Here is a 57,671-nt window from a genome sequence, read left to right as displayed (position 1 = left end):
GCATCCGGTCTCGGCCATGCGGGCGAGTTCGGCGTCCTGACAGTGCACGGCATGCGCGAGAATGCTGCGTCTGCCCAACAGGCTGCTGCCGCCGACCGCCGAACCGGGCAGGAAGCGCCCGTCGTAGGTGTCGAGATAGGACCGCACCTCGTACACCCGCTTGGTGGTGTCGACCTCGCCTGAGCCGGGCCGGGCGTTCTCGTTGAGGTGCGAGTGGAAGTACACCCCGCGATCGCGCACCGAGTCGTAGAGTTCGCCGAGGTTGTAGAGCGTCTCGCGGGTCACCGACAGCGCGAAGCGCGGCACGATCGCCACGTGCAGCAGCGCGGTGTCCACATCGCCGGTGTCGGCGGCATGCCAGGCGTCGATCTCGGCGCGGGTGGCCGCGACCACCTCCGATTCGCCGATCAGCAGCGGGGCCGTCGCCGCGTCGCCGGTGGTCTGGATGCCGCGCCCGCTGACCATGCGCAATCCGCGCCGGTGCGTCTCGCCGAACAGCGCGTCCTGCGCGTGCCGGAAGGCCGAACCGAAGACCATCGCCGCGGTGGTGCCCGCCGCGACGCGCCGGGCGCAGAATTCGGCGGCGGCCAGGCGGGCGAATCCCGGATCGGCGAAGCGGGCCTCGGCCGGATAGATGCACCGGGTCAGCCATTCCAGCAGTTGACCGCCGCCGTAAGCGTCACCGGCGTAGGTCTGCGGGAAATGAATATGGGTGTCGACGAATCCGGGCAGCAGATATCCGGGCCGGTGATCGACCACCGGCGCGACCCGCGCCTCGGCGGGCAGCCCGGCCCGGTCGCCGCAGTAGCGGATGCGACCGTCGTCGCCGATCAGCAAGGCGCCGTCGGGCACCGAGATCAGGGCCCGCGCCGCGTCCTGGACGGTCGGACGTCCGGCGACGTGGAATATGTGCCCCAAGTGGACTCGGCTCACCCGACGAGCACAACACAGAAAGTCCGGGCAATCTCGACATAGCCGGAAAAGGCATGTCTAGCTGGGGTTATTTCGGTGTGTCGCAGGGCAGGCGGCATCCGGCGGCACGGACGCGAGAACTCCGGTCGACACCGCGGCGCCGACCGGATGCCCGCCCGCCGTGGTCAGACGCCCGCGGGAATTCCCTTGGCGTCCTTGCGGATACCGAAGGCCGTGATCATCTCCATGACGCCGAGCACGATCAGCCAGATACCGGCGACCAGAACCAGCGTCGCCGTGGACGTGATCGGCCAGACGATCAGCACGACGCCCGCGATCGCGGTGAGCACGCCGAAGAAGATCTGCCATCCGCGCCCCGGCACCGGTTCCGAGACCGCGCCCATGAGGATCGCGATACCGCGGAACAGCCATCCGATACCGATCCACAGCCCGAGCAACATGATCGAGGCCAGCTCGTCACGGAAACAGAAGATGCCGATGATGATGCACAGCACACCGGTCACGAACAGCAGCACGCGCATCCCGGCACTGACACTGGTGCCGAACGCGGCGGCCAATTGCAGGACGCCGGTGACCACCAGGTATATGCCGAACAGGATGCCCGCCACGACCAGGGTCGGCCTTGTCCACACCAACATCATGATGCCGAGGACCACCGAAAGCAGGCCGATGACCATAACCGATTGCCAGGCAGTTTTCGCGAGCGTCTGCAAGGGACCCTCTAGCACACTGTTTGCGGTCATTACCTGATGTTATGCTGCACGCCACTGGTTTTCTGGAGATTTGCTACAGACGCGCCGCCGACTACCCCCGCGCGGCGATGTTCACCATCCAGGCGACGCCGAACTTGTCCTGGCACATGCCGAACTCGTCGCCCCACATCTGCTTCTCCAGCGGGACGCTGATCACCCCGCCCGTCGACAGCCGCTCCCACCACCCGCGCAGTTCCTCGGCGTCGTCACCGCTGAGGCTGACCGAGATACTGCTGCCGGGTGAGTAATCCATTCCGGGCGGGGTGTCGGCGGCCATGAGCGTGAAACCGCCGGGCGTCTCCAACATGCCGTGCATGATCAGATCGGCGCCCGGCGCGTCCTTGTCGCCGAATTCGCCGAAGGTGCTGAGGGTGAGCGTGCCACCGAAGATGTCGCGATAGAACTCGAGCGCCGCACGAGCGTTCTCGCCGAAGCCGAGATACGGATTGAGCCTGGAGACCATCGGTTACTCCTTGCTGTAGGGGCCGCTACCTGCGACATTACTGCGATCCACCCGGTCGTGCGATCGATATCACCGCACCGGGACGGGGTTTACCGCCGCGGGCGCGGGGGAAGTAATCGAGAGTGACCCTTTCCCCCTTTGCGACGGGTCGCGTCGGTTCGCGGGTCTCGGGTGGCTAGGAGTTGAGGGTGGCGGTAGTACTCGTGCTGCGGGCACGCGGACTCGGTGACTTGCTCACCGCGATCCCGGCACTTCGTGCGCTGCGCCGGGCCGAGCCGCGCGACCAGATCGTGCTGGCCGCCCCGCAGCGGCTCAAGCCGGTCATCGACCTGATCGCCTCGGTCGACACGATGCTGCCCACCGCCGAGCCCGCGGCGTTGCGCTGGGACGGCCCGCGTCCGCGGCTGGCGGTGAATCTGCACGGACCGGATACCGAGAGCATCGCCGTACTCACCGGGACCGATCCCGAACGGGTTCTCAGCTACCGCAATCCGGCCTTCCCCGATCTCGACGGTCCGGTGTGGCACACCGACGTGCACGAGGTCGAGCGGTGGTGTCATCTGCTCGAATCGGCCGGTATCGACGCCGACCGGCGCAATCTGGGTCTGGTGCCGCCGGTGTCGACCATCAGCCATCGCGATTGCGTCGTGGTGCACATCGGGGCGGGCGCGCCCGCGCGGCGCTGGCCGCCGGATCGGTTCGCGGCCGTGATCCGGCATCTGCTGGTGGTCGGGCGGGACGTGGTGATCACCGGTGACGAATTCGAGCGCGATATCGCCCTGAGCATCGCCGCGCGCGCCGGACTTCCGGTGGGCCGGGTGCTGGCGGGGGAACAGAACCTCATCGAGTTGGCGGCCACGGTCGCCGAGGCCGCGCTGGTGGTGTGCGGCGATACCGGCGTCGCGCAGTTGGCCACGGCCTTCGGCACCCGCACGGTCTTGATGTACGGGCCGAGGCCGCCGCACCACAGTGGACCGCCGCCGCACCTGCTCGGCAGGCACGCCGTGCTGTGGGCCGGTCGGATCGGCGATCCCGAGGCCGACACCCCCGATCCGGGACTGTTGCGCATCGGCGTCGCCGAGGTGGCCGACGCGGTCGACAGGCAACTGGCCAGGCGCACCTGGCCGGGTACCGAGCGCCGCCGCGCCCCCTACCGCCGGGTCGGCTGAGCGGACTCCGGCGAGCCTTCAGCACCGAGGGCACACCGTCCGTCCCCGAGCCGGCCGGCGGACTCGCGACCGGTGGCCGTGCCGGCTCTGCGATCCGGCACCTGGTTCACGCGGTCGATCCGAGGCTCACGCCAACCCCCTACCCGGGTTCGCCCGTCCGCCCGCGTGCGCTACCCCGGTACTACTCGCGAATGGCCCCGACGCGGGACGTGCCGCGGGGCCGCCGATTCCTACCGTCGGATCATGTCGACCATCGATTTCGATTCAGCGATAACGGATTACATCCCGGGACGGCGGCGCGCGAGACCGGTCTCCGACGCGACGCGACGCGGACGTCCGCACCGCCCCCTGCTCGGCACGGCTGCCGCGATGGCCGCGCTGGCGGCGGTCTCGACCGTCGGCATGATCGCCGACGACCGCATGGTGCTCGGGGAATCGGTCTGGTTGAAACCGTGGAAGTTCGGTGTCGCCTTCGCTCTCTACGGACTGACCCTTGCCTGGCTGCTCTCGCTGCCGCATCGCGGGCGCCGCGCGACCTGGTGGCTCGGCACCGTCTTCGCCGTCACCGGACTGATCGACGTCGGATTCATCGCTGTGCAGGCGACACGGGGCAGCTTCAGTCACTTCAACGACTCCGATACCGACACCGTCAACCGGATCGGGCAGCAGATCTTCCTGTCAGGAGTGCCCGGACTGTTCCTGGCGAATCTCGCGATCGTGCTCGTCCTGTCCTGGCAGCGACTGGTCGACCGGCCCACCACGGTCGCCATCCGCGCCGGGCTCGTACTCGCGGTGCTCGGCATGGCGCAGGCATACCTCATGGGATTCACCGGTCAGCAGCGCGTCCTCGACGCGCGCGGCCGTCCGGTGACCCTGCTCGCGGGCCACACGGTCATCCACCCCGCCGAACGCACCGACGCACCGCGCGATGCGGTCGGCATGCCGATCACGCACTGGAGCACGATCGGCGGCGACCTGCGCATCCCGCATTTCGTGGGGTTGCACGGCATTCAGATCCTGCTGCTCGCCGTCTTCGTTGCGGCCCGGCTGGCGCCCCGGTACGAGTGGTTGCGCGGTGCGCGCACCCGCGCCGAACTGATCGGCGTACTGGCCTTCGGCTACACCGGGCTGTTCGGTCTGGTGTTCTGGCAGGCGATGCGCGCCCAGTCGCTGGTCCACCCGGACGCCACCACCCTCGCGGTGGCCGCCGGACTGCTCAGCACCGTCACGGGGCTGATCGTGCTGGTCTATCTGCGCGGCAGGCGAGCGGTCCGCGGCGCGCCGGTCAGCGCAGCCGTTCGGCCTCTCGGGTGAGTTCGACCAGGGTCCGGCTCAGCACGGCCAGTTCGGCCACGTTCGCGCCCTCCTCGATGGCGGTCGCGATGTCCTCGGCGGCACACCGCGCCGCGAACCACCGATCTGCCAGATCCGCCGCCTCCTGCGCGCTGAGCACCACCGAATCGTCCGGGATGCCGGTGCCCTTGAGGCTGTTGCGGTGTTCGTAGGCGCGCTGGCGACAGGATTGGCGGCAGTAACGACGACGCCTGCCGGACTCCGATTCCACGATATGGCGCCCACACCAGAGACAGGACAGATGACGTTCCGCGGCGGCACTGCCCGACCCGGCTGTATGAGGCACGCCGCACACGATAGCCCCGCCCGCGGAGACCGCGCCAATTGATGTTGCGGTACTTGGCAATCCGTGACGCGCGCCGGGGCGAGCGCCGCGCGCGGGCGTCCGGGGACTACGATGACACGGTTCTCCGTCGCCGGGGCGGGAACTATTCGGGCAGGTCCGAGCGTTGAACCGATAATCCGCAGGGAATCAATGGTCCAAGCGCAATACAGACTCGAGCACACAGGGAGAGGCACACCATGGCAGATCGCGTACTCCGGGGCAGTCGGCTCGGAGCGGTGAGCTACGAGACCGATCGCGACCACGACCTGGCGCCGCGTCGGATTGCCCGGTACCGCACCGACAACGGCGAGGAGTTCGACGTTCCCTTCGCCGACGACGCCGAGATCCCTCCCACCTGGCTGTGCCGCAACGGCCAGGAGGGCGTCCTCATCGAGGGCACCACGCAGGAGGCCAAGAAGGTCAAGCCGCCGCGCACGCACTGGGACATGCTGCTGGAGCGTCGTAGCAAGGACGAGCTCGAGGAGCTGCTCAAGGAGCGTCTGGAACTGCTCAAGACCCGTCGCCGCGCCTGACGGCACCGCGAAACCGAAGGCCGCTTCCCCGAGGGGAGGCGGCCTTCGGCATGGTCCGGGCGGGTGTCAGTGACTGGCGACCTTGCGGTAGCGCAGCAGTGCCAGCGGCATGGCCACCGCCAGGATCACGACCGAGCAGATGACGGCGTAGAGCACACAATGCTCGGCGGCCCAGCCGGTGGCGGGGGCGAAGGTGGGCGGCGAGCCGTTGTCGAAGAGTTCGCGCCCCGCGCCCGCCACCGCGGTGATCGGATTCCATTCGGCGATGGTGCGCAGCGGGCCGGGCAGGGTCTGGGCCGAGATGAACGCCGAGGAGATGAACGACAGCGGGAACAACCAGATCAGGCCCGCGCTCTGGGCCACCTCCACGGTCGGCGACAGCAGACCGGTCAGCGCTCCCACCCACGACATGGCGAAGGCGAACAGCAGGATGATGCCGAAGGCCAGCGTCGCGTCGGCGAGGCCGCCGTTCACGCGCCAGCCGACGATGTAGCCGCAGCCGACCATGACGATCAGGCTGAGCACGTTCACCACCAGGTCCGACAGGGTGCGGCCCATCAGCACGGCCAGCCGCGACATGGGCAGCGTGCGCATCCGGTCGATGATGCCGGTGTGCAGGTCGCCTGCCAGGCCGACGGTGGTGAACGCGGCGTTGAAGGCCACCGTCTGCGCGAAGATGCCCGCGAGCAGGAATTCTCGGTACTGACTACCGCCCAGTGACGCGCCGAAGATATAGGCGAACAGGAATACGAACATCAGCGGCTGGATGGTCGCGGTGACCAGCAGCGTCGGCACCCGCAGGATGGTGAGCAGATTGCGGTAGGCCACGATCGCGCTGTCGCGGAAGATCCGCAACCGCGTCGCCGTGACCTCCACGCAGGCCGTCGGCTCCGCCGGAGCCGAATCCGACGTCGGGACCTGGTCTTTCGCAACGGTTCCCGCGACGCTCACGACATGATCTCCTCTTGTACGTCATCGGTGGCCGGTTCCCGCTCGTCGGTACGGGAGGCGGGTTCGCCGGTGAGGGAAAGGAACACCTCGTCCAGGCTCGGCCGGTGGACATCGGCGTCGATGACGCAGACGCCCGCGTCGTCGAGTCGCCGCAGGGCCTCGACCATCGTGCGCGACCCGTCGCCCACGACCACCGAGACCTCGTCGGTGCCCGGTTCGTGGCGGGGTTCGCCGATGCCGACCTGCGCGAGCACGCGTTCGGCGGGCGCGGGTCGCTGTCCGGCGGCGAGGGTCACGGTGAGCCGGTCGCCACCGATGGAGGTCTTCAACTCGTCCGACGAGCCGCGGGCGATGACCCGGCCGCGGTCGATCACGGTGATGCGATCCGCGAGCAGATCGGCCTCCTCCAGATATTGGGTGGTCAACAGCACGGTCGTGCCGTCGTCCACGAGATCGCCGATGACCCGCCACATGTCGAGCCGCCCGCGCGGGTCCAGACCGGTGGTCGGCTCGTCCAGCACGACCACCGCGGGCCGCGCGACGAGTGCGCCCGCCAGGTCGAGCCGGCGTGCCATACCGCCGGAGTAGGTGCCCGCGCGCCGATGCGCGGCGTATTCCAGGCCGAGCGCCGCGAGCAGTTCCTCCGCCCGCGCCCCCGCCCGGCGGTGCGACATCCCGTACAGCCGGGCGACCATGCGCAGATTCTCGAATCCCGTCAGGTTCCCGTCCACCGCGGCGTACTGACCCGACAGACCGATCCGTGTCCGCGCGGCCGCCGGGTCGCGCAGTACGTCGACGCCCGCGACCCGCACCGACCCCGCGCACGGGCGCAGCAGCGTGGTGACGATGCGCACGGTCGTGGTCTTGCCCGCGCCGTTGGGACCGAGCAGACCCATGACGGTGCCCGCCGGGATACGGAGATCGATATCGTCGAGAACTCTGACCTTGCCGTAGTTCTTGACCAATCCGAGGACTTCCACGGCGAAACTCATCGGCTCACCTCGCTGTCGGCGACTGCGGTGCGCGGCGCCGGCGGACGCGCACCGCCACGCAGCCGGGTATTGCGCGCCAGGGCGGCGAAGTCGTAGAGCGCGGGACCGTGCGGGAGCGGGCGCTCGACGGTCGGCGTCACGGCATCGGCGTGGTGCGGGGACGGGGCCATCTCGGTGAGATCGCACCCGGGGTCGGCGGTCGATCGCTCGCGGCGAGTCACTCGGCATCCTCCTCGGCGTTTCCGCTCACTGCGTCGAGATGCCGGTGGAGCACCGGTCCGATCACGGCCAGCGATTCGGGGGTGGTCATGGCCGCGTGGCGGCACGGGAGCGGATGGTCGTACACGACACCGGTGACATACGGCTCCCACGCCGTCGCCCGGCGGGCCGGATCGGCCCGGTTGATCTCGTCTTCGGCCGCGCTGAAGAACACCACGTCGCCCACGAAGGTGCGCGGGCGGAAACCGTGCGCCAGCACGGTGCCGTTGGCATAGCCCTCGTACAGGCGTTCCAGGTGGTCGACGGTGAGGGCGGCGAACGGCCCCGGACGCGAGCCGATCAGGTCGGCGGCCTCGCGCAGGGTCAGGTCCGCGGGCAGGTCGACCTCGACGCCGTCACCCCCGCCGATCAGGTCGCCGCCGAACTCGGCGACGATCTCCGCGACGCTCGGCATGGCGTGGGCCAGCCATTCGTCGGACAGGCGGTAGCTGTCCAGCATCGACAGCAGCGCCACCTGTTCGCCCGCCTCCTGCAACCGCACCGCGATCTCGTAGGCGAGCAGCCCGCCCAGCGACCAGCCCAGCAGGTGGTACGGCCCGCTCGGCTGCACCGACTTGATGTGCGCGATGTAATCGCGCGCCGCCTCGGCGATCGAGGCGTGCCCGTCGCGTCCGGCGACGTGCGGGGCCTGCAGGCCGTACACCGGGCGTTGCGGTGACAGATGGGCGAGCAACCCGGAGTAGCACCAGGCCAACCCGATCGCGGGGTGCACGCAGAACAGCGGGGGCCGACCCGGATCGGCCATCGGCCGGATCGGCAGCACCGGCGCCAGCGCCGCGGCCATCGCGGCCTCCGGTCCCGCCGCGTCGTCCAGGCGGGCGGCGATGGCCGCGGGGGTGGCCGCGCCGAACATCATCTGCACGGGCACGTCGAGTCCCTCGGCGCGCAACCGCGCGACCACCTTCGTCGCCAGCAGCGAGTTGCCGCCGAGTTCGAAGAAGCCGTCGTCGGCGCCGACCGACTCCACGCCGAGCACCGCGGCGAATGCCGCGCACACCGCGGCCTCGGTGGGTGTGTTCGGCGCTCGGTAACCGAGGGCCGCGGTGAAGACCGGTTCCGGCAGCGCCGCGCGGTCGAGTTTGCCGACCGGGTTCAGCGGCACCCGGTCCAGCACCGTGATCGACTGCGGCACCATGTAATTCGGCACTATCCCGGACAGGTGTTCGAGCAGTCGCTCGGTCGAGGCCGCGGCGCCCGGCCGCAGCTTCACATAGGCCACCAGCGCCGTCGAACCCGACGGTGTCCGATGCCCGACGGTGACGCAGAACTCCACCGCCGGATGCCGTGACAGCGCGGCGTCGATCTCGCCGAGTTCGATGCGGAAGCCGCGAATCTTCACCTGATGGTCGCTGCGGCCGACATATTCGATCTCGCGGGCCACCGGCACCGGAACCCGCGGCGCCGGGTCGGCACTCGCCTCGACGCGGTCGACGAACCAGCGGACGAGGTCGCCGGTGCGGTACATGCGCTGTCCGGGTTTGCCGTACGGGTCGGCGACGAAGCGTTGCGCGGTCAAGCCCGGCCGGTTCAGGTAGCCGCGGGCGAGCACGTCACCGGTCAGGTGCAGTTCACCGGTGACTCCGACCGGGCTGGGATGCAGCCGCGCGTCGAGGATGGCCGCGCCGACCCCGCGGATGGGCGCACCGATGGTGATCGGATCGCCGGGCGACAGCGGCTGGCTGATCACCGTGACGATCGTGGTCTCGGTCGGACCGTAGACGTTGTAGAGATCGCGTCCCGGGCCCCAGCGGGTCACCAGATCCGGTGGCAGCGCCTCGCCGCCGACGAGAACCTTTGCCAGTTCGGTGACCCCCGTGGGGTCCACGGTGCCAAGTGCCGATGTGGTGATGAATGCGTGGGTGATGCGCTCCTCGATGAGGACCCGCGCCAGTTCCTCGCCGCCGACCACGCCCGCCGGGGTGATCACCAGCGATGCCGCACCGCCGAGGGCGAGCAACAGATCGAGCATGGCCGCGTCGAAGCTCGGCGTCGCGAAATGCAGCACCCGGCTGCCCGGGCCGACGTCGAAACGCCGCGCGGTCTCAGCGGCGAAATTGGACAGGCCGCCGTGGGTGACCACGACGCCCTTGGGTGTGCCGGTCGAGCCCGAGGTGTAGATGACGTAGGCCGGGTTGTCCACGCGCAGTTCGGCTCTGCGCTCCGCGTGCGCGATCGGGGCATCCGAGGAGGCCAGGACCCTGGCGCGGAAATCGTCGTCGTCGAGCACGATCCACTCGACACCGCCCGGTAGGTCGCCGCGATAGTCGGCCAGGGTGATCCCGAGTGCCGCGGCCGAATCGGTGAGCATGTGCTCGATGCGGTTCGCCGGGTACAGCGGGTCGACCGGGAGGAAGGCCGCGCCCGCCTTTGCCACCGCCAGCACCGAGGCCACCGACTCCACCGATCGCGGAATTCCCAGCGCCACCAGGGTTTCCGGGCCGACGCCGAGTCCGATGAGTACCCGGGCCAGGCGGTTGGTCCACCGGTCGAGCGCGTCGTAGGTGATTTGGGTGTCGTCGGCGCGCAAGGCCACCGCGTGCCGGTCGATCCGCGCCGCGGCCTCGAACACCTCGGGCAGGGTGACCGGAGGATCGGCCTCGGGACCGCACACCGCGGCCAGACCGGACCATTCGTCCGGGTCCAGCAGTTCCAGATCGCCGATGGCCGCGGTCGGGTTGGCGGCCACCGCCGTGAGCAGCCGGACCAGTCGGTGTCCGAGCCGGGCTGCGCTCGCCTCGTCGAACAGGTCGCGGGCGTAGTTCACCGACACTGTGATGCCGTTCGGCTCGCGCCGCGGCCCCTCGGTCCGCGTCTCGGTGAGGGTGAACTGGAGATCGAATTTAGCGATACCGGTGTCGATATCGATGGCCTCGATCCGCAGTCCGGGCAGTTCCAGCGCACGCACCGGCTCGTTCCGCACCGACAGCATCACCTGGAACAGCGGGTGGTGCGACCGCGACCGCACCGGATCGAGCACCTCGACGAGTCGTTCGAACGGCAGGTCGGCGTGGGCGAGGGCATCGAGATCGCGATCGCGCACGGTGCGCAGCAATTCGGTGAACGGCACGCCGGGGCGCACCGGTGTGCGCAGTACCAGCGTGTTGACGAACATGCCGATCATGCGGTCCAGCGCGGCGTCGCCGCGACCGGCGACCGGTGTGCCGACCGCGATGTCCTCGCCACCGGTCATGCGGTGCAGCAGTACGGCGAGCGCGGTGTGCAGCACCATGAACACGGTGACGCCGTTGGCCGCCGCGAGGGCGTGCAGTTCCCGGTGGGTTTGCGCGTCGATCGCGCAGTGCGCCAGACCGCCCGCGTAGGACGGGACGGGCGGACGCGGCCGATCCGCGGGCAGGCTGAGCAGTTCCGGCATTCCCGACAGGGTTTCGCGCCAGTAGTCCAGTTGAGCGCGGATCACCGAATCGGGGTCGTCCTCGGAGCCGAGCACCTCGCGCTGCCACAGTGTGTAGTCCGCATACTGGATCTGCGGGATCGGGGTATGCGCCGACCCGCCCGCACGGTACGCCTCGGCGAAATCGAGTGCGAGCGGTTCGAGCGACCAACCGTCCATCGCGATGTGGTGCACGACGAGCACCAGCACGTGCTCCCCCGCCGCCGCGTCCGCCAGGTCACCCACGGTGACGAGGGCGGCTCGAATCGGCACGGATCGGGCGAGATCGAAACCGGGAGAGGCGAACTCGCGCACCACGCCCGCGACCCGGTCGGTTGGTACGGTCACGCGGTACGGTGTGATCGCCGCCGCATCGGGGTCGAGCACCCGCTGCACGGGCGCGCCGTCGACCTCGGGGAAGACCGTGCGCAGCGTCTCGTGGCGGCGCTGCACCGCGTGCAACGCCTCGACCAGCGCGCGCTCGTCGAGCTGCCCGCGCAGCCGCAGGACGACCGGGATGTTGTAGGCGCCCGCCGCGAGATCGGACCCCGCCGCCGCACCCGAGACATCGTTGAACCGATGCAGGAACCACAGCCGCCGCTGTGCCGCCGACAGCGGAATCCGCTCCGGTCGTTCGCGGCGCACCAGGGCGGGCCGGTCGGTCGTCACGGGGGCGGTGGAATCCAGCAGGGCGGCCAGCTCGGCGGCGGTGGGCGCGGTGAACACGCTGCGCACCTGGAGTTCGACACCGGTCGCCGCCGTAAGCCGCGCCACGAGCCGGGTGGCGAGCAGTGAGTTGCCGCCGATGTCGAAGAAGTCGTCCTCGGCGCTCACCGCGACCGCGTCGACCACCTCGGCCATGACCCCGGCGACCAGTCGTTCGGTCTCGGTCTCGGGCATTCGCGCCTCGACCGCCCGCGGCAGTTCGGGTTCGGGCAGCGCGGCGACATCGAGTTTGCCGACGGGGGTGAGCGGAATGCGGTCGAGAACGGTGATCGCCGCCGGAACCATGTGCACCGGAAGCTGTCGGGCGACGTGGGAGCGCACGGCCGCGACATCGACCCCGGCCCGCTCGTCGGCGGGCTGGACGAAGGAGACGATGCGGTCCACGCCCGCGACCCGACGCACCTCGGTGTGGGCGAAGCGCACGGCCGGGTGGCCGTCCAGCGCCGCGGTGATCTCGCCGAGTTCGATACGGAAGCCGCGCATCTTGACCTGATGGTCGCCGCGGCCGAGATACACCAGGTGACCGCGGGAGTCCCAGCGCACGACATCGCCCGTGCGGTACATGCGAGCGCCCGCGGGGCCGTAGGGGTCGGCGGGGAAGCGACCCGCGCTCAGCGACGGCCGGTCGAGATAGCCGCGCGCCAGTCCCCCGCCGCCGAGGTACAGCTCACCGGGCACGCCGACGGGTACCGGACGCAGCCGTTCGTCCAGGACCAGCGCGCGCGCTCCGCGCACCACCGTGCCGATGCCGACGGGGCCGCCGACCGTGACGGGGGCGCCGCTGACGACGACGGTGGTCTCGGTGGGTCCGTAGACGTTGAACATGGCGCGTCCCGGCGCCCAGCGCCCGATCAACTCGGCGCCGAACGCCTCGCCGCCAACCAAGAGGGTGCGCAGCCGTGGCAGCGGCCAGCGATCCCGGTCGATGGTGGCCAGCGCGGCCGGGGTCAGGAAGGTGTGGGTGACCTGTTCGCGGTCGATGAGCGCGGCCAGTTCGTCGCCGCCGAAGACATCCGGCGGGCAGATCACCACGGTCGCGCCGGCGCCGAAGGCCAGCAGCAGATCGAGCAGCGCCCCGTCGAAACTCGGCGTCGAGAAGTGCAGCGTGCGCGACTGGGCCTCGACCGACATCCGCTCGCGGAATTCGTCGGCCAGATTCGACAGACCGGCATGGGTGACGGCGACGCCCTTGGGCTTACCGGTCGAGCCGGAGGTGTAGACGATGTAGGCCAGATTCGCGACGCGCAGGGGACGGCCGCGTTCGGCCTCGGCGACGGCGCGATCGTCGTAACGGGCGAGTTCGGCCGCGAAGCCCGGATCATCGAGCAGCAGCCACGATGTGCCCTGCCCGATCTCCTCGACGGCGGACCGCAGTTCTTCGGCGTGCGCGGCGACGGTGATACCGAGGCGGCAGCCCGCGTCGGTGAGCATGTGCCGGATACGGTCGGCCGGATACTTCGGGTCGACCGGGACGAAGGCCGCACCGGACTTGGCGACCGCGAACATGGTCACCACCGAGTCCACCGACCGCGTCAGCCCGAGCGCCACCCGCGCCTCGGCGCCGAGTCCGTGCGCCATCAGCGCACGTGCCAACCGGTTCGAGCGCCGTTCGAGCTCCGCGTAGGTCAGCGACTCGCCGCCCGGGCCCGCGTAGACCAGTGCGGTGTGGTCGGCGTGCCGTCGCGCGATATCGGTGACCATCGCGCCGAGCGTGCGCGGCGGTGCCGCCGGTCCGCCGCGGGCCGGGGTCAGCGTGCGGCGTTCGCGGTCGGTCCTTGCATCGATGTCGCGGATCGCCACCCGCGGGTTGGCGGTGATCGCGGACAGCACCCGCAGCAGGCGATAACCGAACGTCTCGACCGTCGCGGCGTCGAAGAGTTCTGCGGCGTAGACGAATTCGAAGGCGAGACCGGGATCGTCGGGGTCGGCGGAATCGGTGACACGCAGTTCGAGATCGAATTTCGCCAGGGCGATATCCAATTCCTCGGCGCGCAGGGCGAGCCCGGGCAGCCGCAGGGCGGGCGAGCGTCCCTCCTCGACGGTCAGCGCCACCTGCAACAGCGGCGGCCGGTCGGCGCCGCGCGTGTGACGGCCGAGTTCCTCCACGACCCGCTCGAACGGCAGGTCGGCGTGCGCGAGCGCGGCGAGTTCGGTGTCGCGGTCGGCGCGCAGCAGCGCGACGAACGAGCTGTCGGGATCGACGTCGGAGCGCAGCACCAGCGTATTGACGAACATGCCGACGAGTTCGTCGAGCCGGGTGTCGGAGCGCCCCGCGACCGGTGTGCCGATCACGATGTCGCGTCCGCCGGTGACCACGCGCAGCAGCACCGCCAGCGCCGAATGCAGCACCATGAACAGGCTCGCCCCGTGTTCGGAGGCGAGTTCGAGCAGACCGCCGCGGATGTCGTCGGGCACGGCGACCCGGGTCGAGTGCGCCGCGTGGGTGGGCTGCGCGGTGCGCGGGCGGTCGTAGGGCAGCGGCAATTCCTCGGGCACATCGGCCAATGCCGTTCGCCAGAAGGCCAATTGGACGGCGGCCAGGCTCTCGGGATCGGACTCCTCGCCCAGGCAGGCGCGCTGCCACAGGGCGAAGTCCACGTACTGCACCGGCAGCGGCGCCCACACCGGGGCCTTGTCTTCCCGACGCGCGGCGTAGGCCACCGCGAGGTCACGGGTCAGCGGGCCGAGTGACCAGCCGTCGGCGGCGATGTGGTGAACCACGACACCGAGCACATGCCGTTCGGTATCGGTGCGCAGCAACGATATTCGCAGCGGAGCGGTGCGGCCGAGGTCGAAGCCGCGGCGCGCGAGGGCGCGCAGCGCGCGCAGTCCGCCCGCCTCGTCGGTCTCGATCACGGTGAGACCGGGCATGGCCTGCGCGGTGGGCAGCACGACCTGCCGCGGACCCTCGACATCCTCGGGGTAGACGGTGCGCAGCGCCTCGTGGCGTTCGACCACATCGGTCAGCGCGGCGGCGAGTGCGTCGAAATCCAGGTCGCCGTCGATGCGAATCGCGAAAGCGATGTTGTAGGCACTCGATTCGGGTGAAAATCGATTCAGGAACCACAATCGTTGCTGCGGCAGCGACAGGGGGAGCCGCCCCGGGCGCGGGGTGTGTACCGCCAGCGCCACCCGGTGCGCCCGGGGCGCTTCCACGATCCGCTCGGCGACCCCGGCCACGGTGGGCGCCTCGAATATCTCCCGCACCGGCAGATCGGCGCCGAATTCGGCGTGCAGCGCGGCCACCAGGCGAGTGGCAAGCAGCGAATTGCCACCGAGGTCGAAGAAGCTGTCCTCGACGCCGGCCACCGGACGCCCGAGCACCTGTCCGAAGACCGTGGCAACCCGCGCCTCGGTCTCCGAACTCGGTGCGCGCGAGGGGGTATTGGCGGCGAACACCGGTTCCGGCAGCGCCTTGCGATCGAGTTTGCCCGAGGGGGTGACCGGCATCCGCTCCAGCACGGTGATGGCGGCGGGCACCATGTAGCTGGGCAGGCGTCTTCGTGCGGCGTCGGTGATCGCGGCCGGATCCAGATCGTGGTCGCCGGTGAGATAGGCGGCCAGGCGCGGCTGTCCGTGTTCGTCGGTATGCACCACCGTCAAGGCGAAACTCACCCCGGGATGGGCCCGCAGGACGTGATCGATCTCGTTGAGTTCGATGCGGAAGCCGCGGATCTTGACCTGGTCGTCGGCGCGGCCGAGGAAGCGCAACCCGTGCGTGCGGTCGAGCACCACCAGGTCGCCGGTGCGGTACATGCGTTCGCCGCGTCTGCCGTGCGGATTCGCCGGGAAGCGCTGCGCTGTCATGGCGTGTCTGCCCAGATAGCCGCGGGCGATACCGGGTCCGGACAGGTACAGCTCGCCCGGGGTGCCGGGCGGAACCGGATTCAGCCGCGCGTCCAGGATGAACAGCCGCATACCGCGCACCGGAACTCCGAGCGGCACCGGATGTCCCGCCCGCATGGGATGGGAGGCGGTCGCGGCGACCGTGGCCTCGGACGGGCCGTACATATTGTGGATACGGTGGCGCACCGACCAGGTCCGCACCAGTTCGGGCGAGCACGCCTCGCCGCCGACGATGACCGTCCTGAGGTGATCCAGCCCCACGTCGGGCACCGTGGCCAGCGCGGCGGGGGTGATGAAGGCGTGGGTGATGCGCTCCTCACGCAGGATCCGCGCGAGTTCCGCACCGCCGTAGACGCCCGCGGGCACCACGACCATGGTCGCGCCCGCGGCGAAGCCGAGCAGCATCTCCAGCACCGAGGCGTCGAAGCTCGGGGACGAGAAGTGCAGTGTGCGTGCGGAATCGGTGACGCCGAACAGGTAGGTCTGCTCGTGCGCGAGCGAGATCAATCCCCCGTTGGTCACCACGACGGCCTTGGGTTTGCCCGTCGACCCTGAGGTGTAGATCAGATAGGCCGGGTGGGCGATGCGCAGCGGATGGTGGCGTTCGGCGTCGGTCACCGGTTCGGTACCGCATTCGGCGAGTTCGTCGGCCAGTTCCCGCGAGCCGAGGACCAGCCAATCCACATAGGACTTGCGATGTCGGCCCTGGGTGACGGGCCAGGCGGGCATGGCGGGCAGGCAGTCGGGCACGGTGAGTCCGAGCAGGGCGCCGGAGTCGGCGATCATATGGCCGATGCGTTCGGCCGGATAGCCCGGATCGACCGGCACGTAGGCCGCGCCGGACTTGGCCACGGCCCACAGGGCGAGGATCGAGTCGAAGCTGCGCGGCAGTGCCACCGCCACCACGACCTCCGGTCCGGCGCCGTGCTCGATCAGCACCCGGGCCAGCCGGTTGGACTGCTCGTCGAGTTCTCGATAGGTGGTGGCGCGTCCGAGGTAGCGCACCGCGACCGCCTCGGGTGCGCGCTGCGCGGTCTCGGACAGCATGCGGGCCAGGGTGATCGGCGGTTCGGCGGGCGATCCCGCGATCGGGACCAGTTTGCCGGTCTCGCGGGCGTCGAGTATCGCGATATCGCCCACCGGACGCTGCGGCGCGGCGACCGCCGCGTCGAGCACCGCGACGAACCGGCGCGCGAGTCCCTCGATCGTCGGTTCGTCGAAAACGTCTCGGGCGTAGCGGAATTCGGCGTGAAGGGGGCCGCCCTCGACATCGTCGCGCAGTTCGAGCTGTAGATCGAATTTGGCCGGGCCCGCGTCGAGTTCGAGTACCTCGGCGCGCACCGCGGGCAGATCGACGCGCAGGTCCGGCGCGCGATCGTAGGACAGCATCACCTGGAACAGCGGATGCCGAGCGCTCGAGCGCTCGGGATTGACGGCCTCGACCAGTCGCTCGAACGGCACGTCGGCATTGGCGAAGGCGTTGAGATCGGTTTCCCGCACCACGTCGAGCATGCGGTCGAAACCCGCGGCCGGATCGACCTCGATGCGCAGGACCAGCGTATTGACGAACATGCCGACCAGCTCGTCGAGCGCGGGATCGGAGCGGCCCGCGATGGCGGTGCCGATGACGATGTCGGTGGACCCGCACACCCGGGCCAGCAGGGTCGCCAGGGTCGCGTGCAACACCATGAACATGCTTACGCCCTTGGCGGCGGCGAGTTCGGCCGCGGCGCGCCGGATTTCGGCGGAGACGGTGAACCCGACCCGGCCGCCGTCGGTGCCGCGCCGGGCCGGGCGCGGACGATCCAGCGGCAGGTCGAGTTGGTCGGGCAGCCCGGTGAGTTCGGCTCGCCAGTAGGTCAATTGACGGCTGAGCGCACTGGTCGGGTCGGATTCCTCGCCGAGCAGTTCGCGCTGCCACAGCGCGAAATCGGCGTACTGCACCGGCAGCGGCTTCCAGCGCGGCGCCGAACCCGACGCTCGCGCGGTCACCGCGGACATCAGGTCGCGGGCCAGCGGGGCGATGGACCAGCCGTCACCGGCGATGTGGTGCAGCACGACCAGGAAGACGTATTCCTCGGGTCCGGTTCGCCACAGCGCGACCCGGATCGGCGCCTGACTGCGCAGATCGAATCCGTAACCGGCGAATTCGGCGGCCAGGGCGACCGCGTCCGCGCCGTACGCGTCGATCGGCTCGAGGGTGAGCGGGATCTCCGCGGCCGGATGCACCGATTGGCAAGGGCCGTCCGCTGTTTCGGGAAAGGTGGTGCGCAGGCTCTCGTGCCGCTCGATGACGTCGACCAGGCCCGCGCGCAGCGCGTACGGATCCAGCCGTCCCTCGAGCCGCACAGCCAACGGCATGTTGTAGGCGGCGGCGTGTTCGGCGAAGCGGTTGAGGATCCAGAGCCGCTGCTGGGCCAGCGACAGCGGAACGTGGTCCGGACGGGGCATCGGCCGCAATCGCGGGGACGCGGCGTCGGCGCGAAGGCTTACGAAGCGTTCGGCCACCGTCGCGACCGTGCCCGCCTCGAACAGATCGCGGATGGTGAGGCCGGTGGCGAGGGTGGCGTTGATGCGCGCGACCGCGCGCGCCGCCACCAGCGAATTGCCGCCGAGGTCGAAGAAGCTGTCGCCGATGCCGATATCGGCGGGGTCGAGATCGAGCACCTCGGCGAAGATGGCGACCAGCGCCCGCTCGACCTCTGTGCGCGGCGCCTCGGCGACGCGCTGCGCGCGCGGGATGCCGGTCGGAGCGGGCAGCGCCTTACGGTCGATCTTGCCGTTGGAGTTGAACGGCAGTTCGTCGAGTTCGACCAGGGCGGTGGGGACCATGTAGCCGGGCAGGGTCGCGCGCAGCGCGTTCAGGAGTGCGGCGGTGTCGAGTCGTGCGGCGGCGTCGGGGACACGGGTCGGCACCACGTAGGCCACCAGTTCGTCGCCCTTGCGGCCCGCGTGCGCGACGCAGACCGCGCGCGCCACGCCGGGATCGGCCAGCAGCGCCGCCTCGATCTCCCCGGGTTCGATGCGCAGACCGCGGATCTTGACCTGGAAATCGGTGCGGCCAAAAAATTCCAGCACGCCGCGCCGGTCCCCGCCGACCTGCCAGCGCGCCAGATCGCCGGTGCGGTACATGCGCGCGCCGGGCACGAACGGGTTGGCGACGAAGCGGTCGGCCGTCAGGTGCGGGCGGCCGAGATAGCCGCGCGCCAATTGCACACCGCCCAGGTACAACTCGCCGACCACGCCGGGCGCCACCGGCCGCAGCCGCGCGTCCAGCACATAGGTTCTGGTGTTCCACACCGGCGAGCCGATAGGCACGGTGACAGGTTCGGGCGGGCACGGCCAGTGGGTGACGTCGACCGCCGCCTCGGTGGGGCCGTACAGATTGTGCAATTCGGTGCCGGGCAACGCGGCGTGGAAATCGCGCACGGTCGCCACCGCCAGCGCCTCACCGCTACAGAACACCCGGCGCAGGCCGGAGCAGGCGCGGGTATCGGCGTCGGTGACGAACACCGACAGCATGGAGGGGACGAAATGCGCGGTGGTGACGCCCCTGTCGGCGATGATGGCGGCCAGGTAGCCGGGATCGCGGTGGCCGTCGTGGTCGGCGATCACGAGTCTGGCGCCGATCTGTAAGGGCCAGAAGAACTCCCACACGGAGACGTCGAAGGTCGCCGGGGTCTTCTGGAGCACCGCGTCGGTGCCGTCGAGCGGATATTCGTGCTGCATCCAGCGCAACCGGTTGACGATGGCGGTGTGGGTGATCCCGACGCCCTTGGGCTCGCCGGTCGAGCCGGAGGTGAACAGCAGGTACGCCAGATTGTCCCCGCGTAACGGCGCGCGGCGATCGGCGTCGGTGACCGGCGCGGCGGCGAACGCGGCGAGGTCGAGGGTGTCCAGTGCCAGCGCGGCGGACCGGGGCGGCACGGTGAGTCCGTCGCGGGCGGCGGTGAGCACGCAGACCGGCCGGGCCTGCGACAGGATGCCATCGATTCGGCCGACCGGATGGTCGGGATCGAGCGGCAGATAGGCGGCACCCGCCTTGACCACCGCGTACATGCCGACCACGAGTTCGACACTGCGCCGCAGATACAGGCCGACCACCCGATCCGGCCCCGCGCCGCGCGCGACGAGCAGCCGCGCGAGTCGGTTGGCCCGCTCGTCGAGTTGGCGATAGGTCAGCGTCTGGTCCTCGAATTCCAACGCGACGGCATCGGGGCAGGCGGCCGCGCGATCGGCGAACAGTCCGGCGAGGGTGCCCGGGTCGACCGGGCGATCGGTGGCGTTCCAGCGATCCAGGACCAGGGCGCGTTCGGCGTCGGTGATGGCCTCGAGGGTCAGCGCCCGGGTCTCGGGCGCGCTGTCGAGGAAGCGTGCCAGGAAATCGATGAAGCGGCTGTGGTGGACGGTGACCTCGGACTCGCTGTAGAGCACCGGATTGGCCTCGAAGTCGACGTGGATGCCCCCGCCCACGCCGTTGTAGAGATTGATCGACAGATCCTCGACCGGTCCGGTGGCGAGCAGGTGCATCGAGCCGACCAGACTGCCGAATTCCAGCTCGTTGTGGAACAGCATGATGTTGACCATCGGGCCGAAGAAGCCGCGCGCGTCGCGGGAGTATCCGCAGTCGCGGCGGATGTCGTCGTGGCGGTAGCGCTGGTGGCGCAGCGCGCCGGTGATACGGAGTTCGGCGCGGCGTACGACATCGGCGACGGTGGTCTCGTCGTCGAACTTGATGCGCAACGGCACCACGTTGGACACCACGCCCGCCGAACGCCGCAGCGCCACGGTGGTGCGCGCGGAGACGGGCAGGCTGAGCACGACATCCATATCGCCGGTCACCGACCGCACGTAGCAGGCCAGCGCCGCCACGAACAGGGTGGAGGCGTGACCGCCCTCGGCGGCGGCCCTGGCGTTCAGCGCGGCCTCGATGGAATCGTCGAGGATTCCGCCGACCAGCCGACGCCCGGATTCGGCGGTCTCGGCGGCCGCGGTCACGCTCGACAGCGACTTCGGTTCCCCCGCCCCGCTGAGCTGTTCCATCCAATAGTCGCGGTCGCCGACGAAACGCCGCGAATCCCGGTAGGCGGATTCGCCCGCGTAGATCTCGGCCAGCGGTTCGGCGCGCGAGACCGACGGCTCGCGGCGGTTCTCCAGCGCGGTGTAGATCTCGGCGGTACGGGTCATGCCGTTCATCGCGGCGTAGCCGTCGAGCAGGATGTGGTGGGCTCGGCCGTACCAGAAATACGACGACTCGCCGGTACGCAGCACCACATTGACGACAAGGGGATCGTGTTCCAGATCGAACGGCGATCCGGCGTGCTCGTACATCCAGCGCAGCGCGGCGGCGCGCGGATCGGCTTCGCCGCGCAGGTCGATTCTCGCCCATGCCGGACGAATCGTCAGGTCGACCACCTGGTGCGGCACACCGTCGATCTCGAGCAGCCGCAGGTGACCGACCTCGGCCTCGACACCGCAACGTTCGACGGCGTAGAGCAGACGACCCTCGTCCAGGTCACCGTGGAATTCGACGTACTGGGCGATGGTCAGTGGCACATCCGGGCGGATCCGCTGGGCATACCAGAGGGCTGTCTGCGCGGGAGAGAGAGCGAAGGGCTGGGGCGAGAACTCGCCTGGAGAGCATTGGTCTACACGATCGGTGGCCAATGAACTCATCGAACACTCCATTCTGCCGCAGTTGACGCAACTCCCCGAGCACCACCACGACCGTGCGCGCGCGCCAGCCGTAGGACCTGATCCACGCCCTATGATTCGGAGCATCTCTCGCGGCGGATGGCCGGCGTTTTAGTTTTGTGTCCCTTCGAACGGCGTTGGCGGAACACCCTTTTCGATGGCAAAGTTCCCGCAAACCGGACAGATTTCCCGAAATTCCGGGAATAAATGCGAATAAGCGCAGGTGGACCCCGGTGAACACCGGCATCCACAACCGCCCGGCGAACCCGCAGGCGTCACCGCGGTCCCACCCCGACGGGGTGAACCCTCATCAATGAACCGACTGTACGGTTGGAAAGAACCGGACCCCTACGACTCCGCGATCGGGGACATCTCCGGCAGGACCACGGGCTCGCCCGTCCGCTCGCGATGCGACCTTCGTCGCCGATAGAGCTCGTAGGCCACCGCGGCGAGGGTCAGGATAACGGACGCGACCTCCGGAGCGCCGCCTATCCGGGTCGCGAGCGTCGTGTCCCGGCGCAGCGGCAACTCCGCGACCGGGGCGGCGGGCACGAACAGCGAAGTCTGCTGACGCACTTCGCCGTCGGCGGTGACGATGGCGCTGACACCCGAGGTCGCGGCCACCACCAGCGCCCGGCCGTGCTCGACCGCCCGCACCCGCGACATGGCCAATTGCTGATAGGTCATCTCGCTGTCGCCGAAGGTCGCGTTGTTGGTCGGCACCGCCAGCAGTTCGGCGCCCGCGCCCATGGAATCGCGGAACGCCCGGTCGAATGCGACCTCGTAGCAGGTCGCCACGCCGATATCGACGCCGGCGGCGTTGACCGCCCCGTCGCCGTGGCCGGGCACGAAGTAGCCCGCGCGGTCGGCGTAGTCGGAGAACAGCCGGAAGAATCCGCGCATCGGCAGGTACTCGCCGAATGGCTGGATGATCTTCTTGTCGTGGCGCTCCCCCGGCCCCTGCGCGCCGTTCCATACCATCACCGAGTTCGTGGTGGTCTTGTCCGCGTTCACCAGCACCGCGCCGACCAGGATCGGCGCACCGACCTTCTCCGAGGCCCGGGTGATCAGCGCGGCGGCGTCCGTATTGCGCAGCGGGTCGATATCGGAGGAGTTCTCCGGCCAGATCACCACATCGGGTCGGCGGAGGCGGCCCTGCGCCACCTCGTCGGCCAATTCCTCGGTGCGCCGGACGTGATTGTCCAGTACCGCGCGGCGCTGGGCGTTGAAATCCAGGCCGAGGCGCGGGACGCTGCCCTGGACCGCGGCGACGACGATCGTCCGGTCGCCGTCGAGTGGTCCGGGCAGCGCCGAACGCAGCAGCAACCCGGCCACCGGAAGGGCGATCACGGCCACCACGGTCGCGACGACCGCGCGCCGGGGCCCGTGAGTCGCGAGCTGTTCGACGAGCGCCGCGGCGAGGGTTCCGGTGAGCGCGACGGCGAACCCGATGAGCACCGGACCGCCGAGCATCGCCATCGGCAGATACCAGCCGTCGGCCTGCCCGAAGGCCACCCGCCCCCAGGGGAAGCCGCCGAAGGGGAAATTCGAGCGGGCCCACTCGGCGGTGACCCAGGCCGACGCCAGCCAGACCGGCCAGGCGGGCAGGCGCGCGAGCAGCCGGCCCAGCACACCGAACAGCCCGATGAACAGGGCGCAGGCGGTGGACAGCGCGATCCACGGGACCGGGCCGACGTAGATGCCGGTCCAGGGCAGTAGGGGCAGGAAGAACGCGAGTCCGGCCAGCGATCCGTAGCCGAAGCCGCCGCGCAGCGATGTGCCGCCGCGCAGGACGAGGGCGAGCACCGCGATGCCGAGCGGGGCGAGGAACCAGTATGGGCGCGGCGGGAAGCTGCCGAACAGCAGCAGACCGGCCAGCACGGCGGCCGCCGAGCGCGCGAGCACGCGACGGCCGGCGAATACCGACTGCCGCACGGCGGGGGGATCAGAGCTCATGGATGACGACTCCGCGGTGGACGGTGCGTAGACAGGTCGGCAGGGGTGCATCGGCGTGCAGCGGCGGCAACCCCGGCACCCGTGAGCGCGGATCGGTCGACCAGCGTCGCACGGCGTCGGACGCCGCGGCGACCACCAGATCGTCGGCATCCCATACCGCATAGGACGCGGGCGCGCCCGGAACCAGCGTGCCCGCGAGTCCGTCGCGCACCCCGCACGCGCGCCATCCGCCCCGGGTGGCGGCGGCGAAGGCGGCGCGGGGCGACAGTCCGCTGCCCGGTGTGCGGTGCTCGACCGCGGCCCGCACCGCCGCCCACGGATTCAGGGGCGTGACCGGGGCGTCGGATCCGATCGCCAGGGCGATGCCCGCGGCGGCCATGGCCCCGAACCGGTTCATCGCCGCGGCGCGCTCGGGGCCGAGCCGGGCGGCGTACATGCCGTCCGCGCCGCCCCACGCCGCGTCGAATCCGGGCTGCACGCTGGCGATGACGCCGAACGCGGCCAGTTTCGCCATCTGCTCGGCGTCGAGCATCTCGGCGTGTTCGACGCGGTGGCCACGCGCGGCGACCGCGGGCGCGCCGAGTTCGTCGGCGGCGCGTTCGAAGCCCGCCACCGCCGCGGCCATGGCGGCGTCGCCGATGACGTGGAACCCGGCCTGGACACCGGCCTCGGTGCAGGCCCGCACATGCGCGGCGATGGCGTCGACGTCGAGGTAGCCGAGTCCGCTGCCCGGATCGTCGGCGTAGGGTTCGCGCAGCCACGCGGTGCGCGAACCGAGCGATCCGTCGACGAACAGGTCACCGGCCAAACCGTCGACCCCGAGTTCCTCGATCAGCGCCCTGGCCTGTTCGGCGCTGCGCACCGCCTCGCCCCAGTAGGCGCGCACCTCGACGCCGTGCGCGAATTCCCGCAGTTCGAGCAGATCTTCGCGACCCGCGATCTCCGGTCCCGCGCATTCGTGCACCGCGACGACGCCTTGGGCGGCCGCGGCGTCGAGAGCGGCGCGGCGGGCCGCGTCGCGGCGGGCGCGGTCGAGCTTCGCCAGCGCCGCGGCCCGGACCAGATGGTGCGCCGCCGCGCGCAGCGGTTCGCCGGGGGTGTAGCCGATCGCCGAGGTGAGCTCGGGCACGTCCGCGAGCAGCGCCGTGGAGGCCACCGCGGAATGCGCGTCCACCCGGGCCAGGTAGACCGGCCGGTCGCGGCCCGCGGCGGCGTCGATCTCCTCGACGGTCGGCGGACGTCGCTCGGGCCAACGCGACTCGTCCCAGCCGTCGCCGAGGACGACACCGCCGGTATCGGCCGCGGCGTAGGCGCGGATCGCGTCCAGGCAGGCCCGCAGGGAGTCCGCTCCCGAGAGGTCGAGCCCGGTCAGCCGCAAGCCGAGCGCGGTGAGGTGCACGTGCGGATCGACGAAACCCGGTGCGACGAACGCACCGTCCAGATCGATGATCTCGGCGTCGGGGTGCAGCGCCCGTCCGGGCTTCTCGGCCCCCAACCAGACCACCATGCCGTCCGTGACCGCCATCGCGGTCGCGTCGGGTGCGCTCGAACTGTAGAAGCGCCCGCCGATCAGCAACTCGGTACTCACGGGTGATCAGTCTGCCGTATCCCGCGCTACCCCGTTCGGTGCGGACCGCCGCGGGGCGGCCGTGCGGTCAGGCGGGCCCGATGGCGCGGCGCGCGTCACCGCGGCCGTCGTCGTACCACTGGCGCACCACCACACCGTCGACCACGTCGTCACCGTCGATGACGATGCCGCGGTAGGGACGCGCGACGGTGAACTTCGCGATCCGCCGGGCCGCGAGCGCGGTCACCACCGGGCGCAGCGGCGCACGGGTGGGCGGCAACAGCAGCAACAGGCCGAACAGGCCCGTGACCAGGCCGGGGATGAACATGAGGAATCCGCCGACGGCGACCAACGCGCCGTCGGCGACGGCGATGCCGGGATCGAGTTGGCCGCGCGCCACCCGGCGGAACTGCTCGAAGACCCGGCGGCCCTGCACCCCGATCATGAGCATGCCCACCGCCGAACTCGCGATGAGCAGCGCGATCGCGGCGACGGCGCCGAGCAGATGACCGACCGCGAACAGCGCGGCGATCTCCACGATCACGTACAGCACGAACAACAGGGCGGGCATGGCGTTCCTTCCGTACGATCTACCCGCTACAACGTCCGGCTGGGCCGATTCGCTCCCGACCGATCCTGATAGCTTGCTGAGGGTCAGCCGCCGGGGCGCACGAGTCCGGTCTCGTAGGCCAGCACGACCGCCTGCACCCGATCCCGCAGCCCGAGTTTGGTCAGCACCCGGCCGACATGGGTCTTGACGGTGGCCTCCGACAGGTAGAGCTGTTCGGCGATCTCGGCGTTGGACCGGCCCGCCGCGATCTGCTCGAGCACCTCGCGTTCCCGTGCGGTCAGCACCTCGAGCGCCCGCGGATCGCGCGTACCGCCCGGATCGTCGGCGATGAGCCGGTCGAGCAGCCGTTTGGTGACCTTGGGCGACACGACCGCGTCGCCCGCGGCCACACTGCGAATGGCCGAGACGAGATCCTCCGGCGGGGTGTCCTTGAGCAGGAATCCGCTCGCGCCCGCGCGCAGCGCGCCCAGCGCGTGCTCGTCCAGGTCGAAGGTGGTCATCACCAGGACCTTCGATCCGGCGTCGGATTCGATGATCCGCGCGGTCGCGGTGACCCCGTCGACCACCGGCATGCGCACGTCCATCAGCACGACATCGGGCCGCAGTTCCCTGGCCCGCGACACCGCCGCGGCCCCGTTGTCCGCCTCGCCGATCACATCGATGTCCGGGTGCGCGCCGAGAACCATCTTCAGTCCCATGCGCATGAGTTCCTGGTCGTCGACGACGAGTACGGAGATCGGCACCGCCACAATCTATCGACATCGCCGCGGGCGTCCCCGGATCGGGTGCGCGCGCGTGCCGGGCGGTGACGGGGTTCGGCTGTGGCGGCGGGATTTTCGCGCACCGGCAACATTGCGCGGCAGGACCCGCTCGCGCGGCGGTGTCGGTCGCCCGCGATATCGTTCTCGGTTGGATCGAATGAACCGCGGGGGGACACGATGTCCGATCGGAAAGCCAATACACGTCTCTATGCCGATGAACGAATGTGGATCGTGCCCGGCCGTTGGTGGCGGCGAACCGAGCCGTGGCGCGGTCGCGCCGGGTATCGGGTCACGGTGGATCACCGCGCCGCGCAACGGGTTCGAGACCTGCTCTACGGTTCGGTCGCCCATCTGCGCGCCGCTCTCGACCATCCCGACTCCGACCCGACCCTCGCCGCGCCGGCGCTGGCCGTGCTGAATTCCGCTGCGGGAGAACCGATCGGCACCGGGGTCGTCGCCGCGTTGGTGCTGCGCCTGCTGCCGCCGCCCGACCGCGACGACGTGGCCGATCTGCTGGTGGCGTGGTACGGGCTCGAATTCGCCGCCGTGGCGACGGTGTGGGCGAGCCGGGTACGGGTCGTGCTGCCCGACGACGCCGCGGGCCGCACCCTCGAGGGCGCGTCGGTCGCGGTCGAGCGCGGTCGCCCCGCCGAGGCGGTGGCGGACCTCGCCCGGCGGCTGCGTGCCCTGCTCGCCGTCGTCTCCGACCGGTCCTACGCGCGCACGATCACCGCGCTGGCGAGCGTGCGCGGCGACGAACCCGCCCGGCGCCTGATCGCCTATCTCGCGCCGAGCGAGCCGGACTGGGTGGCCGAGGCCGTCGCCGATCTCGGCGCCGAACACGATCCGCACTGGTCGGTGACCGTGCTGTTCACCGCGGTCGCGACGGCGGCGCAGGCCGCGCGGGTGGCGGCGGTCGCGGGCGGCGGCGCGCTCGCCACCGACACCCGTGTGCTGTTCAGCCTGGCCGCCCACGTCGGTCCCGACAGCGCGACGCTGATCGCCGAGTGCGCGCGGAACGCGCCGCGCGCGGTTTCGCCGCGCGCGGTGCGGATCCTGGCCTGCTTCCCCACCGACGAGGCATTCGGTCTGCTCATCGATCTGCTGCCCGAGCCGGGGACCCGCGCGGCGCTGCGCGCGGCGGTCACCGCGTTCCCGGAACGGGCCCGCCGGATGCTCACCGTGTCCGCGCGCCGCGCCGACGCGGTCGGCCGCGACTGCGCCCGGCTGCTGGCCGACCATCTCGCCGTCCCGGTGGAGGGACCGCGTGACTTCCGGCCCTGGCTCGATCTCACCGCGCTGCCGGGCGTCGCGCCCGCCGACGCCATGCGCCTGTGCGCGCTGTTCGCCGGACCCGAACACGATTACGTCGAAACGCTGGTCGCCGCCCTGGACGACGCGAATCGGGCGGCCTTCGGATGGGCCCTGTTCGAACGGTGGCGCGCCGCGGGTATGCCCGCCGAGGACGACTGGGTGTGGACGGCGCTGGCCGCCACCGCCGACGACGCGTGCGCGGTGCGGCTCGCCGACCTCGTTCAACCCGCAACCCGGGTCGATTTCGTCCTGTCCGCCGTCGACACCCTGATCAGGATCGGTTCGGAAACCGCTCTGGCGCAACTGATCCGGCTCACCGGCACGCTTCCGCCCGATGCCGCGCGCGCCGCGGCCGAGCGCGGGGTCACCGCCGTCGCCGAACGGCTCGGCCTGACCGCCGACCAGCTCGCCGACCGCCGCGCGCCCACCTGCGGACTCGGTTCCGACGGGGCGCTGCCGCTGCCGGACGGCACCCGCGTACCGCTCATCGTCCCGGCGGGCCCGGCCGTCACCGAATTGCGCTTCCTGCCCCGTCGTGTCCTGGCGCCCGAGGTCGCCGAGCGGGTCGCCGCGGCCGAACGCGAACTCGACGTGGTCGCGGCCCGGCAGGCCGCACGGCTGGAGGCGGCGATGGTGTCGGTGCGCACGTGGACCGCCGGCGAGTATCGCGACGTGGTGCTCGGTCATCCGGTGCTGCGGCATCTGGCCCGGCAGCTGGTGTGGGTCGCGCTCGACGAGTCCGGCGCGGTGCGCCACAGCTTCCGCGTCACCGCCGACGGCGACCTGCGCGACGACCGCGACCGCGGCTCGGCACCGGACGCCGAATACGTCGCGGTGGCGCATCCGCTGCATCTGGGCGACGCACTGCCGTACTGGCGGGAGCGCTTCGCCGAGGACCGCGTACGCCAGCCCTTCGCCCAATTGGACCGCACCGTGCACCGGCTGACCGAGCGCGAGGCGGCGGCGACCTCGCTGGCACGCTTCGCCGATCGCATGGTGGCGACCAGTGCGCTGCTGCGGCTGGAGAATTCGGGCTGGTTTCGCGGCGCGCCCGCCGACGGCGGCATCCAGGATCACCTGTACCGTCCGGTCGGCGCGGACCTCCAGGTGCTCATCGTGCTCGACGACGGTATAGATGTCAGCGATCCGCTGCTCATCCCGGAACAGGTGCTCGCCTCGGTGGAACTCACCGCCGGGCCGCCACGGCACTGGATGCAGCGTTGCGGTGACACCCGTTTCGCCCGGCTCGACCCGATCACCGCCAGCGAGATCCTGCGCGATCTGGAGATACTGGTGACCTGAGATCAGTCGGCGTGTTCGATGCTGAGCGGGATGGTGGCGTGCACGCGCCAGGCGCCGTCGCCGCGCCGCCCGGCCTCGAGCGCACCGCCGAGGACGGCGATGCGCTCGCGCATGCCGACGAGTCCGAGCCCGCTGCCCTTGATGGGGTGCGTCGAAGATCCGTGCACGGGGATTCCGCCGCTGTCGACGACCTCGACGAGGACATCGCCCTCGCGGCGCTGCACCCGCACCCACGCCTTGGGGTGCGCGCCCGCGTGTCGCAGCGTGTTGGTCAGCGATTCCTGGACCACCCGGTGCACGCCGAGGCTGACCTCGGGGGCGATCGTGTCGAGTTCGCCGGTGAGTTCGAGTTCCACGGCCAGTCCGGTGCCGCGCATCATGTCGACGACCTTCGCGAGTCCGGCGGTGCCGTGCTGAGGGACCTGGTCGGGCGCGTGTTCGGTGCGCAACAGCGCGACCGTGCGGCGCAGTTCGCGCAGCGCCTCGCGCCCGGTGCTCGCTATGGTGCGCAATGCCTGTTCGGCGGTGTCCGCATCGCGGCGCACCGCGTACCCCGCGCCGTCGGCCTGCACGATCATCACGCTCACCGCGTGCGCGACCACGTCGTGCAGTTCGCGCGCGATCCGGGTGCGTTCGCGGGCGACCGCTTCGTGGGTGCGCCGCTCCCGGTCGTAGTCGGCCACCGCGAGTCGGGCCGCGACCTCGGCGTCGTAGGCGTGGCGCGCGCCGTTGAATTCCGCCAGCGTCCAACACAGTGCGTAATAGAGCGAGCCGAAGGCAACCGTCGAGAACACCGGCTGATCGAGCAACAGCAGCGCCAGTGCGGCATCGAGGACGAGTCCGATCAGCAGCAGCAGTCCTTCGACTCGGCCCACGTAAGCGACCAGTGTGTAGAGCATGACGCCGAGGGCGAGCAGTGCCGGATGGGTCGCGTCGTCGCCGAGTAGATGGTTCAGCAGTGTCGTGGTGAGCGCGAAGGCCAGCAGCAGCGCGGCCATGACGCGCGGGTAGGCGCGCCGGAAGGCGACCGGGATCGGCAGCAGTCCGCCGACGACCAGGTAGACGACCTTCTGGCTGCTCTCCCCGATTCCGGTGATGTCGAGCAGCAGCAGGCCGAACGCCATGATGGAATCCGCTATGAGCGGCTTGCCGCGAAGCCACAGACTGAACCGGCGCACGCCCCTCAGCCTAGGTCGGGCCCGCTCTCGCACCGCGAGAGCGCAGCGTCGTCCACCGCCCGACTCGGGAAATCATGGGATCTCTGGTTGGCTGGGGCGGTGGATGTCGCGGATTGGATGGTTTTGTTGGCGGCAGCGACGGCGGCGGGCTGGGTCGACGCGGTGGTCGGGGGCGGCGGTTTGATCATCCTGCCGACCCTGTTCCTGATCGCGCCCGGCATCACGCCGCAGACGGCGCTCGGCACGAACAAGATGGCCGCGGTGGCGGGCACCGGGGCGGCGGTGGTGACCTTCGTGCGCAAGGTGCCCATCCCCTGGCGAATCATGCTGCCCGCGGCCGGGATCGCGGCGTGCGCGGCGGCCGTCGGGGCGGCGGCCGTCTCGCTCATCGACCGCGACCTGTTCATTCCGATCGTGATGGTGGTTCTCGTCGGGGTCGCGATCTTCGTGACGCTGCGGCCCTCGGTCGGGGTCACGATGGCGACTCATCCGCCGACGCGGCGCAAGGTGGTCCTGACCGTCGCGATCGCGGCGGGACTGATCGGGCTCTACGACGGCCTGCTCGGACCGGGCACCGGCACGTTCCTGATCATCACCTTCGCCACCGTGCTCGGCACCGAGTTCGTGCGGGCGGCGGCCATGTCCAAGGTGATCAACTGCGGGTCGAATATCGGCGCGCTCGTCTTCTTCGGCCTCACCGGTCACATCCTGGTGGCACTGGGCGCGGCGATGGCGGTGGCCAATATCGCGGGCGCGGTGGTCGGTTCGCGCATGGCGGTGCGCCGGGGCGCCGAATTCGTTCGGGTGGTTCTGCTCGTCGTGGTCGTGGCGATGGTGATCCGGCTGGGCTGGCAACAATTCGGCTGAGCCGTGCTCAGCGCGCGGCCGACAGCCACGGCTGCAATACCCGCGAGGTGGTCTCGTGGATCCGGCGTTGCAGACGCTCGCTGTCCTCGGCGCCCGAATGCGGTTGCTGGAACAACACTGTCAGCGCGCCGGAGACCGCGCCAACCACCGCGCCGACCAGCGCCGCCGCGCCGACCTCGTCGAATTCCTCGGGGAAAGCCGCGTGCAACTGCCTGCCGATCTCGCGCTGGGCCACCAGCTGCGCGTGCGCCGCCCGGCCGCTCACCGCGGGCACCGTGCGCGAAACCCGCGCGCGCACCGCGGCGATGCGCGCGTAGAGATCGTCGACGAGGTGTTCGCCGGGATTGTCGCCCGCCGCGCGCAGGGCGCGCAGCAGCACCTCGACCGGACGCTCCCCGGGGCGGCGTCCGGCGATGGCGGCGACGGCCGCGCGCACCCGGTCGTCGGGTTCGGGGAACAGCAGCTCCTCCTTGCTGGCGAAGTAGTTGAAGAAGGTTCGGGTGCCCACGTCGGCGGCGGCGGCGATGTCGGCCACCGTGGTCTGCTCGTAACCTCTGTGCTCGAACAGGTCGACGGCTGCCTCGAGCAAGGCACGGCGGGTACGTTCCCGTTTGCGGTCGCGGAGCGCGGATGGCGGCACGCGGGCACAGTACGGCATTCGCCGCCGTCGGTGCGGTAACCACGGGTTTCGCGCGCGCCGCCACGGCCGGTACAGGCCGGGCGGCGCGGAATCGGCCGAAGCGGATGCCGCGCGGTAGCGTAGTCGAGGTGAGCAACCCGTCATCCCAGGAATCCGCGGGGCAGACGCGTATCGACGCCGAATTCCTCGCCCTGCCATCGGTTCCGCTCGCCGAGACCGCCCTCGCCGCGGCCACGGCCGCGGGCGCGCAACACGCCGACGTGCGGGTGCACCGCCTGGTGACCCAGTCGATCCGCTTGCGCGACGGTCTGGTCGAGGCCGTCACCGACTCCACCGACCTCGGCTTCGCGGTGCGCGTGATCGTCGATGGCACCTGGGGTTTCGCCTCCCATCCCGCGCTCACCGCGGATGCCGCGGTCGAGGTGGCCCGGCGCGCGGTGACCGTCGCCGTCGCGCTGCGCGCGCTCAATCGCGAGCGCGTCGAGCTGGCCGAGGAGCCGGTGTACGCCGACGCGCGCTGGTCCTCGCCCTACGTGCTCGACCCGTTCGCGGTGCCGACCGCCGAGAAGGTCGCACTGCTCCAGGACTATTCGCAGCGCCTGTCCGCCGCCGACGGCGTCGATCACGTGACCGCCTCGGTGCTACAGGTCAAGGAGCAGACCTATTACGCCGACACCTCCGGGTCGAGCATCACCCAGCAGCGGGTCCGGGTGCACCCCCAATTCGAGGCCATCACCGTGGATTCCGCGGCGGGTGTCTTCGAGTCCATGCGGACCCTGGCCGCACCGGCCGGGCGCGGGTGGGAGTACGTGACCGGCGCGGACGGAGTCTGGGACTGGCACGGCGAACTCGCGCGCATCCCGGAGTGGCTGGCGGAGAAGGTGAAGGCGCCCAGCGTCACACCTGGCACCACCGACCTGGTGATCGATCCGACCAATCTGTGGTTGACGATCCACGAATCCATCGGCCACGCGACCGAATACGATCGCGCCATCGGCTACGAATCCGCCTACGCGGGCACGTCGTTCGCCACCCCCGACCAGCTCGGCACGCTGCGCTACGGCACCCCGATCATGCACGTCACCGGTGATCGCACCGAACCGTACGGTCTGGCCAGCGTCGGCTACGACGACGAAGGGGTCGCGGGTCAGCGCTGGGATCTGGTGCGCGAGGGCACCCTCGTCGGCTACCAACTCGATCGCGTCTTCGCCCCGCGTCTCGGACTGGCCCGTTCCAACGGCTGCTCCTACGCCGATTCGGCTCATCACGTACCGATCCAGCGCATGGCGAACGTGTCGCTGCGTCCCGACCCCGAACGCGATACCAGTACCCGGGAATTGATCTCGCGCGTCGAGGACGGGCTCTACATCGTGGGCGACAAATCCTGGTCCATCGACATGCAGCGGTACAACTTCCAGTTCACCGGTCAGCGCTTCTTCCGCATCCGCGGCGGCGAGCTGGACGGTCAGGTGCGCGATGTCGCCTACCAGGCGACCACGACGGATTTCTGGGGCGCGATGGAGGCCGTGGGCGGACCCTCCACCCGATACCTCGGCGGTGCGTTCAACTGCGGCAAGGCCCAGCCCGGCCAGGTCGCGGCGGTCAGTCACGGCTGCCCGTCGATCCTGGTGCGCGGCATCAATGTTCTCAACACCCGGACGGAGGCAGGGCAGTGACGGGATTCCGACACACCGGCACGGATCTGCCGCACGCGGCCGAGTTCGTCGAACGGGCGCTGGCGCTGTCGAAGGCCGACGAGGCGATGGTCATCGTCTCCGACGGTTCGGAGGCGACGCTGCGCTGGGCGGGCAATTCCATGACAACCAACGGGTCGACGGTGTTCCGCGACTGGAGCGTGGTGTCGATCTTCCGTGACGGCCCGCATTCGGCGCGGGTCGGCAGTGTCGGGTCGACCAGCGTCGATCCGGCCGATATCGAGTCGGTGGTGCGGGCGAGCGAGGCCGCGGCGCGCGACGGCGAACCCGCCAAGGACGCCATGCCGCTGCTGGACTCACCCACCGAAGCCGCGGATTGGACCGCCGAACCCGAGCGCACCGGCATCGAGGTCTTCACCGCCGCGGCCCGGGATCTAGCCGCGGGTTTCGACGGCGCGGACCGACTCTACGGCTTCGCCGAACACCGGCTCGTCACCACCTGGCTCGGCACCTCCACCGGTCTGCGCCGCCGCTACGCGCAGCCGACCGGTTCGGTGGAGATCAATGGAAAGCGTGGCGAAGGCGCCGATCTGGCCAGCGCCTGGGTCGGCGTCGGCACCGTCGACTTCGCCGATGTCGATGTCGCGGCCTTGCTCACCGATCTGTCGCGGCGACTGGACTGGGCGGACAAGAAGATCGAATTGCCCGCAGGGCGGTACGAGACGCTCATGCCGCCATCGACCGTCGCCGACATGATGATCTACCTGGCCTGGTCCATGGAGGGTCGCGGGGCGCACGAGGGCCACACGGCCTTCGCGCGGGCGGGCGGCACCCGCGTCGGCGAGCGGCTGACCGATATTCCGCTGACCCTCTACTCCGATCCCGCGGCGCGCGGACTGGAATATCAGCCGTTCGTCGCCACCCGCGCCTCATCCGAGACGGTGTCGGTCTTCGACAACGGCATGTCCGCCGAACGGGTGGACTGGCTGCGCGACGGCGCGATCCAATCACTGATCTATCCGCGCGCCACCGCGGCCGAATACGGCGCCACGGCGACGGTGCCGGGAGAGAATTTGCTGCTCACCGGCGGTTCCGAGGCCACGTTGGCGGAGATGATCGCGCGCACCGAGCGCGGGCTGCTGCTCACCACGCTGTGGTACATCCGCGAGGTGGATCCGGCCACCCTGCTGCTCACGGGACTGACACGCGACGGCGTGTACCTGGTCGAGGACGGCACGGTGGTCGGGGCGGTGAACAATTTCCGGTTCAACGAGAGTCCGCTGGACCTGCTGCGCCGCGCGACCGACGCCGGCGCCACCGAGATCACGCTGCCGCGCGAGTGGAAGGACTGGTTCACCAGGACGGCCATGCCGCCGTTGCGTATTCCCGACTTCCACATGTCCTCGGTGAGCCGGGCGACGTAGCCGTCACGCGAGGCGGTGCGAGCCGCCTCAGTGCGGCTTGCCCACCTCGTAGGTGCCGTCGCGATCGGTGACCGTCACCGTGACGCTGCGCCGCACGCCGTCCACGCGCGCGGTGCAGTCGAATACGGTGCCGATCTCGACCGGTTGCGCACCTGGGCATTTCACCTCGCGCACGTCATCGAGTCCGTAGGACTCGCCCAGCACCCGAACCACTCCGCGCTGCACGGCCACCGGGTCGAGATTGTCGACGGGCGCGGCGACCGTGGTGCGCTGGACCGGCTCGGGCACGGTGGCAGGCGTCGCCGCGGCGGGCACCGTGGCCGCGGCGGCGGCCGGTGCGGCCTTGGCCGGGCGCGGGGCCGATTCCCGGATGTTGACCACCACGAGTCCGGCGATCACCCCGGCGATCGCGATCGCGAAGGCGGCCGCGACACCGGCGAAGATGACCGGCACCCACCCGTTGGCGGAGTATCCGCGCTCCGGCCCGCGCGCGGGCTCCGGTGCGATCGGATAGGGGCGAGCGGTATTCGGTTGTCGCGTCGGTACCGACATCACGTTCCCTCCCCCGGGGCAGGGTCGAAACATGAGGTCCGCCGTGGACTACCCCGGTGCGCGACGAGAATATCGGAGCCGGTGCGGCCCGCGCGCCACACTCCCCCGAATCGTGCTTCCCGACTTGCGAATTGCGCGGCGCGCCGGGTCACGCCGCGGGCCCTCCGACCGCCGGGGTGATCTCGATGCCGATCGTGCCCGCCTTGCCGCGGCGCAGGTTGCTGCCGGTGATCACCAGCGGACCCATGAGGAAGTACTTGCGCCGCAACAGTTTCCGCACATGTTCGGTACCGGCGGCATCCATGATCACCGCGGTGGCGTCGATCGCCTCGCCGCGCGGGTTGCCGCGCACGTCGCAGGGCTGCACGGTGACCGCGGGATTGCGGCGCACGCGTTTGACCTTCCAACTGTCGGTGACGGTCCAGACGTAGAGCTTGCCGTTCTCGGCGACCGCCCACAGCGGTGTGGAGACCGGGGTGCCGTCCTTGCGGAAGGTGGTGAGGAGTACGTAGTCCGCGTCACCCACGGGACCGAGCGTATTGGTCATGTGCCGCAGCCTAACCCGGCCGCGGTGGCGGGGCAGCGGGGCCGCGCTGGTCCGCCATGCGGTATTCGCCCGCCTCGAGGCGCGCGAGCACCCGTCCGGTCCAGGCCGCGAGATTGTCGAAGACACCGCTCCAGAGTTCGAGCAGGTCGGTGGCGTGCGGCTGGTCGTAGCGGCCCGGGAAGTCGGGCACCATGGCGATCAGTTCGTCGCGGACCGAGACGCTGTTGCGGCGCTGTTCGCGCAATTTCTCGATGACGTGCGCGCGGGGCAGCGCGTCCATGAAGGCGATACCCGCGCCGAGTTCCTCCATGTCGATGCTCACCAGCGCGGCGTCCATGAGGTCACGGAACTCCGTCTCACCCGCCGGTGTGAGGGCGAACAGGGTGCGTCCCGGACCCTTGTCGCTGCTCTCGGCGCCCTCGTCACTGAGTTTGCCCTCGGCGCGCAATTGTCTGAGCGCGTGGTAGATCGAGCCGGGTTTGACATTGGTCCAGGTCTCGGCCCGCCAGGACAGCAGTTCGGCGCGCACGGCGTATCCGTGCGCGGACCCGCGCCTGCGGATCACACCGAGTACGAGCAGGCGCACGGCGGACACGTCGACATCGTACCGAGCCTTGACCCTTTCCCTGTCCTGGCCCTAACCTGGAGTAATCAAATTTGACTAGCATGTGACGAAGGGATTTCCATGGGCGACTCGCCCGTTCCCATCCTCTGGACCGCCGCGCCGTCTGCGACGCTCGACTTCTACCGAACCCTCGGATACACCGTCACCCACGAACAGACCAAGCCCTACGTCTACCTCGCCTTCGAGCGCAACGGGTGCCCGATCCACTTCGTCGGCGCACCCGCGTCGCTACCCGACGGATTCGAGCACGCCGGATGCCTGGTGATGGTTGACGACGTGGCCGCGACACACGCCGACTTCAGCGCGGCACTGCGCGCGCGATTCGGCCGCGTCCCCGCCAAGGGCCACCCGCGCATCACCCGATTCCGTCCGGGACAGACCCGATTCAGCCTCGTCGATCCCGACGGCAACACCCTCATCTTCATCCGCCGCGACGAGCACGAGGAGCTGGAATACGGTGGCGCCGCGGAGCTGACGGATCTGGCCCGAGTCATCGACAACGCGCGCATCCTGCGCGATTTCAAGACCGACGACAAGGCCGCCGCCCGCGTTCTCGAAGTCGGTCTCGCCCGCCACGCGCTCACCGCGAGCCCCGCCGAACGCGGGCGCGCGCTGGCGATGCTCGCCGAATTGGCCGTCGCCGCGGACGATCTCGTGGCCGCGCGAGACTATCGTGAGCGCGTGGCCGCACTCGATCTCGACGCGGCCGGGCGCGCCGAGGTCGAGCGGGAACTGCGCGCGGGTTTCGAGCTCGAACAGTGGCTGAGCGCGGAGATCACGCCGCGAGGGTGAGCACGCGCGGGCCGTCGGCGGTAACCGCGATCGTGTGCTCGGAGTGCGCGGTGCGCGACCCGTCGGCCGAGCGGATGGTCCAGCCGTCCGCGTCGGTGTATATCTCGTCGGTGGTGCGCGCGAACCACGGCTCGATCGCGAGGGTCAGGCCGGGGCGCAGCAGATACCCCCGGCCCGGTCTGCCGGTGTTGGGCACGTGCGGATCCTCGTGCATGGTGCGACCGAGTCCGTGACCGCCGAATTCGGTGTTCACCGGGTAACCGTTTGCTCGCGCGACCCCGGCGATGGCCGCGGAGATGTCACCGATCCGGTTGCCGGGCAGCGCGACCGCGATGGCCGCGGCCAGTGCCGCCTCGGTGGCGCGCACCAGTCGCAGGTCCTCGTCGTCGGCGGCGCCCACGATGACCGTGGTGGCGGAGTCGGCGACCCATCCGTCGATGTCGACGGCGAGATCCATGCTGAGCACGTCGCCCTCGCGCAGCGCGTAGTCGAACGGGAGGCCGTGCAGCACCGCGTCGTTCACCGACAGGCAGACGGTATTACGGAACGGGCCGCGCCCGAAGGATGGTGAGTAGTCCCAGTAGCAGGACCGCGCGCCGCGTTCGGCGATGCGGCGGCGCACGTGCGCCTCCAGGTCGAGCAGATTCACCCCCACCTGCGCGCGGGTCCGCAGTTCGTCGAGTACCCGTGCGACGAATTGTCCGGTCACCCGCATGCGTTCGATCTCGCCGGGCGATTTCAGCTCCACCATGAGTCCTCCGTCGGTATTTTAATACCGAGCATAGCGGCTTGCGGTATTTAAATACCACTCGTATCCTGACCGCATGGTTCGTCTGCCGCTCACGCCCGCCCAGATCGAGGCCGGTCGCCGTGTCGGCCACCGTCTGCGCACGGCCCGCGCCGATCGCGACCTCGCCGAGGTCGCCGCCGCGGCGGGCATCTCCCCGGAAACCCTGCGCAAGATCGAGACCGGTCGCCTGCCCTCCCCCGCCTTCGGCACCGTGGTGGCGCTGAGTCAGGCGCTCGACCTGCCGCTCCAGGAACTCGCCGACACCTGGCGCTCGGCGGGGCTGGCCGAATCCGCCTGAGCCGCACCGTGATCAGCGCGCGCCGATCGCCGGCCCCACCGATCCGTCCGCGCCCTCGACCATGCGGTGCGCCCAGATGAGCAATCTCCCCGCGACGCGGTACTTGTGCCCGATCACCGAGCGCACCCGCTCGGTCCCCGCCGCGTCGAGTACTTCCGCGCGCCCGGCCACCACCGGCGTGTCACCGGCGGCGAATTCGAACGCGGCACGGTGTACGTCGCCGACATGGTCACCCGACAGCCGTGGGACGACGACGTGCCGGTGCACGTCGATCCCGCGTGAATCAGCTCGCGCCCACCCCGCCGCCGATGGCGAGGTACACCGTCATCAGCACGAACAGGAACCAGCCCGCCCCCTGCCAGATCGGCCAACTGCCGCCGTCGCGCCACACGCGATAGGTGCGGACGAACGCGCCGATGCCACCGAACAACAGCACCAGCGCCGGCATCAGGACCACCGCGACCTGCGCGGTGGCATCGCAGAGCACCACCTCCGCGTCGGCGCACGCCTCGCGGCGGCCCACCCAGGTGAAGGCCACCGCGGCGACGATGGCGGCCACAGCCAGCACGGTGAGGACATAGGTCGCCGCCCGACGGAAGGTTCCGTCGTCTCGCCAACTCTTGCCGACGTCGTCGCTCATAACACCTCGTCGCAGGTATTACCGCGCCCGCGCGGGTCAAACATCGGCCTCGGAGCGCCTCCGCCCGCTCGGCCTCGCCCGCATCCGGCACCTCGAGCGGCGCGACCACGCCGAGCACTGCCGCACGAGCGTGACCAGGTCGAATCGGTCTGATCCACGCGCCCGCGGACGTGGCGGCGCTGGACGCCTCCTCGGCGTCATCGACGCGGCCGAGAGCGAAGGCCGCTCCGAACTCACCTTCGACTTCGCCCTGGTCCGCACGCTCGGCGGTCTCGCCGCGCGAGACGCCAATGCGGCGAATTCCGTTCCGAGAGTGCGGAATCCGCACATCACGGGCCCTGAGTGCGATTCAGTCCACGGTCACGAACCCCCGCGCGACCATCCAATCGCGGGCGACCTCCGCAGGTTCCCGGCCCTCCACGTCGACCTGACGGTTCAATTCGGTGATCGCCTCGTTGGTCAGCAGCCGTGAGATCGGCGTCATGATCTCGGCGATGCACGGATGGGCCTCGGCGAAATCCGCGCGAAGCACCAGCGCCGCATTGTATTTGGGGAAGAATCCGAGATCGTCGCGCAGGAGCACCAGATCGAGCGCGGGAATGCGGCCGTCGGTGGCGGCGACCGAGCCGAAGCGGCACTGCCTGGCATCCGCGGTGGCCTGGTACACCACCGGGTCCTGCATGATCTGCCTGCGCGCGGCGCCCGCGTCGATACCGTACCGGCGCGCCATGCCCGGATAGCCGTCGCGGCGGACATTGAATTCGGTGCCGACGCACATCGTCGCCGCGCCGGGGTCCGCGGCGACCAGTCGCGCGTAGTCCGACAGCGTGCGCACGCCCAACTCCTCCGACACCCGGCGACTGGTGGCGATGGCGTAGGTGTTGTTCATCGGGGCCATGGCCGTCCACAGCATGCCGTGCGCGGCCCGGTCGGCGTCGCGCACCGCCTCGAATTGGCCCAGTTCGTCCGGCACCGGGGTCTCGTTGCCGAGGTAGTTGATCCACCCGGTGCCGGTGTAGTCGTAGGCGAGATCGATCTGGCCGTGCAGTTGGGCGTCGCGCAGGCTGTTGGACCCCTGGATATTGGTCAGATCGCGCACCTCGGCGCCCGCGGCGACCATCGCGAATTCGATGAGATAGCCGAGGATGTTCTGCTCGCTGAAATCCTTGGAGCCCACCGTGATCGTGACACCGTCGAGTTCCGGAACGGCCGTGATGGTCCCCGGCCCGACTCGCAGCGGCACCGCACCGCCGGATTCCAGGCCGCAGGCGGCGAGCAGGGCGAGTCCGAGCAGCGCGGCCAGCGCCCGCACCGCCCTCACCGCAGCCCCCGCGGTCCGAGGAACTGTTCGGCCAGGGCGCCGAGCCAGTCCACGAGCAGGGCGAGGGCGACCGCGAGCACCGCGCCCACCACGAGTGTCGGGGTATCGCGCAGTTTGTAGCCGGTGTCGATGAGTATGCCGAGGCCGCCCGCGCTCACCAGGAACGACAGTGTCGCGGTGCCGACGGCCAACACCAGCGAGGTGCGCAGGCCCGCGAGGACATAGGGTACGGCGAGGGGGAACTCGATGCGGCGCAGCACCGTGACCGCCGACATGCCCTGCCCGCGTCCGGCGTCGACCAGCACCGGATCGACCTGCTGGTAGCCGAGAATCGTATTGCGCAGCACCGGGAGCAGCGAGTAAAAGGCGATGGGCGCGACGCCGATCCAGAATCCGGTCGTCCGGGTCACCAGGTAGAACAGCACGATCAGGCCGATGGCGGGCGCGGCGGCCCCGACATTGGCGATACCGACGAAGATCGGGGCGAGACGGCGGTATCCGGGTCGGGTCAGCAGGGTGCCGAGCGGCACGGCGACCGCGACCACGATGCCGACCACGGTCGCGGTGATGAGGACGTGCTGCCAGGTCGCGGTCGCGATCGAGCCCGCGTTCAAGCTCGCCCGCTGCGTGGCGGTCAGATCACGGTTCAGCGCCCAGGTGAGCACGCCGACGGTCGACACCGCCACCAGTAGCGGCTGGACCAGCAGCCGGAGGAATTCCGCCCGGCGCGCGGTGTCGCGCCGGGCCGCGACGGCCGGGCCGTCCGATACGGCCGCGGTCACCGTGTCGCCTCCGCGCGTTCGGCGGCCGCGGCGCGCTGCGCGGACAGGTGGCCGACCAGCGTCTCGATCGTGACCATACCCGCGAATTCGCCGTTCTCGGCGGTGACGACGGCGGTGGCGGACTCCTCGGCCAGCAGCGCCTCCAATGCCTCCTGCAGAGTCGAGCGCACCGACACCGTGGCGCCGACGGGAACACCGAGTTCGCCCAATGACGCAGCGCCGGTGAGAAGTTCGGCGGCGACCCGGCGCAGCGGGCGGCGGCGGTCGTCGAGGACCATCACCGTCGACCGGTCCCCGACCGCGGCGCGCGCCGTGTCGACCGAATCGGATTCCCGTGCGGTCGGGCACTCGTCGAGCCCGATGTCCTCGATCCGGGTCAGGGTGAGCTGTTTGAGCGAGGCGTCGGCGCCGACGAATCCGGCGACCGTCTCGTCGGCGGGTCCGGCCAGAATGGCGGCGGGCGTGTCGTATTGGAGGATGCGTGAGCGCTCGCCCAGCACCGCGATCCGGTCGCCGAGTTTCACCGCCTCGGCGAAATCGTGCGTGACGAAGACGATGGTCTTACCCAATTCGCTTTGCAGGCGCAGCAATTCGTCCTGGAGGGCGCCGCGGGTGATCGGGTCGAGCGCACCGAAGGGCTCATCCATGAGCAGTACCGGCGGATCGGCGGCCAGCGCCCGCGCCACCCCGACCCGCTGCTGCTGACCGCCCGACAGTTCGCGCGGATAGCGGCCGCGATAGATGCCGGGCTCGAGTCCGACGAGGTCGAGCATGGCGTCCACGCGTGCCGAGACGCGCCGCCGATCCCAGCCGAGCAACGCGGGCACGGTGGCGATGTTCTTGGCGACGGTCATGTGGGGGAACAGCCCGGCCTGCTGGATGGAATAGCCGACGCCGCGGCGCAACCGGTCCGGGTCCATGGCGGTGACATCCTGACCGCCGATGGTGATCGTGCCCGAGGTCGGCTCGATGAGCCGGTTGATCATCCGCATGGTCGTGGTCTTACCGCAGCCGGATCGACCGACCAGCACGACGATCTCGCCCGCCGGGATCGTCAGCGACACCCGGTCGACCGCCGGAAGCGGTTGACGCGGATAGTGTTTGGTGACGTCGTCGAGCACGATCTCGGCGGCGATATCAGTTCCGGTCACGGATTCCCCTCGGGGTGGTCAGACGGCCGACGAGCACAAGGACGCCGTCGAGCGCCAGGGCGAGCGCGATGATGAGCACGGTTCCGGTGAGCGCCTGGGGCACCGCGTTCGGACTGCCGAGCCGCGACAGACCCGAGAAGATGAGGTTGCCGAGGCCGGGCCCCTTGGCGTAGGCGGCGAGCGCGAGTATTCCCATGGTCATCTGGGTGCTGATCCGCATCCCCGCCAGGATCGACGGCCAGGCCAGCGGCAGTTCGACGGCGGCGAGCACCCGCAGCCGGTTCATGCCGACACCGCGGGCCGCATCCGTCACCGCCGGGTCCACCGAGGCGAGACCGAGGATGGTGTTGCGCAGGATCGGCAGCAGCGCGTAGATCACCAGCGCGACCACGGTCGGCCCGACACCGAGTCCGAGCAGCGGGATCAGCAGACCCAGCAGCGCGAAGGAGGGAACCGTGAGCACGGCGCTCGCCGCCGCCGTGGCCGCCGACGACCCGAGCGGACTGCGATACACGGCGATGCCGACCAGCACCGCGATCGCGGTCGCCACGACCAGCGACTGCACCACCGCGGACACGTGCAGATACGAGTCGATCAGCAACTGATGTCGCCGTGTGAGGACGAAATTCCACAGCGTGTCCAGGACCGCACCTCCCCGTCACCCCGCAACCGGGAGACCTTCTCGACCGGAATGCCCACACCGTGGCGAGCGAAACCCACTGTGCAGCAGTCTGCCACGCGCGTACTTCGCTCGGCGCCGCCTTCGCTGGACACGCGATCACCGACCCGCCCATCGAGAGATACGCCGACGGGCCGCGCCACGTAGGCTGCCCCGTTGTGTCGGGTATGTCGTGGGTGCGCGGGCTGTGGTCGGTATGGGTGCTCACCCGGGTGCTGATGGTGGTGTTCACCGGGGTCACCGCGCTGCCGCACAGCGTGTGGGACGCCTCGGCCGCGGATCTGACCCTCTACCGGGAATGGGCCGAGATCATCGTGACCCGGCACACCTTCCCACTGCACGACGAGCGCTGGCAGTATCCGCCCGGCGCGGGCGCACTGCTGGCGCTGCCGTGGGTACTCGGCGGCGGCAACGGCTACAACTGGCTGTTCTTCGCGCTGATCGCGGCCGCGGACGCGGCGGCGCTGGGTCTGCTGATCCGCGCCGCGCGGCGCGACGGCGGCGTCGCGGCGCGCACCGGGCCGTGGGTGTGGGTGCTCGGCGTCGCCCTGCTCGGCCGAATCTGTTACGGCCGTTTCGATCTCGTCGTGGCCTGCGCCGCGGCGGCCGCACTGCTGTGGCTGTCACGACGACCGCGGGCGGCCGGGGCGGCCGTCGCGGCGGGCGTGCTGCTGAAGCTGTGGCCGGTGCTCGTGCTCCTCGGGGCGCGCGGGCGCACACTGCGATCGGCGGGTGCGGCGGCGGTCTGCGCCGGTGTCGCGGCGGCGGCGGGCCTGTCGGCGCTCGGGCCGGGCGGATGGTCGCTGCTGCGCTTCCAGTCCGAGCGCGGTTTGCAGATCGAATCCCCCGCCGCCACACCGCTGTTGGTGGCCCGGCTGGCGGGCGGTGACTGGTCGATCGTGCACCGCTACGGCGCGGACGAGATCGTCGGTCCCGCGGTCTCCGCGGTGGCCGCCTGCTGTGTCGTCGCCACCCTCGCCGGTGGCGCGCTGCTGCTGGTCGCCCGGTGGCGACTGCGCCCGGCGGTGGTGGATCTGGCGCTGTGCGCGGTGCTGCTTGCCACCGTGACAAGCCGGGTGCTCAGCCCGCAATATCTGGTGTGGGCCGTCGCGGTGGCCGCCGTCTGCGCCCTCGATCCGCGAACCACCCAGCGCCCCGTGGTGACGCTGGTCCTGGCGGCGGCATTGACGACCCAGATCGAATTCCCGTTCGTCTACGACCGCGTCGCCACCGGGGCCCTGCCCGGGGTCGTGGTTCTCGTCCTGCGCAACGGGCTACTGATATACGCGACCGTCTGGTCGTTGCTCCGACTGCGTCACGGTGCGTCGCGCGCCGTCCAGGAATCGCGCGACGGCGACGCCCGCGCTCCGCGAGCGGCCGACGCGAGTGCGTCCGTGCGCGTCCCCGCGCCTTCGGCGGCGACGTGAGGAGGTGCGGACCCGACCCGCGCACCTCCCGGTTCGATTCGTTCGACCGTCCGTGATATCGCGACCATCCCGGCAGCACGATATCCGCACCGCGATGCCGGAGACAGTCGTCGAACGCGGGAACTCAGCCGCGCCGTGATCTCACCGATTGCCGCCGAGTCACTGGTTGGCGCCCGCGACACCGCCGATGAGGCCGCCGATGACGCACCCCGGAATGACACCGACGACCAGGAAGACGAGTCCGACGAGGAAGCCGAGGCCACAGCCGATGAGTACGCCCGCGACGGTGGTGCCCGCATCGCCGATGAACTCAGGCTGGACGGCGGTGGAGACCGGGGTGAGGGTCAGCGTGGTGGCCGAGGGGTCGACCTCCGGCGCCACCTGCACCTGCTGACCGGTGATGGTGCGCATGCTGGTCGGGACGGTCGCGACGACCGCGCCGTCCGGGGCGACGACGGAGATCGTGTCGTCCGGCGCCACGACGAACCGGCCCGAGGCCAAGGTCACGGTGGCCGACGAGCGGTCCGGCGCCACCGAGGCCGAGTATTCGACGCCCTGGTCGGCGCCGGACACCCCGCCGGCGGCCGCGGGCGAACCGGAGGCGGTGGCCGCGGAGATACCGGTCGCCGCGACGGTGAGAATCGTTGCCGCGACCAATTTCTTGATGTTCATGGGTAATATGTCCAATCCAGCCGAATCGTTGTATGTCGTGTGCTCGAGAATCGGACGTGGCGGACAGGCCATACGCGCCCGCACACCACCTCTCGGGTACTGATTCGGAGCAGCCGGTGGTGCGGATCTGCCCGGACACGGAATTCGTGATCTTGTCCCCGGATGCGCCCGTCCCCAACATCATCCCGACACGGCCGGGAACCCACGGCTATTCGAGTTCGCCCTCGGTCTCCAGATACACCTGACGCAGCCGGTCGAGGGTCTGCGGTTCGGGCGCGGACCACATCCCGCGTTCGGCCGCCTCGAGCAATCGCTCGGCGATGCCGTGCAGCGCCCACGGATTCGACTGCTCCATGAACTTGCGGTTCACCTCGTCGAAGACGTAGCTCTCGGTGAGCTTCTCGTACATCCAGTCGGCCACCACGTCGGTGGTCGCGTCGTAGCCGAACAGATAGTCCACGGTGGCGGCCATCTCGAAGGCGCCCTTGTAGCCGTGCCGCCGCATCGCCTCCAGCCAGCGCGGATTGACCACCCGCGCGCGGAACACCCGCGAGGTCTCCTCGGACAGGGTCCGGGTGCGCACCGCGTCGGGCCTGGTGCTGTCGCCGATGTACGCCTCGGGGTTCGCACCGGTCAGCGCCCGTACGGTGGCGACCATGCCGCCGTGGTACTGGAAGTAGTCGTCGGAGTCGGCGATATCGTGTTCGCGGGTGTCGGTGTTCTTGGCCGCCACCGCGATTCGCCGGTAGGCGCCGCGCATGTCCTCGGCGGCGGGTGCGCCGTCGAGGTCGCGACCGTAGGCGAAGCCGCCCCACGCGGTGTACACCTGTGCCAGATCGTCGTCGGTGCGCCAACTCTTGGCGTCGATCAACTGCAACAGACCCGCGCCGTAGGTGCCCGGCTTGGAGCCGAAGATCCTCGTGGTCGCGCGACGGTGGTCCCCGTGGTCCGCTATATCCGAATCGACATGCGCGCGTATGTAATTCGACTCCGCGGGCTCCTCGAGCACGGCGACCATACGGACCGCGTCGTCGAGCAGCGCCAGCACATGGGGGAAGGCGTCGCGGAAGAATCCGCTGATGCGGACCGTGACGTCGATGCGAGGGCGCCCCAGTTCCGCGAGCGGGATCACCTCGAGGGCGGTGACGCGGCGGCTCGCCTCGTCCCAGACCGGCCGCACGCCCAGCAGCGCCAGCACCTCGGCGATATCGTCGCCCGAGGTGCGCATGGCGGAGGTGCCCCACACCGACAGGCCCACCGAGCGTGGATAGTCGCCGTGGTCGGCGCGGTAGCGCCGCACCAGCGAATCCGCCATGGCCTGACCGGTTTCCCACGCCAGACGCGACGGCACCGCCTTGGGGTCGACGGAGTAGAAGTTGCGCCCGGTGGGCAGCACATTGATCAGACCGCGCAGCGGCGACCCGCTGGGACCGGCCGGAATGAAGCCGCCGTTCAGCGCGTGCAGCACCCGATCGATCTCTATCTGGGTGCCGCGCAGGCGCGGCGCCACCTCGGCCGCGGCGAAGCGAAGCACCGTGCGCACGGCATCGAGCCGCGGCGTCGCCTCGGCCGCGTCGGCCGCGTCGGCGATGGAGGCGGCGTGCGCGTCGACCACCGCGTCGACCGCGTCCGCCGACCAGTCCGCGGCCTGCAACGCGGCCACCAACCGGCGCGCCGTGGCCTCCACCGCGTCGACGTGGCCGCGTGCCGCCGAACCGGATTCGTCGAGGCCGAGCGCCTCGCGCAGACCGGGGACATTGCGTTCGCCGCCCCACAGCTGACGCGCGCGCAACATCGCGAGCACGAGATCGACCTCGGTCTGCCCCGTCGGCGCGGCGCCGAGCACGTGCAGACCGTCGCGGATCTGCACGTCCTTGATCTCGCACAGCCAGCCGTCGACGTGCAGCAGCATGTCGTCGAAGGTCTCCTCGTCGGGACGCTCGGTCAATCCCAGATCGCGGTCCATCTCCGCCGCGCGCATGAGGGTCCAGATCTGCTGGCGGATCGCGGGCAGTTTGGCCGGATCGAGTGCGGAGATATTGGCGTGCTCGTCGAGCAGCTGCTCGAGTCGCGAGATGTCGCCGTAGCTCTCGGCGCGCGCCATCGGCGGAATGAGATGGTCGACCAGCGTGGCGTGCGCGCGGCGTTTGGCCTGCGTGCCCTCACCCGGATCGTTGACCAGGAACGGATAGATCAGCGGCAGATCGCCGAGGGCGGCGTCGGTGCCGCAGGAGGCGGACATGCCGAGCGTCTTGCCCGGCAGCCATTCCAGGTTGCCGTGTTTGCCGAGATGCACCACGGCGTCCGCGCCGAATCCGCCGGACTCCGGCGGCGCGCCGAGCCAACGGTAGGCGGCCAGGTAATGGTGGCTGGGCGGCAGGTTCGGATCGTGGTAGATCGCCACCGGATTCTCGCCGAATCCGCGCGGCGGCTGTACCATCAGCACGATATTGCCGAAACGCAATGCGGCGATGACGATCTCGCCCGCCGGATCGCCGCGACGGTCGACGTAGAGTTCCCCCGGCGGCGGGCCCCACGCCTCGATGACGGCCTCGCGCAGATCCTCGGGCAGGGTGTCGAACCAGACGGCATAGGTGGCGGCGCCGAGTCGGATCGGGTTGCCCGCCAACTGTTCCGCGCTCAGCCAGTCCGGGTCCTGGCCGCCCGCCTCGATCAGCGCGTGGATCAGGGCGTCACCGTCGCCCTCGGCGAGGCCGGGTACATCGTCCGCGGCGCCGAGATCGTAGCCCGCCGCCCGCATCGCGGCCAGCAGTCGGATCGCGCTGGCGGGTGTGTCGAGACCGACCGCGTTGCCGATGCGGGCGTGCTTGGTCGGATAGGCCGACAGCATGAGCACGATCTTCTTGTCCGCCGCGGGAATTCGGTTCAGCCGCGCGTGGCGCACGGCAATACCGGCGACTCGGGCGGCCCTTTCGGCGTCGGGGACGTAGGTGGACAGACCCTCGGCGTCGAATTCCTTGAACGAGAACGGCACCGTGATGATGCGCCCGTCGAATTCCGGCACCGCGACCTGGGTGGCGACATCGAGCGGAGACAGACCGTCGTCATTGGCCGCCCACTGGTCGCGGCCGCTGGTCAGGCACAGACCTTGCAGGATCGGGACGTCCAGTTCGGCCAGCGCGGCCACATCCCACGCCTCGTCGTCCCCGCCCGCCGCGGCGGTCGCGGGTCTGGCCCCGCCCGCCGCGAGCACGGTGACCACCAGCGCGTCGGCGCGGCGGAGGGTCTCCAGGAGTTCGGGTTCCGCGGTGCGCAGCGAGGCGCAGTACAGCGGCAGCGGACGTGCGCCCGCGTCCTCGATGGCCGAGCACAGCGCATCGATGTAGCCGGTGTTGCCCGCCAGATGCTGGGCGCGGTAGTAGATCACCGCGACCGTGGGCGCGCTCTCGTGCACCGCGCGCGCGGTGCGGCCGAGTTCGCCCCAGCTCGGCATTTGCACCGGCGGTTCGAAGCCGTGCCCGGTGAGCAGCACCGTGTCGGACAGGAAGTTGTGCAGTTGGCGCAGATTGTCCGCGCCGCCCGCGGCGAGATAGTTGTGCGCGTCCGCGGCCACGCCGACCGGCACGGTGGAACAGTGCATGAGTTCGGCGTCGGGGGCGATCTCACCGCCGAGAGCCACCAGCGGTACGCCGTGCGCGCGCAGCGCCTCGAGCCCCTCCTCCCAGGCCCGCTTGCCGCCGAGAATGCGCACGATCACCAGATCCGCGCCGTCGAGCAGCGCGGGCAGATCCTCGACCAGCAGCCGAGCCGGATTGCCCAACCGGTAGTCGGCGCCTGCGGCGCGCGCGCTCAACAGATCGGTGTCGGACGTGGACAGCAGCAGGATCACAGGTGACCTTCCTCGGGTGACGCGCCCATCGGGTGTGGTGCTCGCCGGAGAGGGTCTGGCTGTTCACAGTGGCGCGACCGCACCGGAATTCCACCGGTTTCCTCGTCGTCCGCCGAGCACACGCATGCTACCCGGCGGGGAATTCCAGTGGATTCGGGTGCCCGCGCGGTGCGTCGAAGGTCGATCGCGCGGTGGCGCGGGCGGCGAGAAAGTCGTCGACGATGCGGACGCACTGGTCGCGCGTCGGCGCGCCGAGTCCGAGGAGTTTGACGAAGACCAGGGGGCCGACGAGTTGTGAGAGCGCGAAGGTCATGTCGAAGTCGCCGAGCTGCGCGCGGGCCTCGGGTGTGGCGAGCACCTTGTCGAACGGCACCCGGTACTGGTCGATCAGACGGCGGCTCAGCGAGGTCAGTTCTGGGGTGCCGTCGTCGCGGTCCGCGCCGGTCGCCAGCCAGGCCAGGGTCGAGACCTGCAACGGCGCGTCGTGTATGGCCTCGGCCTGCCGTTCGAGCAGCACGATGAGGCGATCGCGCAGCGGCCCGGCGGGCGGCGTCTCGATGACGGGGGGCAGCAGCCGCTCGATGGCGGCGGCCCGCAGCTGCATGGCGTTGTCGAAATGGCGGTAGAGCGTCGTCTTCGCGACCTTGGAGAGTCTGGTCACGCCTTCGACGGTGACCGCCTCGAGCCCACCGGACTTCAACAGCGCGGTAGCCGCGTCGAGTAGCCGATTCCTCGAGCGGACGCGTCGCGGGTCGATATCCGCGGCGTCATTCGCGTCGTCGAAACCGTACGTCACCGATACCGCCTCCCTATCTACCTGCCGTCCACTTATGCTACAGATAGTAGCGGAGCGATACCGAGAGTTTCGGAGACCCGATGGATGTCAATCGACGCGGCGGCCTTTCCGTCGCACATCGCTGGCTGCTGATCCTGTCCTGCCTGGCGGTGACGCTGGTCATCGCCTCGATGGCCGCGCTCTACACGACGCTGCCGCAGATCGCGGTCGACATCGGGGCCAGCCAGGCCGAATTGACCTGGATCGTGGACGGATACACCCTCGCGCTGGCCTGTCTGGTGCTGCCCGCGGGCGCCCTCGGCGATCGCTTCGGGCGGCGCGCCGCGCTCGTCATCGGCCTCATCGTCTTCTCGCTGGCCTCGGCGCTGCCGCTCCTGCTCGACAGCCCGACCTGGATGATCGCCGCGCGCGGTCTCGCGGGTGTCGGCGCGGCACTGGTGATGCCGTCCACCCTGTCGCTGGTCACGACGAGCTTTCCGCCCGAGCGGCGCAACGGCGCGATCGGGCTGTGGGCGGGCGTCGCGGGCGCGGGCGCCATCCTCGGTATCCTCGGATCCGGCATCCTGCTGGAGTTCTGGTCCTGGCCGTCGGTCTTCGTCGGCATGACCGGTGCGGGCGCGGCGCTCTCGATCGCGGCGTTCACCGTGCCCGAATCCCGCGACCGCGCGCGGCACGCCTTCGATCCCTTCGGCGCGCTGACCGGCGCTCTCACGATCGGCGCCATCGTCGTCGCGGCCATCGAGATACCCGCGCGCGGCTGGCTCGATCCGGTGGTGCTCGCCGCGACCGCGCTCGCGCCGGTCTGCGCGATCGCATTCGTCGCCACCGAACTGCGGGTGCCTCATCCGATGCTGGACGTGCGCCTGTTCCGCGACCGCGGCTTCGGCAGCGGCACCGCGATCGTGGCATTGCAGTTCCTGGTCGGATTCGGCATGTTCATGCTGATCGTGCAGTACTTCCAGCTGATCTCGGGATACCGTCCGCTGATCTCGGCACTGGCGATGGCGCCCATGATGGTCCCCATGATCAGCGTGTCGACGGTTGCCCCTTGGCTCTCGCAGCGTTTCGGACTGCGCCGGCCCGCGGTGGGTGGACTGGTCATGATCGGCGCGGCGCTCATCGCGTTCGCGGGCGTCGATGTCGACGCCTCCTACATCGACATCCTGTGGCCGCTGCTGGTCATGAGTTTCGGTGTGGGACTGTGCACATCGCCCGCGACCGCCGCGATCATCGCGGGCACGCCGGTGGCCGACCACGGTGTCGCCGCGGCCGTGAACGACGCCGCCCGCGAGGTGGGCGCGGCCATCGGCATCGCCATCGGCGGCAGTGTGCTCGCCGCGGGCTACAGCGAGCGCATCGCACCCGCGCTGCCGCGCCTGCCCGAACAGGCGCGCGGTCCGGTCGGCGACTCGCTGGCGGCGGCCTTGCAGGTCGCCGAGCGCGCGGGTCCGATGGCCAAGCCGCTCATCGAATTCGCGCGGGCCGCGTTCGTGCACGGTATGCATCGCTCGGCCATCGCCCTCGGCTGTCTGACCCTGATCGGAGCCGTCGGCATCGCGGTGTGGGCGCCGGGTCGCAGACGCGTCGAGGAGTCCGACGCGGCGGCACCCGCCGAAGCCGCGCCCGAACCCGAAGAGCAGACCGCGGGCTAGCCCACGCGGCACGTCACCGGGCGCGCCGTAGGCTTGTCAGGTCATGACCCGACGTGTTCCCGATTCCTGTCCCGGCGTGCTGCGGCTGCATCAGGCGGCCGACGGCCCGCTGGCCCGTATCCGGCTCCCCGGCGGAACGCTGACCCCGCGCCGCCTCGCCGATCTCGCCGAGATCGCCACCGAACTCGCCGACGGCGCCATCGAACTGACCTCGCGCGGCAATCTGCAACTGCGGCGGGTGAGCGACGCGGCCGCCGCGAGCGATCGGCTCGCCGCCGCGGGTCTGCTCCCGAGCCGCAGCCACGAGCGGGTCCGCAATATCGTGGCCTCGCCGCTGTCCGGCCGGATCGGCGGACGTGCCGACGTGCGCCCGCTGGTCCCCGCACTCGACGAGGGCCTGCGCGCGCTGCCGCGTTTGGCCCAGTTGCCCGGTCGGGTGCTGTTCACGCTGGACGACGGCCGCGGCGATATCAGCCCACTGTCCGGCGATATCGGGCTGCACGCGGTCACCGCCGACGAATTCGCGCTGATCCTGGCGGGGCGCGATACCGGTGTCCGTGTCGACGGCGCCGCCGCCGTCGACACGGTACTCGCCGCCGCGGCCGGTTTCCTTGACCTGGACGCGGGCCAGTGGCGGCTGCACGACGTCGTCGACGGCGCTTCCCGCGTCGTCGAACTGGTCGGCCTGACCCCGACGGCCGAATCCCTGGACTTCCCGCCGCACCACGGCATGCCGATCGGCTGGCTGCCCCAGGACGACGGCCTGGTCGCCCTCGGCGCGGGCGTGCGCCTCGGCACTCTCCCCGCCCGTACCGCCGAATTCGTCGCCGCCGTCGAACGCCCGGTCATCATCACCCCGTGGCGCGGTCTGATCGTCACCGACCTGGACGAATGGTCGGCCGAACAGGTCGTGCGCGTCCTCGCTCCGATGGGCCTGATCTTCGACGTCGACTCCCCCTGGCTGCGGGTGAGCGCCTGCGCGGGACAGCCCGGATGCGCCAAATCCCGGACCGACGTCCGGGCCGACGTCACCGCCGCCGTCGAATCCGGCCGGGTACCGCGCGAGTCCGGTCCCGCGCACCCGACCCAACCGGTGCCCTCCCACGAGGTCGTGGTGGGCGGACGCCAGCACTGGTCGGGCTGTGACCGGCACTGCGGTCGACCGCGCGGCGAGGTCACCGATGTCACCGCGACCCCGGACGGATACCGAATCGACTGAACGCGGTATCGGTATCCGGGAAACCACTGATGGCTCAGTGTAATTCGAGGGTGCAGCATTTGACGCCGCCGCCCGCTTTCAGCAGTTCCGACAGGTCGAGGCCGACCGGGTTGTAGCCGCGCTCCAGCAGGGCGGCGGCGAGGGCGTGTGCGCGGTCGGCGAGGAAGACGTTGTAACCGTCGGATACGCCGTTGAGGCCGAGGACAAGGGCGTCCTCCGCCGAGGCGAGGACGGCGTCGGGATAGAGCGCCGCCAGGATCGCCCTGCTGTCGGCGTCGAAGGCGGACGGGTAGTAGGCGATGGTGTGATCGTCGAGCGCCATGAGCGCGGTGTCGAGGTGGTAGAAGCACGGGTCGACCAGGCGCAGCGACACGACGGGCAACCCGAAGAACAACTCGACCTCCCGGTGCGCGGCCGGAGAGCTGCGGAAGCCGGTGGCGGCCAGAATGCGCGAGCCGACCCGAAGGAAATCGCCCTCGCCCTCGTTGACCTCACCGGCGGCGACCAGATCGGCGAATCCGCGCCCGGCGAACCAGGCGTGGTAGGCGGGGCCCTCGGCGGCGCGTTCGGCATGGGTGAAGCGGGCGGACATGGCCCGCGAGCCGATCACCACGCCGCCGTTGGCGGCGAACACCATATCGGGCAGTCCGGGCAGACCGGGCACGAGATCGACCGCGTGACCGTGATATTCGAAGCAGGCGCGCAGGTTCTCCCATTGGGCCAGGGCCAGAGCGCGATCCACCGGCGCCCCGGGGTTCATCCAGGGATTGATCGAATAGCTGACGTCGAAATGGTCGGGACGGCACATCACGAACCGTCGCGGGGTCGAGCGCCGAGCGGTGGATTCGGATGCGGAAACGGTGGCTACAGAGGTCACTGGAATCTCCCGATGTCGGCACGGCTTGCTCCCCTGACACGACGGTAAGTGACCTACCATTGCGCCAGAAATACCGATTCGTTGCGTAATCGGCGAATAGTCCGACGAATTGTTGTGCGCAGACGGGAGACAGTGACGTGGACGACATCGATCGCCGCATCCTCGGCCATCTGCTGCGATCGGCGCGCGCCTCGTTCCAGGAGATCGGCGCCTCGGTCGGGCTGTCCGCACCCGCGGTCAAGCGTCGGGTGGACCGCATGGTCGCGGGCGGGCAGATCACCGGATTCACCGCACTGGTCAATCCCGCCGCCCTGGGCTGGCGTACCGAGGCGTACGTGGAGGTCTACTACCGCGACAACATCAGCCCGGCCGAACTTCGTCGAAGTCTCGAGCCGATTCCGCAGGTCGTCGGTGTGTGGACCATCGCGGGCGAGGCCGACGCCCTGGTGCACGTGATGGCCACCGACATGGCCGAAATCGAGTCGACGGTGGAGCGCATCCGCGACAACGCCGCGGTCGGGCGCACCCGCAGTTCCATTGTCATGTCGCGCATCCTGGAACGTCCGCGCACCTGATCCGCCCGCCCCGGCCGTCACCGGGCGGCGGTGCGCTCTTAGTGTGGTCGGCATGTCCGACGTGCGTGCCAGTTACCTCACCGACGGCGCCGAGATCTACCGGCGTTCGTTCGCCACGATCCGCGCCGAGGCCGATCTCGATCGGTTCCCCGAGGATGTCTCGCGCGTCGTGGTGCGCATGATCCACGGCTGCGGACAGGTCGACCTGGCGGGCGATATCGCCTACTCCCCCGGCGTGGTCGCCGCCGCCCGCGCCGCGCTGCGCGCGGGCGCGCCGATCCTGTGCGACGCGAACATGGTCGCCGCCGGGGTGACCCGCACACGTCTGCCGTCGGACAACGAGGTGCTCTGCACGCTCGCCGACCCCCGCGTGCCGGAATTGGCCGCGGCGGCGGGCACGACGCGGTCGGCGGCGGCGCTGGAACTGTGGCGCGACCGCCTCGGCGGCGCGGTGGTCGCCATCGGCAATGCCCCGACGGCGCTGTTCCACCTGCTGGACATGCTCGACGCGGGCGCCCCGCGCCCGGCCGCGATTCTGGGCATCCCGGTCGGCTTCATCGGTGCGGCCGAATCCAAGGACGCGCTGATCGGTTACGCCGGCGTGGACTATCTGACGGTGCGCGGCAGGCGGGGCGGCAGCGCCATCACCGCCTCGGCGCTGAACGCGATCGCGAGCGAAGCGGAATGACCGACGGCGTGAATCCCGGCAAACTGTGGGGCGTCGGACTCGGGCCGGGCGACCCGGAGTTGGTGACGGTCAAGGCCGCCAGGGTCATCGAGGCCGCCGACGTGATCGCCTTCCACAGCGCGCGCCACGGCCGCAGCATCTCGCGCGGCATCGCCGCGCCCTATATGCGCGCGGGCCAACTCGAGGAACATCTGATCTATCCGGTGACCACGGAGAGCACCGACCACCCCGGCGGCTATCAGGGCGCGATCGAGGAGTTCTACGAGGAGTCGGCGGCCAGGCTGGCCGAGCATCTGGCCGCCGGGCGGTCGGTGGCCCTGCTGGCCGCGGGCGACCCGCTGTTCTACAGCTCCTACATGCACATGCACCGCAGGCTCGCGGACCGGTTCGAAGCCGAGATCATTCCCGGCGTCACCTCGGTCAGCGCCGCCTCCGCCGCACTGGGCACCCCGCTGGTCGAGGGTGAGCAGGTGCTGACCGTGCTGCCCGGCACGATGCCCGCCGAGGAACTGACCCGGCGACTGCGCGACACCGAGGCCGCGGCGATCATGAAACTCGGCCGCACCTATCCCACCGTGCGGCGCGCGCTCGCCGACGCCGGACGGCTCGAGGACGCCTACTACGTCGAGCGCGCGAGCACCACCCGGCAGCGGGTATCGCGGGCCGCCGACGTCGACGACGCGCGGGTACCCTACTTCGCCATCACACTCGTCCCCGGTCCGGCGCCGACCACGCCGCTGCCGCTGTCCGACCGCGCCGAATCCCGAACCGCCGAGGCACGGACCGCCGTCGGCGAGGTTGTCGTGGTGGGACTCGGTCCGGGACAGTCGGATTGGACCACCCCGGAGGTGCGCCGCGCCCTCGCGGAGGCCACCGATCTGGTCGGCTACACCACTTATATCGACCGGGTTCCTACGCGGCCGGGGCAGCGGCGGCACGCCAGCGACAACAGGGTCGAATCCGAGCGGGCGACCATGGCGCTGGATCTCGCCGCGCGCGGAGCCAAGGTCGCGGTGGTCTCCTCCGGGGATCCGGGCGTGTTCGCCATGGCCGCGGCCGTACTGGAGGAGGCCGCGCAGCCGGCCTGGCGCGAGGTGCCGGTGCGGGTGCTACCCGGGATGACCGCAGCCAACGCGGTGGCGAGCCGGGTCGGCGCACCGCTCGGGCACGACTACGCGGTGATCTCGCTGTCGGACCGGCTCAAGCCGTGGGATGTCGTGGCGGGGCGACTCGCCGCGGTGGCGGCGGCCGATATGGCCATCGCGATCTACAATCCGGCCTCCTCGCAGCGCACCTGGCAGGTGGGGGCCATGCGCGATCTGCTGCTCGACCACCGCAAACCGGATACCCCGGTGGTGATCGGACGTGATGTCGGCGGCCCGACCGAATCGGTGTGCGTGGTCCGGCTGGCCGATCTCGACCCGGCCGAGGTCGATATGCGCACTTTGCTCATCGTCGGCGCGTCCACCACCGCCGCGATCGACACCGCCCACGGCGTCCGCGTCTACACCTCGCGGCGGTACACGCGCTGAGGGTACAGTCGTCTCGCGGACCGATCCGCTAATATTCCACTATGGAACGTGAGAATACGGCACACGGAACACTGCCGGAGCAGCGCAGCAAGCCGTTGAATTCCACGGCCGCTTCCCTGCTCGGCTTCCTACACGAAGGGGATATGTCCGGCTGGGATCTGGTGAACCTGGCCCAGGAACGCATCGGCGACTTCTGGACCATCACGCAGAGCCAGGTCTACCGGGAACTCGCCGCCATGGACGCCGCGGGCTTGGTGGAGAAGGGGCAGGCGGGCGCGCGCGACCGCACCCCGTACCGCATCACCGACGCCGGACGCGAGACCTTCGCCGAATGGATCGCCCGCGATCCCGGCGGTGAGACCATCCGGGTCCCGCTACTGCTCACCCTGTCCTTCGGCGACCACCTCGACCCCGATCACCTCGACCGCATCATCGCCGCCAACCGGGAAATCCACCGCCACCGCCTCGCGGGCTACGAATCCGAGGACTGCGAGGCACTGCCCCCACACCAGCGCGCGACGCTGGAATTCGGGATCGGTTACGAACGCGCGGTTCTGGCCTGGTTCGACCGGCTGCCCGGCCTGCTGTCGCGCTGAGCGCGCAACCACCGCATGGCTTCGGCCGTCGACGCGACCGCCGTCACACCGGGCGGCGGCGCGGGCCGGTCGACCACGAGGACCGGCACGCCCGCGATCCGGGCGGCGACGATCTTGGCCTCGGTCGCCTCGCCACCGCTGTCCTTGGTCACCAGCACGTCGACACGATGCCGCGACATCACCAGCAGTTCCGCGTCGACGCTGAAAGGCCCTCGGGCGAGCAGCAATTCGTGATGCGACGGCAGCGGCGGGTCGGGCGGCTCGATCGATCGGATCAGGAACCACTGCCGGTCCAGATCGGCGAAGGCGCCGACGCCCTGGCGGCCGATGGTGAGGAAGACCCGTGCGCCGAGGGCGGGCAGGACCCGAGCGGCGCCCTCGAGGTCGGGCACCCGAGTCCAGCTGTCGCCGGCCCGCTGGGTCCAAGCGGGCCGCAAGAGCCGCAACAGCGGAATACCGCGCGCGGCGGCGGCCACGGCGGCGTGGGTACTCATGGTCGCGGCGAAGGGATGAGTGGCGTCGACGACGGCGGCGACATCGTTGGCCGCCAACCAGTTCACGAGCCCGTCGACACCGCCGAAACCGCCGACGCGCACCTGCCCGGCGGGCAGTACGGGATCGCGGACACGACCGGCGAGCGAGGAGACGATGTCGAATCCCCGCTCGCCGGAGGTCAGTCGGGCCAGATCCCGCGCTTCGCGGGTGCCGCCCAGGATCAGAATTCTCAGGGCTGGCCGCTGAAGTAGGCGATACCGGCGTTGATCAGGTTCGGGCCGCCCGCGATGAGCAGGCCGATCAGCGCGCCCACCGGCAGACCGATGCCGAAGAAGAAGAACCCGATGATCCCGCCGATGACCGCGCCGAGCGAGGCGCGCTGCAACTCGGCGAAGAACCACTCCTGCGAGGAGATGGCCTGCGCGTGGGCCGCCACCGCGTCGGCGGTGGGGGTGGCGGCGGGGGTCAGGGTC

45 protein-coding genes and 1 pseudogene (2 of these 46 cut by a window edge) are annotated in these 57,671 nt (G+C 70.3%); 17 read left to right on the top strand and 29 right to left on the bottom strand.

Going from position 1 to position 57,671, the window contains the following annotated elements; all coding sequences use genetic code 11:
• The 3 genes from APZ21_RS11060 to APZ21_RS11050 all read right to left on the bottom strand — a co-directional run.
• Positions 1–933: the 5' portion of an amidohydrolase family protein gene (locus APZ21_RS11060; RefSeq protein ID WP_054813157.1), read on the bottom strand. Its footprint begins 471 nt before the window's first position; only the first 933 of its 1,404 coding nucleotides appear in the window; the start codon lies at positions 931–933; its stop codon lies beyond the left edge, outside the window.
• A 164-nt stretch (positions 934–1,097) separates the two neighbouring features.
• Positions 1,098–1,676: an HdeD family acid-resistance protein gene (locus APZ21_RS11055; RefSeq protein ID WP_054813156.1), complete on the bottom strand. Its 579-nt coding sequence runs from the start codon at positions 1,674–1,676 to the stop codon at positions 1,098–1,100.
• Between the two features lie 61 nt (positions 1,677–1,737).
• Positions 1,738–2,148, bottom strand: a complete 411-nt coding sequence (locus tag APZ21_RS11050; RefSeq protein ID WP_054813155.1) for a VOC family protein — start codon at positions 2,146–2,148, stop codon at positions 1,738–1,740.
• 188 nt (positions 2,149–2,336) lie between these two features.
• Between APZ21_RS11050 and APZ21_RS11045 the strand changes: the two genes are divergently transcribed.
• Together APZ21_RS11045 and APZ21_RS11040 are read left to right on the top strand one after the other, a co-directional pair.
• Positions 2,337–3,317 carry a glycosyltransferase family 9 protein gene (locus APZ21_RS11045; RefSeq protein ID WP_156370963.1) on the top strand — a complete coding sequence of 327 codons (981 nt, stop codon included), beginning with the start codon at positions 2,337–2,339 and terminating at the stop codon, positions 3,315–3,317.
• Positions 3,318–3,560: 243 nt separating this feature from the next.
• On the top strand, positions 3,561–4,631 hold the full coding sequence (locus APZ21_RS11040) for a hypothetical protein (RefSeq protein ID WP_307586252.1): 1,071 nt from the start codon (positions 3,561–3,563) through the stop codon (positions 4,629–4,631).
• On the opposite strand, the gene APZ21_RS11035 is transcribed toward APZ21_RS11040, so the two are convergent.
• On the bottom strand, positions 4,603–4,956 hold the full coding sequence (locus APZ21_RS11035; RefSeq protein WP_169812052.1) for a hypothetical protein: 354 nt from the start codon (positions 4,954–4,956) through the stop codon (positions 4,603–4,605). The genes APZ21_RS11040 and APZ21_RS11035 overlap by 29 nt on opposite strands.
• A 236-nt stretch (positions 4,957–5,192) precedes the next feature.
• Between APZ21_RS11035 and APZ21_RS11030 the strand changes: the two genes are divergently transcribed.
• Positions 5,193–5,528 carry an RNA polymerase-binding protein RbpA gene (locus APZ21_RS11030; protein WP_054813153.1) on the top strand — a complete coding sequence of 112 codons (336 nt, stop codon included), beginning with the start codon at positions 5,193–5,195 and terminating at the stop codon, positions 5,526–5,528.
• A 66-nt stretch (positions 5,529–5,594) separates the two neighbouring features.
• On the opposite strand, the gene APZ21_RS11025 is transcribed toward APZ21_RS11030, so the two are convergent.
• From APZ21_RS11025 to APZ21_RS10990, 8 genes are all read right to left on the bottom strand, one after another.
• The gene (locus APZ21_RS11025) at positions 5,595–6,377 is read right to left on the bottom strand and encodes an ABC transporter permease (RefSeq protein ID WP_054813207.1); all 783 of its coding nucleotides are present in this window, start codon (positions 6,375–6,377) and stop codon (positions 5,595–5,597) included.
• Between the two features lie 98 nt (positions 6,378–6,475).
• A complete protein-coding gene (locus tag APZ21_RS11020) occupies positions 6,476–7,471 on the bottom strand; it encodes an ATP-binding cassette domain-containing protein (protein WP_054813152.1) in 996 nt (331 codons plus the stop codon).
• Positions 7,468–7,692 (bottom strand): hypothetical protein, encoded by a 225-nt coding sequence (locus tag APZ21_RS11015; RefSeq protein WP_054813151.1) that lies wholly within the window; start codon positions 7,690–7,692, stop codon positions 7,468–7,470. The genes APZ21_RS11020 and APZ21_RS11015 overlap by 4 nt, the downstream gene beginning before the upstream one ends.
• Positions 7,689–21,389 carry a non-ribosomal peptide synthetase gene (locus APZ21_RS11010; RefSeq protein ID WP_082393004.1) on the bottom strand — a complete coding sequence of 4,567 codons (13,701 nt, stop codon included), beginning with the start codon at positions 21,387–21,389 and terminating at the stop codon, positions 7,689–7,691. The genes APZ21_RS11015 and APZ21_RS11010 overlap by 4 nt, the downstream gene beginning before the upstream one ends.
• Before the next feature lie 366 nt (positions 21,390–21,755).
• Entirely contained in the window at positions 21,756–23,363 is a 1,608-nt protein-coding gene (gene lnt / locus APZ21_RS11005) for an apolipoprotein N-acyltransferase (protein WP_054813149.1), read from the bottom strand.
• Positions 23,353–24,951, bottom strand: coding sequence for an amidohydrolase (locus tag APZ21_RS11000; protein ID WP_054813148.1), 1,599 nt, complete (start codon positions 24,949–24,951; stop codon positions 23,353–23,355). Before APZ21_RS11000 ends, lnt begins: the two co-directional genes overlap by 11 nt.
• A 67-nt stretch (positions 24,952–25,018) precedes the next feature.
• Entirely contained in the window at positions 25,019–25,501 is a 483-nt protein-coding gene (locus tag APZ21_RS10995) for an FxsA family protein (protein WP_054813147.1), read from the bottom strand.
• A gap of 83 nt (positions 25,502–25,584) precedes the next feature.
• On the bottom strand, positions 25,585–26,244 hold the full coding sequence (locus APZ21_RS10990; RefSeq protein WP_054813206.1) for a response regulator: 660 nt from the start codon (positions 26,242–26,244) through the stop codon (positions 25,585–25,587).
• A gap of 195 nt (positions 26,245–26,439) precedes the next feature.
• On the opposite strand from APZ21_RS10990, the gene APZ21_RS10985 reads away from it, so the two are divergent.
• The gene (locus tag APZ21_RS10985) at positions 26,440–28,878 is read left to right on the top strand and encodes a DUF4132 domain-containing protein (RefSeq protein WP_054813146.1); all 2,439 of its coding nucleotides are present in this window, start codon (positions 26,440–26,442) and stop codon (positions 28,876–28,878) included.
• Positions 28,879–28,880: 2 nt separating this feature from the next.
• On the opposite strand, the gene APZ21_RS10980 is transcribed toward APZ21_RS10985, so the two are convergent.
• Positions 28,881–30,056 carry a sensor histidine kinase gene (locus tag APZ21_RS10980; protein WP_054813145.1) on the bottom strand — a complete coding sequence of 392 codons (1,176 nt, stop codon included), beginning with the start codon at positions 30,054–30,056 and terminating at the stop codon, positions 28,881–28,883.
• Positions 30,057–30,155: 99 nt separating this feature from the next.
• On the opposite strand from APZ21_RS10980, the gene APZ21_RS10975 reads away from it, so the two are divergent.
• Entirely contained in the window at positions 30,156–30,923 is a 768-nt protein-coding gene (locus APZ21_RS10975; protein ID WP_054813144.1) for a sulfite exporter TauE/SafE family protein, read from the top strand.
• 7 nt (positions 30,924–30,930) lie between these two features.
• On the opposite strand, the gene APZ21_RS10970 is transcribed toward APZ21_RS10975, so the two are convergent.
• On the bottom strand, positions 30,931–31,563 hold the full coding sequence (locus APZ21_RS10970; protein ID WP_239476577.1) for a TetR family transcriptional regulator: 633 nt from the start codon (positions 31,561–31,563) through the stop codon (positions 30,931–30,933).
• Between the two features lie 170 nt (positions 31,564–31,733).
• Here APZ21_RS10970 and APZ21_RS10965 point away from each other — a divergent pair, with 170 nt between their 5' ends.
• Positions 31,734–33,239 (top strand): TldD/PmbA family protein, encoded by a 1,506-nt coding sequence (locus APZ21_RS10965; RefSeq protein WP_371852278.1) that lies wholly within the window; start codon positions 31,734–31,736, stop codon positions 33,237–33,239.
• Between the two features lie 86 nt (positions 33,240–33,325).
• Positions 33,326–34,642 carry a metallopeptidase TldD-related protein gene (locus APZ21_RS10960; RefSeq protein ID WP_054813203.1) on the top strand — a complete coding sequence of 439 codons (1,317 nt, stop codon included), beginning with the start codon at positions 33,326–33,328 and terminating at the stop codon, positions 34,640–34,642.
• Between the two features lie 27 nt (positions 34,643–34,669).
• On the opposite strand, the gene APZ21_RS35075 is transcribed toward APZ21_RS10960, so the two are convergent.
• The 3 genes from APZ21_RS35075 to APZ21_RS10945 form a co-directional block, all read right to left on the bottom strand.
• Positions 34,670–35,194, bottom strand: coding sequence for a DUF4333 domain-containing protein (locus tag APZ21_RS35075; RefSeq protein WP_082392994.1), 525 nt, complete (start codon positions 35,192–35,194; stop codon positions 34,670–34,672).
• Positions 35,195–35,342: 148 nt separating this feature from the next.
• Positions 35,343–35,741 (bottom strand): PPOX class F420-dependent oxidoreductase, encoded by a 399-nt coding sequence (locus APZ21_RS10950; protein ID WP_054813143.1) that lies wholly within the window; start codon positions 35,739–35,741, stop codon positions 35,343–35,345.
• 10 nt (positions 35,742–35,751) lie between these two features.
• Positions 35,752–36,336 carry a PadR family transcriptional regulator gene (locus tag APZ21_RS10945; protein WP_054813142.1) on the bottom strand — a complete coding sequence of 195 codons (585 nt, stop codon included), beginning with the start codon at positions 36,334–36,336 and terminating at the stop codon, positions 35,752–35,754.
• 90 nt (positions 36,337–36,426) lie between these two features.
• On the opposite strand from APZ21_RS10945, the gene APZ21_RS10940 reads away from it, so the two are divergent.
• Complete coding sequence (locus tag APZ21_RS10940) at positions 36,427–37,158, top strand: VOC family protein (RefSeq protein WP_054813141.1); 732 nt, start codon at positions 36,427–36,429, stop codon at positions 37,156–37,158.
• Here the strand turns inward: APZ21_RS10940 and map are convergent.
• Positions 37,142–37,909, bottom strand: a complete 768-nt coding sequence (gene map / locus APZ21_RS10935; protein ID WP_054813140.1) for a type I methionyl aminopeptidase — start codon at positions 37,907–37,909, stop codon at positions 37,142–37,144. The genes APZ21_RS10940 and map overlap by 17 nt on opposite strands.
• Before the next feature lie 73 nt (positions 37,910–37,982).
• Here map and APZ21_RS10930 point away from each other — a divergent pair, with 73 nt between their 5' ends.
• Positions 37,983–38,246, top strand: a complete 264-nt coding sequence (locus APZ21_RS10930) for a helix-turn-helix transcriptional regulator (RefSeq protein WP_054813139.1) — start codon at positions 37,983–37,985, stop codon at positions 38,244–38,246.
• A 189-nt stretch (positions 38,247–38,435) separates the two neighbouring features.
• A pseudogene (locus tag APZ21_RS33900) lies at positions 38,436–38,528 on the top strand (DUF3556 domain-containing protein); the annotation flags it as partial.
• 1 nt (position 38,529) lies between these two features.
• Here the strand turns inward: APZ21_RS33900 and APZ21_RS10920 are convergent.
• The 5 genes from APZ21_RS10920 to APZ21_RS10900 all read right to left on the bottom strand — a co-directional run bounded on the left by APZ21_RS10920 (position 38,530) and on the right by APZ21_RS10900 (position 42,783).
• Positions 38,530–38,886 carry a hypothetical protein gene (locus tag APZ21_RS10920; RefSeq protein WP_054813137.1) on the bottom strand — a complete coding sequence of 119 codons (357 nt, stop codon included), beginning with the start codon at positions 38,884–38,886 and terminating at the stop codon, positions 38,530–38,532.
• Between the two features lie 349 nt (positions 38,887–39,235).
• Positions 39,236–40,207: a glycine betaine ABC transporter substrate-binding protein gene (locus APZ21_RS10915; RefSeq protein WP_054813136.1), complete on the bottom strand. Its 972-nt coding sequence runs from the start codon at positions 40,205–40,207 to the stop codon at positions 39,236–39,238.
• Positions 40,204–40,989, bottom strand: coding sequence for an ABC transporter permease (locus APZ21_RS10910; protein WP_054813135.1), 786 nt, complete (start codon positions 40,987–40,989; stop codon positions 40,204–40,206). Before APZ21_RS10910 ends, APZ21_RS10915 begins: the two co-directional genes overlap by 4 nt.
• Positions 40,986–42,140: an ABC transporter ATP-binding protein gene (locus APZ21_RS10905; RefSeq protein WP_054813134.1), complete on the bottom strand. Its 1,155-nt coding sequence runs from the start codon at positions 42,138–42,140 to the stop codon at positions 40,986–40,988. Before APZ21_RS10905 ends, APZ21_RS10910 begins: the two co-directional genes overlap by 4 nt.
• Positions 42,127–42,783 (bottom strand): ABC transporter permease, encoded by a 657-nt coding sequence (locus APZ21_RS10900; RefSeq protein WP_054813133.1) that lies wholly within the window; start codon positions 42,781–42,783, stop codon positions 42,127–42,129. Before APZ21_RS10900 ends, APZ21_RS10905 begins: the two co-directional genes overlap by 14 nt.
• Positions 42,784–42,986: 203 nt before the next feature.
• On the opposite strand from APZ21_RS10900, the gene APZ21_RS10895 reads away from it, so the two are divergent.
• Complete coding sequence (locus APZ21_RS10895) at positions 42,987–44,246, top strand: glycosyltransferase 87 family protein (RefSeq protein ID WP_054813132.1); 1,260 nt, start codon at positions 42,987–42,989, stop codon at positions 44,244–44,246.
• Positions 44,247–44,405: 159 nt separating this feature from the next.
• On the opposite strand, the gene APZ21_RS10890 is transcribed toward APZ21_RS10895, so the two are convergent.
• From APZ21_RS10890 to APZ21_RS10880, 3 genes are all read right to left on the bottom strand, one after another.
• Entirely contained in the window at positions 44,406–44,918 is a 513-nt protein-coding gene (locus tag APZ21_RS10890) for a DUF8020 domain-containing protein (protein WP_054813131.1), read from the bottom strand.
• Between the two features lie 208 nt (positions 44,919–45,126).
• Complete coding sequence (gene cobN, locus APZ21_RS10885) at positions 45,127–48,768, bottom strand: cobaltochelatase subunit CobN (protein ID WP_054813130.1); 3,642 nt, start codon at positions 48,766–48,768, stop codon at positions 45,127–45,129.
• Between the two features lie 127 nt (positions 48,769–48,895).
• Complete coding sequence (locus APZ21_RS10880) at positions 48,896–49,564, bottom strand: TetR/AcrR family transcriptional regulator (protein ID WP_054813129.1); 669 nt, start codon at positions 49,562–49,564, stop codon at positions 48,896–48,898.
• A gap of 80 nt (positions 49,565–49,644) precedes the next feature.
• Between APZ21_RS10880 and APZ21_RS10875 the strand changes: the two genes are divergently transcribed.
• Together APZ21_RS10875 and cobG are read left to right on the top strand one after the other, a co-directional pair.
• Positions 49,645–51,216 (top strand): MFS transporter, encoded by a 1,572-nt coding sequence (locus tag APZ21_RS10875; protein ID WP_054813128.1) that lies wholly within the window; start codon positions 49,645–49,647, stop codon positions 51,214–51,216.
• A 43-nt stretch (positions 51,217–51,259) separates the two neighbouring features.
• The gene (cobG, locus tag APZ21_RS10870; RefSeq protein ID WP_054813127.1) at positions 51,260–52,435 is read left to right on the top strand and encodes a precorrin-3B synthase; all 1,176 of its coding nucleotides are present in this window, start codon (positions 51,260–51,262) and stop codon (positions 52,433–52,435) included.
• A gap of 34 nt (positions 52,436–52,469) precedes the next feature.
• Here the strand turns inward: cobG and ddaH are convergent, their stop codons facing one another.
• The gene (gene ddaH / locus APZ21_RS10865) at positions 52,470–53,312 is read right to left on the bottom strand and encodes a dimethylargininase (protein WP_239476576.1); all 843 of its coding nucleotides are present in this window, start codon (positions 53,310–53,312) and stop codon (positions 52,470–52,472) included.
• A 137-nt stretch (positions 53,313–53,449) separates the two neighbouring features.
• On the opposite strand from ddaH, the gene APZ21_RS10860 reads away from it, so the two are divergent.
• The 4 genes from APZ21_RS10860 to APZ21_RS10845 are packed head-to-tail and all read left to right on the top strand — an operon-like array spanning position 53,450 to position 56,703.
• The gene (locus APZ21_RS10860; RefSeq protein ID WP_054813125.1) at positions 53,450–53,887 is read left to right on the top strand and encodes an Lrp/AsnC family transcriptional regulator; all 438 of its coding nucleotides are present in this window, start codon (positions 53,450–53,452) and stop codon (positions 53,885–53,887) included.
• 52 nt (positions 53,888–53,939) lie between these two features.
• Positions 53,940–54,575 carry a precorrin-8X methylmutase gene (locus tag APZ21_RS10855; RefSeq protein ID WP_054813201.1) on the top strand — a complete coding sequence of 212 codons (636 nt, stop codon included), beginning with the start codon at positions 53,940–53,942 and terminating at the stop codon, positions 54,573–54,575.
• Entirely contained in the window at positions 54,572–56,107 is a 1,536-nt protein-coding gene (locus tag APZ21_RS10850) for a precorrin-2 C(20)-methyltransferase (RefSeq protein WP_054813124.1), read from the top strand. The genes APZ21_RS10855 and APZ21_RS10850 overlap by 4 nt, the downstream gene beginning before the upstream one ends.
• A gap of 41 nt (positions 56,108–56,148) precedes the next feature.
• Positions 56,149–56,703, top strand: a complete 555-nt coding sequence (locus APZ21_RS10845; RefSeq protein WP_054813123.1) for a PadR family transcriptional regulator — start codon at positions 56,149–56,151, stop codon at positions 56,701–56,703.
• Here APZ21_RS10845 and APZ21_RS10840 read toward each other — a convergent pair.
• Together APZ21_RS10840 and APZ21_RS10835 are read right to left on the bottom strand one after the other, a co-directional pair.
• Complete coding sequence (locus tag APZ21_RS10840) at positions 56,646–57,431, bottom strand: cobalt-precorrin-6A reductase (RefSeq protein WP_054813200.1); 786 nt, start codon at positions 57,429–57,431, stop codon at positions 56,646–56,648. The two genes, APZ21_RS10845 and APZ21_RS10840, sit on opposite strands and share 58 nt — an antisense overlap.
• Positions 57,428–57,671: the 3' end of a DUF8020 domain-containing protein gene (locus APZ21_RS10835; protein WP_054813122.1), read on the bottom strand. 347 nt of this gene lie beyond the right edge of the window; 244 of the gene's 591 nt are visible here — the last part of the coding sequence; its start codon lies off the right edge, out of view — the gene reads right to left on this strand; the stop codon is at positions 57,428–57,430. Before APZ21_RS10835 ends, APZ21_RS10840 begins: the two co-directional genes overlap by 4 nt.

The organism is Nocardia arizonensis, assembly GCF_001310275.1.
In the GTDB taxonomy this organism is placed as follows: domain Bacteria; phylum Actinomycetota; class Actinomycetes; order Mycobacteriales; family Mycobacteriaceae; genus Nocardia; species Nocardia arizonensis.
The sequence above is the reverse complement of the archived record's forward strand: the minus strand, read 5'-3'. Positions and strand labels throughout refer to the sequence as shown.

Coding starts and splice junctions, on each gene's coding strand:
- APZ21_RS11055 (WP_054813156.1), bottom strand. CDS start 1,676: ATGACCGCAAACAGTGTGCTAGAGGGTCCCTTGCAGACGCTCGCGAAA.
- APZ21_RS11050 (WP_054813155.1), bottom strand. CDS start 2,148: ATGGTCTCCAGGCTCAATCCGTATCTCGGCTTCGGCGAGAACGCTCGT.
- APZ21_RS11040 (WP_307586252.1), top strand. CDS start 3,561: ATGTCGACCATCGATTTCGATTCAGCGATAACGGATTACATCCCGGGA.
- APZ21_RS11030 (WP_054813153.1), top strand. CDS start 5,193: ATGGCAGATCGCGTACTCCGGGGCAGTCGGCTCGGAGCGGTGAGCTAC.
- APZ21_RS11020 (WP_054813152.1), bottom strand. CDS start 7,471: ATGAGTTTCGCCGTGGAAGTCCTCGGATTGGTCAAGAACTACGGCAAG.
- APZ21_RS11010 (WP_082393004.1), bottom strand. CDS start 21,389: ATGAGTTCATTGGCCACCGATCGTGTAGACCAATGCTCTCCAGGCGAG.
- lnt (WP_054813149.1), bottom strand. CDS start 23,363: ATGAGCTCTGATCCCCCCGCCGTGCGGCAGTCGGTATTCGCCGGCCGT.
- APZ21_RS10995 (WP_054813147.1), bottom strand. CDS start 25,501: ATGCCCGCCCTGTTGTTCGTGCTGTACGTGATCGTGGAGATCGCCGCG.
- APZ21_RS10985 (WP_054813146.1), top strand. CDS start 26,440: ATGTCCGATCGGAAAGCCAATACACGTCTCTATGCCGATGAACGAATG.
- APZ21_RS10960 (WP_054813203.1), top strand. CDS start 33,326: ATGGTCATCGTCTCCGACGGTTCGGAGGCGACGCTGCGCTGGGCGGGC.
- APZ21_RS35075 (WP_082392994.1), bottom strand. CDS start 35,194: ATGTCGGTACCGACGCGACAACCGAATACCGCTCGCCCCTATCCGATC.
- APZ21_RS10950 (WP_054813143.1), bottom strand. CDS start 35,741: ATGACCAATACGCTCGGTCCCGTGGGTGACGCGGACTACGTACTCCTC.
- APZ21_RS10940 (WP_054813141.1), top strand. CDS start 36,427: ATGGGCGACTCGCCCGTTCCCATCCTCTGGACCGCCGCGCCGTCTGCG.
- map (WP_054813140.1), bottom strand. CDS start 37,909: ATGGTGGAGCTGAAATCGCCCGGCGAGATCGAACGCATGCGGGTGACC.
- APZ21_RS10930 (WP_054813139.1), top strand. CDS start 37,983: ATGGTTCGTCTGCCGCTCACGCCCGCCCAGATCGAGGCCGGTCGCCGT.
- APZ21_RS10920 (WP_054813137.1), bottom strand. CDS start 38,886: ATGAGCGACGACGTCGGCAAGAGTTGGCGAGACGACGGAACCTTCCGT.
- APZ21_RS10895 (WP_054813132.1), top strand. CDS start 42,987: ATGTCGTGGGTGCGCGGGCTGTGGTCGGTATGGGTGCTCACCCGGGTG.
- APZ21_RS10890 (WP_054813131.1), bottom strand. CDS start 44,918: ATGAACATCAAGAAATTGGTCGCGGCAACGATTCTCACCGTCGCGGCG.
- APZ21_RS10875 (WP_054813128.1), top strand. CDS start 49,645: ATGGATGTCAATCGACGCGGCGGCCTTTCCGTCGCACATCGCTGGCTG.
- cobG (WP_054813127.1), top strand. CDS start 51,260: ATGACCCGACGTGTTCCCGATTCCTGTCCCGGCGTGCTGCGGCTGCAT.
- APZ21_RS10855 (WP_054813201.1), top strand. CDS start 53,940: ATGTCCGACGTGCGTGCCAGTTACCTCACCGACGGCGCCGAGATCTAC.
- APZ21_RS10850 (WP_054813124.1), top strand. CDS start 54,572: ATGACCGACGGCGTGAATCCCGGCAAACTGTGGGGCGTCGGACTCGGG.
- APZ21_RS10845 (WP_054813123.1), top strand. CDS start 56,149: ATGGAACGTGAGAATACGGCACACGGAACACTGCCGGAGCAGCGCAGC.